Raw genomic sequence first — 57,671 nt, 5'->3', positions numbered from 1 at the left:
TGCTTTGCCTTTCACTCTCTGCAAAACCCCAGGAAGACAAATTCCGCCTCATGTTCTACAATGTTGAAAATCTTTTCGACACCCACGACGACAGCCTTAAAAACGATGAAGAATTCCTGCCCCGGGGAGAACGCTACTGGAACAATGCAAAACTGAACAAAAAATTAAACCGGATTACACAGGTTGTACTTGCTGCAGGACAGGGAACCCTCCCTGTACTCATCGGAATGTGCGAAGTAGAAAATCACAGGGTACTCGAACAATTGCTTTATCAAACTCCGCTCCGCCAGCTTGGATACCGGCTTATTCATCGTGAATCGCCCGACAGGCGAGGCATCGATGTGGCGCTGATTTATTTGAATGATGTTTTTGTGCCACTAAGCTATCAAACCCTTGGTATTCACAACCAGCGCTTTCCCGACTTACGAACCCGCGACCTGCTCTATGTTAAAGGGCTGCTGGCCGGCGACACCCTGCACGTTTTTGTAAATCACTGGCCTTCGAAATATGGTGGCCTGCTTGAAACCAAACCCCTGCGTGCACTCACGGCCGAAACAGTCAGAACCGCAGTTGACAGTATTCTTAATTTGTATGTTGAAAGTAAAATTGTGCTGATGGGCGACTTTAACGATAGCCCCTTTGATGAAAGCATTCAAGATCATCTGGGTGCGCTCACTTCATGGCAAACGATTGATCAGCGCTGCATTTACAATATGGCTTTTCCCCTTGCCAATTCCGGAAAAGGCTCCTACAAATACCAGGGCAGCTGGTCGATGATCGATCAGATGATGGTCAGTGGTACATTGTTGCAAAGTAACAGTGGCTTATCTACTCATCCCGATCTTTTCAGCATCTTCAGTCCGGCCTTTCTGCTCGAAAGCGACAAGACTTATCTGGGAAACAAACCCTTCAGGACCTACATCGGCTTCAAGTACAACGATGGTTTCAGCGACCACCTGCCCGTACTGCTCGATCTTTACCGGCACAATCCTTAATCGGCTTTCTTTAGTCCAAGCTCTTCCCCTACTTTTTTCATGTAAGAAAAAGCTTCTTCGTAGTTATTGTGGATTTCACCTTCAAGGATGGCCTCCTTAATGGCCGATTTAATAAGACCCACTTCTTTGCAGGGTTGCAATGCAAAATACTCCATTATTTCTTCTCCTGTCACAGGTGGCTGAAAGTTACGAACCGCATCACGCTCTTCGATGTCTTTTAATTTTTGGCGCACGAGTGCGAAATTGGCCAGAAAAGTTTTCACCTTCACTTCGTTTTTCGAGGTAATATCGGCTTCACACAGCGTCATCAGCTGGTCAATATCGTCACCCGCTTCGAACAGTAAGCGGCGAACTGCCGAGTCGGTCACTTCATCTTCACTTAAAACAATGGGCCGCATGTGCAAATTGACCATCTTTTGCACAAACTTCATTTTTTCATTCAAAGGAAGTTTCAGTCGTTTAAAAATTCGGGGAGTTATTTTTGCGCCCAGATAATTGTGACCATGGAAAGTCCATCCCTGATTTTCGACATATTTCTTGGTAAGTGGTTTGGCGATGTCGTGTAAGAGTGCCGACCAGCGCAACCACAAATTATCACTATTGGGAGCCAGCTGATCGAGCACAGCCAGTGTATGATAAAAATTGTCCTTGTGCGCTACCCCGTTGACGACCTCCACTCCTTTCATTTTTGCGAGCTCGGGAAGAATCAGTTCGAGCAGGCCGGTGCTGTCCATCAGCTTAAAGCCAATCGACGGTTTGGGTGCCAGAATTACTTTATTGAGTTCATCTACAATGCGCTCTTTCGACACAATGTTCATCCGTTGTCCGTTTCTTTTGATTGCTTCGAGTGTTTCGTCATCAATACGGAATTTCAGCTGGGTGGCAAAGCGTATGGCACGCATCATTCGTAAAGGATCATCATCGAAGGTCAGATCAGGATCAAGCGGTGTTTTTATTAATTGCTGGTCGAGATGGGCCATGCCGCCAAAGGGATCGATCAAGTCGCCAAAAGTTGCATTGTTTAAACTAATGGCCATGGCATTGATGGTAAAGTCGCGCCGGTTTTGATCATCTTCCAATGTGCCCTCTTCGACAAGCGGTTTGCGGGAATCACGCTGATACGATTCCTTTCGTGCTCCCACAAATTCAAGATCAATGCCTTCGTATTTAAACTGGGCAGTGCCAAAGTTCTTAAATACATTCACCTTAATCGCCGGACTAAGTGCTTTTGCCACTTTGCGTGCCAGGGCAATTCCGCTTCCCATGGTAACAAAGTCAACATCCTTCGACGGACGCTCGAGCAGCAGATCGCGAACATAACCACCAATTACATAAGCATCCTGACCGAGGGCATCGGCCTGAGTTGCAACGGTAGTAAAAATCTTTGTGTTGATGTACTGTGAAAAATTTTGCATCAATTCAACTTATTTTCTTTGAACTGGTTCACCTTATTAATGTGTGACAAAAGTAACACAAAAAAATGATCAGCAAGCGTAAGTTTGCAATGTCAAAACTAATTACATGATTAGTTGTTTGAATAGTAAGTGAGTTAGAATAACAATTAAAATTTATAGATTATGTTAGAACATTTAACCCTCGACACATTTAAAGCAAAGGTATTCGACTTTGAAAACAATAAAGACTGGAAGTTCGAAGGGGACGCTCCATGTATTATTGACTTTTATGCCGACTGGTGCGGTCCATGTAAAATGGTAGCTCCTATTCTTGAAGAACTTCAGGAAGAATACGGTTCAAAATTGAATATCTATAAAGTAGACACGGAAGATCAGCGGGAGCTGGCTGCCATGTTCGGAATTCAGAGCATCCCATCGATGTTGTTTGTTCCTAAAGAAGGAAAACCTCAAATGGCAATGGGTGCCCTTCCAAAAGAAACTTTCGAACAGGCCTTCAAGGAAGTACTGGGAATTACCAAAGATTAACAAGCTAAATTCAATAAAAAATGCCTGCACGAGCAGGCATTTTTTATTTCACAATGTTTTCCAATTGCATCGCTCTCGATCCTTTCACGAGCACATACTTATTATCCCAGTGTGTAAAAGGTAGCTCGGCTTTTAACATTTCAATATTGCGATAACATTTGATGGAAGGCGGAACGGTGGCATTCATAAAATGTGCTCCAACCAGGTAAACTTCTGAGATCGCCTCGTGTTGTACCCAATCGGCGATGGACTGATGCTCTTCAGCTGCTTCATCGCCCAGTTCGAGCATGTCGCCCAACACAACAACCCTGGGCTGCACATTCATGGAGAAAAAATTACTCAGCGCGGCTTTCATGCTTGTTGGATTCGCATTGTAACAATCGAGGAAGAAAGTGGCCGTTCCCGTTCTCATGATTTGCGAGCGGTTATTTTGGGGTTGGTATGCCTCTATTCCTTTTTGTATCAGCAGGGGGTCGAGCTCAAAGAAAACCCCCAAACGTGCAGCAGCCAGTATATTTTCAAGATTATAGGCTCCGGTGAGTTGCGTTTTGATATAAAGCCAGCCTTTGGCAAAAAGTATCCCGGCTACCAGATAAAGATCATTGCTCACCAACTTGCCACGCAGCTGTACTTTTTCGCTTTCAACACCATAAGTATACTGCACCGCATTGTCTGCAGCCATTGGCTTCAAATGTTCGTTGTCGGAATTAATAAAAATTCCTTTTCCCTTGTCAGCAATGTATTGGTACAATTCACCTTTGGCTTTCTTTACCCCTTCGAACGAGCCAAAACCCTCGAGGTGTGCCTTGCCCACATTGGTTATTAAACCATAATCGGGTGCTGCGATGTTGCATAAAAAATCAATTTCACCCTGATGATTGGCCCCCATCTCAATGATGGCGATTTCGTGTGTCTTGTCGATTTGTAAGAGGGTAAGCGGAACACCAATGTGATTATTCAGATTGCCCGAAGTGGCCAGTACTTTGTATTTCTGACCAAGCACGGCAGTCACCAGTTCTTTGGTCGTTGTTTTACCGTTGGTTCCGGTAATGGCTATCACAGGCAATGACAGCTGCCTGCGATGATGCCTTGCCAGTTGCTGCAAGGTTTCGAGCACATCGTTTACAACAATACATTTTGCATTGGCTGCCAGACCGGGGCGATCAACCACTGCATACGACGCACCATCTTCGAGTGCCTTCAAAGCATAATCATTTCCATCGAAACGTTCACCCTTAAGAGCAAAAAACAGGCCGCCACTAGCTGCCTGCCTGCTATCGGTAAACACCCTGCCACTTTCAAGGTAGCTTTGATAAAGTTCTTCCATCTTCATGGTATAAAAATAAAAAATCCCGTTTAACAACGGGATTTTCTTTATTTTTTAATTTGAAGTACGCGGAGGCCCTAAGCGGGTCATGGCACATCGGAAGCCCAAATCGGATCTTGATTCTGCTTCCTCGAGATAACGGCGTGATCCGGGATTGAGCCAGTAGGCTCTGTCTCTCCACGAGCCACCCTTGTAAACCCTCACATGGTCGGTAATCATCGAATTAATGACTCCTTCGCGTTCATTTTGTATATACATTCTGCTGGTTGCCTCTGTACTGGCAGCCTGATTTTCCGGTTTGATGTCATTCCAGTTGCTGCCTTCAATCAATGCTGACTGATAATCGCCATCCTTGTAATTTCTGAAATCGGAGATGGTATCGACCACTGGTTGCCCAAATTCATTAAAGATGATGGCACCATCATCAGTCCGGCGGTATTCAGTAATCACATTTCCACGGAAAGGTTGGAATTCTTCTACATCCTGTGGTGAAAGCGGACGATAAACATCGGCGACCCATTCGTTCACATTGCCAGCCATACAATAAATACCATAATCATTGGGTTCGTAGGAGAACACATCGGCCGAGATGTCGGCACCATCGTTGAGTGCTCCTGCCATTCCCATCAGGTCGCCCCGTCCCCGGGTATAGTTGGCCCGCATTTTCCCTTTCATATCTTTATTCTCCTGACGAAGGTAGGTGCCTGACCATGGATACATCCGGCGTTCGGTGAGCAATTCGCCATCGGCTTCACCAATCAGCCCCAGTGCTGCATATTCCCACTCAGCTTCGGTAGGAAGCCTGTAGTTAGGAAGCAGGAGGCCGTTTTCCCAGCGAACCCGCTGATCATTTTCGCCATTTACTCCCTGATAATATCCCGAAAGATAACCTTCGGTGGTAAACACTTCGCTTCCCTGCTGGGTTGAATCGAGCGAAAGGTAACCATTTTCTATGAGCAGGTATTCGTTTACACGGTCGGTTCGCCACTTACAATAATCGGCTGCCTGTACCCAGTTTACCCCAACTACCGGATAAGTACTGTACGATGGATGACGAAGATAGTTATTGACATAAGGCTCATTGTAGGCCAGTTCACTTCTCCACACCAGGGTGTCAGGCGTTGCCTTCTCCACCTTGTCTGAATTTGGATAAACAGATCCAAGCCAGGCAAGATACTGGCGGTAATCGTAATTGGTTACTTCGGTTTCATCCATGTAAAACGATGCAACCGTTACCCTGCGGGGTTGATTGTCCCAATCGCCCAACACATCCTCATCGATACGGCCCATGATGAAAGTTCCCCCCTGAACAAAAACCAGTCCGGGGCCGGTTTGCTGCTCCAGAAATTCCGGATCAGTAAAACCAAAAACTTCCATATCGCTTTTCTCCCAACCGATCGTTCTTGAAGCCTCGCCTGAACCGCCACGGCCAGCATTTTTTGAATTATTACATGCTACCAGGCTGAATATCAAAACAATTAATAAGAATGACAATCGTCTCATTTTCCAAAATTATTACACGTTTTGCAACAAATATAACTAAAATGATCAATAGTTATTGTATGAAGAAAATTTCTTTACTTTCCAAACAGCCAATTGATCAGATTGCATGAACAAAATTAATATTTGTGCTTTTAAATCACTGTAGCTTGATAACGTTAATTTGAATTGGTTATTTTACCCTGCATAAAAATAAAGACCCTGAAATACTATTTTTAACGGAAAACCGTTTTTTACATGAAACGATTGAACGACGATGACTAAAATACTTTTTACCCTTGGCTTACTAATATGGATCTTTGGCAGTTTGCAGGCACAAGTAACTAAAAATGAATCGGTACTTGCCGAAGGAAAATGGTTTAAGCTGGCCACTACCGCCCAGGGCATTCATAAAATTACTTATTCGCAATTGCAGGCCTGGGGCATTAATTCACCTCAGCAGGTCGCTGTTTTTTCGAATGGCGGGCACATGTTGCCCAAATCAAACAGCGATTTTTATCCCGACGATCTGCATAAAATACCGGTCCTTCATCAAAAAGACAACAACAATAACGACTGTATATTTTTTTATTCTACCGGTACGGTAAAATGGAATTATCAGAAAAGTGATGCCCTTTATTTTCACAACAAGAATCCCTACGCTCGCAATACCTATTTTTTTATTACCTCCGACCAACCTGCTTCTCCGGCACCTGCCATCAAAGAAAGCCCGGACAAAGAAGCCGAAATTACAATCAGCACTTACGATCATTATCAGTTATACGAAGAGGACAACATCAACCTTTATCAATCGGGCATTTACTGGTACAGTGAAAAAATATACAACAACAGCAGCAAGGTGATCAATTTCAGCTTTCCCGATGCCATGAGTGGTCAGAAGGGAAAATTCATCTTATCGGCTACAGCCACCTCAAGCAGTCAGTCGGAGATGGGTGTTAAAATCAACAACACAGCGGCTGAATCGATGGTTATCCGCTCGATGTCGCTCGAAACTGCGCGGCCCTATAAAAAAAGCTATGAATTTTCTGCCACAAAAAATTTGAATGTAGAAGTCAGTTTCAAAGCGGCTTCTTCCAGTGGCGATTCCTGGCTCGATTTTATCTCAGTCTCCATGCCTTCGGCACTCACACTTAGCAAAGAACAACTGTTGTTTCGCAGTGGAGAAGCAATGAATTACGCGGCCGTCAACTACCACATATCGGGAGGGACCGGCGATGACTATGTTTGGGACCTTACCGACCCTTTGAATCCACTTCAGTTATCTTTCATCAACAACAATGGCATCCGTTTTACCGACCATGGACAAAGCCTTCACGAATATGTTGTTTTCAGGCCCTCGCGCGATGGTTTCCCCCAACCGGTATTTATTGGCGAAGTGGCCAATCAAAACCTGCACGGACTGCCCGATTACGACATGATTATCGTTTCGCACCCCGACTTCATGACTGCCTCGGAGAATCTGGCCGAATACCATCGCATCAGCGATCATTTTAAAGTACTGGTTGTTGATGTGAACCAGATTTACAATGAGTTTGGCTCGGGCCAGCCCGATCCGGCAGCCATTCGCAACCTGTTCCGATTCTTTTACCAGCGCAGCAAAAACAGCGACACCCCGCTGCGTTATGTGCTGCTAATGGGCGACGGATCGTACGACAACCGCGAATGGGGAAGCGGAATCCGTTTTATCCCAACCTACCAGTCGGAACACCTGAGCCTTTTTAACACCATCACCTCCGACGACTTCTTTGTACTTCTCGACGACGATGAAGGTGAGCTCAACGGCTACCTCGATCTTGGACTGGGGCGCATACCCTGTGGCACCTTGTCGGAGGCATTAACCGTGGTTGACAAAACCATTACCTATGCTTCGAGCGAAACGCTGGGAGACTGGCGCAATATGCTTACCTTTCTGGCCGACGATGAAGATGGCAACCTGTTTATGAATCAAACCGAACAATTAATTGAAATCATCAGGGAAACCCATCCCGAATTTTACAGTGAAAAAATCTACTTTGATGCCTATAAGCAGGTGAATACCTCGGGGGGCGAGCGCTATCCCGATGCAACTGCTGCCATCAAACGAAGGGTGGAAGACGGCACCCTGATACTGAACTATATTGGTCATGCCAATCCTTCGTCGCTGGCCGAAGAAGACGTTCTGCTCGAAAGCGACATCACCAGCTGGAGCAACAAAAACAAGTTTCCAATTTTTGTAACCGCCACCTGCGAGTTTACCCAGTTCGACTCCGACAAGAAATCGGCAGGCGAACATGTGATGTTTAACAATACAGGAGGCGGAGTGGCCCTGTTTTCAACCACCCGTAAAGTATATGCCTCCGATAATTTCAACCTGAGCAAACAGTTTTACAAGTATGCCTTCAGTCATGACGAAAACGGTGAAAACCGCCGGATGGGCGACATCATGTGTCTGGCCAAAGCAGAGCTAAGGGGCTACAACAAACGCAGTTTCTCCTTCTTTGGCGATCCTGCCATTAAAATGGCTTTCCCGAAATACAACGTGGTTTCAAGCACCATCAATGGCAATCCCATTGGCGACTCCATCACCATTGGAGCCCTCGAGAAAGTTACCATCGAAGGAGAAATACATGACAACTTCGGAGAAATCATCAATCAGTTTCATGGCCAGGTTGACATTACCGTGTACGACAAGGAACTGAATACACAGACCCTGGGCAACGATGGTTCAAAATTCGAATATCCTGTTCGCAGTAACATCATCTACAAGGGCATGAGTACCGTTAACGAGGGGCATTTTTCCTTTTCATTCATCGTCCCCAAGGACATTGCCTACAACACCGGAAGCGGCATGATTTATTACTACGTACAAAACGATACCATCGACGGTAACGGGGCCTTCGATTTGTTTAACATCGGCGGCTCGGGCAGTAATCCCGTGGTCGATAACAATCCTCCGGAAATGAGTCTCTACCTCAACAACGAAGACTTCAAATCAAACGATAAGGTTTCAACCAGTGCCCTGCTTATGGTCAATCTGTTTGACGAAAGTGGTATCAACACGGTGGGAACCGGCATTGGTCACGATGTGGTGGCCATTATCGACCACGACTATACCAATCCTATTGTACTCAACGATTTTTACACGGCCGAGCCCAACACCTACCAGCGGGGCAGCATCATCTATCCGCTAAGCAACCTTAGCCAGGGAGAACACCACATCATGGTAAAGGCATGGGACATACTCAACAATTCGGTGAGCGAAGAAATTTATTTTACAGTTGAAAATGAATTCAACATCAGCCAGGTAAGCAACTACCCCAACCCAATGCGTAGTTACACCAATTTTAACATTAAGCACAACCTGCCCGGCGAGTTATTTGAAACCCGCATCGAAATCTTCAACCTGAGAGGACAAAAAGTGAGTGAGCTAAGCCAAACCATCGGATCGTACGGCACCACGCAAAACACCATACACTGGGACATTGCCAACACCCGTGTACCCATTCAACACGAGAAAATGTTGATTTACCGGGTAACCCTTCAGAATAAAGAAGGTTTTATTGCCACCGGGGCCGGGAAACTTTTAATCGACAATTATTGACTCAACAATATGTGAACTTTCAAATCGTTATTCTATTTTTGACATCCAAATTATTAAGTATAAAATCAGATCATGAACCGTATTCTTGCAATTGTAATTTTATTTCTCTTAATAGCAACAAGGTATACACATGCCCAGTCGACAACCGGTGCCGGCGTCGTGAGCTCGGCAGTTCCGTTTCTGACCATTGCATCCGACTCGCGCGGAGGAGCCATGGGCGATGCAGGGGTTGCCAGTTTGCCCGACATCAATTCACAGTACTGGAACCCGGCCAAATATGCCTTTATCGAAAGCACATCAGGGGTGGCACTTTCGTACACTCCCTGGTTACGCAGCCTCGTAGGCGACATGAATCTGGCCTATCTGGTAGGCTATCACCAGCTCGACGAGCTGCAAACCATTTCGGGTAGTTTGCGCTACTTCGATCTGGGATCGATGGACTTTTATGACAATAGCGGAAATGCACTCAACAGCAGCAATCCCAACGAGTTTTCGCTCGACATGGCCTATGCGCTGAAACTTTCCGACAACTGGTCGGGATCGGTGGCCCTGCGCTACATCCTTTCCGATATTTATTCGGGGGCCAATTCGGTGCCCGGAACAACAACCACCGACCTCAGAGCAGGCAATGCCTTTGCTGCCGACGTTGCTTTCTTTTACAACAACACCTTCATTCGCCAGCGCAAGGAAACCAACATTGCCGGGGGTATCAACATTTCCAACATCGGATCGAAAATCTCCTACGATGGCGGAACCATCAAAGACTTTATCCCCACCAACCTGCGAATTGGCGGAGCCTATACCACCGAAATCGACAAATACAACAAAGTATCGTTTGCCCTCGACTTCAATAAACTACTGGTTCCTACGCCTCCTTTTGAAATGGAAGACGGCAAACCCGTATTTTCTAACCTGGGCAACCAGGATGTGGATCCGATTAAAGGAATCTTCCAGTCGTTTTCGGATGCGCCCGGAGGCTTTCAGGAAGAACTAAAGGAAATTACCATTTCGCTGGGGGCCGAATACTGGTACAACCAACAGTTTGCCGTTCGCGGAGGCTACTTCCACGAAAATGAAGACAAAGGAGACCGCAAGTACCTTACCTTTGGTGCCGGTTTAAAAATGAATGTGTTTTCCATCGACTTCTCCTATATTTACACCTTGTCGAGAACCAGTCCGCTGGAAAACACACTGCGTTTCACCCTTGGTTTCGACCTGGAGAATTTCAGGGATCAGGGCAGAAGATAATACGATGCAAATCAGAATTGGACACGGATACGATGTGCACGCCCTGGCCGAAGGAGAAAGCCTTTGGCTGGGGGGCATTTCCATCCCCCATCATCAGGGAACCATCGCCCATTCCGACGGCGATGTACTCATCCACGCCATTTGCGATGCCCTGCTGGGCGCCCTTGCCCTTGGCGACGTTGGCCAACACTTTCCCGATACCCATTCCGACTTTAAGAACATCGACAGCAAAATACTGCTGGCGAAGTGCCATGAACTGATCAAAGCAGCGGGCTACCACATTGTCAACATCGATTCGACGCTTGCAGCCCAGCAACCCAAACTAAAAGACTACATCGTGCCCATGCGCGAAAAGCTGGCCGAAACCCTTCATGTAGAAGCTGAAAGAATTTCAGTTAAGGCAACCACCACCGAAAAACTGGGTTTTGTAGGTCGTGAAGAAGGCATTGAAGCTCATGCCGTGGTTTTACTCGAAAAGCAGTAGCAGCCTGCAACTTTCCTTACTTACGTTTCAACACGGCCGATACCGGAAAATGATCGGAGTACTCGGCACGGTGCCGTTCGTAGCTCACGGCTTCAAATTCATTGGAATAAAGAATGTAATCGATTCGATAAGGCGGAAGTTTTCCCCGGTAAGTGTTTGAAATCCCCTGTCCGGCTGCTACAAAAGCATCGTTCAACTTCGAACTGATGGTATTGTAGGTATACGAAATGGGTGTATCGTTGAAGTCGCCGCATACAATTAAAGGATAACGACATGCATCGATGTGTTCTTTCAGCTCGACCACCTGCGCAGCCCGCCGCCTGTTGGCATCGCGCAGTTTAAGCCCGAGTAATTTTACTTCGTTTAACTGTTCATTCCTGAAATCGAGGCTGTCGATAATCGAATACTCTTCGGTTCGTATGCCAAACGACTGCAAATGGCAGTTGTAGATTCTCAGGGTGTCTTCGCCCGTATATACGTCGGTATAAATCACCATGTTGTTGCTTCCTTCGAAACGGATTTCACCCATGTTCACAATCGGGAAACGGGTAAAGGTTACAGGGCCGCTCCACTGGCTTTGATGCGCCAGTTGAACATGTTTGATTCCGGGGAATTTCGTTTTGAGTCTGACCGGATTAAGCACACCGGTTTTCTGCAGCTTCGTTTCCTGCAAACAAATAATGTCGGCATCCTGCATGGCAATAAAATCGAGTATGTCGGGCTTGTCTTCCTTCTCCTCGAGAAAAGAGTAAAAACTCATCACATTGTAGCTCAGTACCCGAATTCCATCTTCAGCAGGCGAATGCTTACCCATCAGCTGAAAATATTGCGCATGCATTCCTGCTCCTGCCCCGACACATAGCAGCGATAAGAAAAGATAGCGCCAGCTTACAATAAGCCAGAAAACAATGAAAGAAAGATTCAGCAAGAGCAGATAGGGATAAGCGAGCCCGAGCAACGAAGGCCACCAGAAGCTGCCCGGATTGATTCCAGGTACAAAATAACAGGCTGCCAGCAGGAACACCAGCAACAGGTTAAGCGAAAGCAAAAGGTATTTAACAAGTTTTCTCAAGGGCTTACCCGTTTTTGTGATGCTCAAATATACAAACTCGCTGCCTGATTCGGAAAGAACTTTCATTTTCTTGACCAGACCAGGATTAATATCGGCTGACTACATTTTATGTTTTTTAGCTATTAATCATCGTAGGTTAAACTTTCGTCCTTGACTAATAGAAATTAAACAAAAAATCTGCTGATGTTTTCATGATATTATCTGAAGAACTAATTCAATCTCAGAAACGATGCTTACCATTTTAAAAATCGCACTTACGTTTTTACCATTTCGTGCTTACGTTTTTGAAAATGATGCGCATCGTTTTTGATTTTTCCTCGGTGAAAATACGATCGACTTCCATCGAAAAATTTAATTGCCTGAACTGCATCTGCTTGCCTGCATCGCTGATCAGCCAAAGCCTGATGGGTGAAGCGGTATCGCTTTCAACACGCTCAGATTGGGAGGAGCAGACAACAACAACATTTCAACTTTTCCAACTTTTCGAACATCCTTCATTCATCCACTGCTCGTTTCACAAAAATATGCGACATTTGCAAAAAATTTCATAATGAGGACAAAAGGAAAAAGAAATACTACGGGGAGGAAGAAAGGGCCCGAAAGAAACCAGCCCGATAACAAGGGGCGTATGCGACGCAACGACAAGCAGAAGGCATTAGAAAATAAGCAGGAAAAAGAAATGTCGGCCGAAGACAAAACAAATAAACCCGGAAGAACAAAGCCTGACAGACCAGGCAGGGCAAAGACGGATCAACCCGGAAGAACAAGAACGGAAAGACCTGATGGAAAATCGGGCAGAACAAGGAATGACAAAACTGACAGATCAAGATCCGAAAGACCTGACAAATCAGGACCTGACAGAACAAGAAGGGAACGACCTTCGAGACCAGCCCGCAAAGCCGGCAACAGCGACATGATGCGCCTCAATCGTTTTCTGGCCAATTCGGGTGTTTGCTCACGACGCGAAGCCGACAAGTACATCGAATCGGGCTGCGTAACCGTTAATGGCAAGGTGGTGTCAGAACTGGGATCGAAAGTTTCGCTCAGCGACGAAGTAAAGTTCAGCGGACAAACCCTGAACCCGCAACGCAAAGTGTATCTTCTGCTGAACAAGCCGCGTGGCTTTGTCACCACTACCGATGATCCGCAGGAGCGCAAAACGGTCATGCACCTGGTTGAAAACGCCTGTAGCGAACGCATTTATCCTGTTGGCCGCCTCGACAAGGAAACTTCGGGCGTATTGCTCTTCACCAATGACGGCGACCTTTCGAAAAAGCTGACCCACCCGAGCCATCAGAAAAAGAAAATTTATCATGTACACCTCGACAAGCCGCTGACAAAAAATCACCTGCTCGAGATTGCGCAGGGCTTTGAGCTCGAAGACGGCTTTATTGCAGCCGATGCCATCAGTTATGTAAAAGAAGACGACAAACATCAGGTGGGCATCGAAATCCACTCGGGACGCAACCGCATTGTACGACGTATTTTTGCTCACCTGGGCTATGAGGTGAAAAAGCTCGACCGCGTTTACTTTGCCGGGCTCACAAAGAAAAACCTGCCCCGGGGGAAATCGCGTTTTCTTACACAGAGTGAAATCAATCAGTTAAAAATGCAGTAAGTTTGTAATGAAAAGCTAAACTTCCAGACCAATCAGGAGCGCATAATGGACAACGATGCTTTCTTAGATATCATTACCGGAAACCAGGGAATCATCCACAAGGTGTGTGGCATTTATTGCGACACCCCGGAGGACCGTGAGGACCTGTTTCAGGAGATTGTGGCTCAGTTATGGCGCTCATTCCCAACATTCAGGGAAGAATCGAAGGTTTCGACCTGGATGTACAGGGTAGCGCTCAATACGGCCATAACCCATTTTAAGAAAGACAAACGCCGGCCCGACCGCGATCGCTTCGATCAGAGCAATTTTCAGCTTGTCGACGTCAAGTACGACGATGCTTACGAAGAAAATCTGAAACTGCTCCATCAGGCCATCTCCAAACTGACCGGCATCGAGAAATCGATTGTGCTGCTTTATCTCGAAGAAAAGAAATACGACGAGATTGCCGACATTGTTGGCATTACACAGAATTACGTGAGGGTGAAAATGAATCGCATCAAGGCGAAACTTAAGAAACTGATGGGGGAAAGTTAATGGAACTGGATCAATTAAAATCGGCATGGAATAAGCTTTCTTCCGAAAATAAAGAAGTGCTTGCTGAAGATCAGATAAAAAAAATACTAAGCAGGCGTACCTTAAATATTTCGGAAAAAATAGCACGAAACATCCGCATTGGGATGATCATTATTTTTACCTGGGTGGCACTGGGAATCACGGTCGACCTGTTATCGTCGCCCCTGTTGGGCAAGATGCTCGACAAACCTTACCTGAGCCATGAACTGATGTTTTGGGCCTTCCTTGTCGACATGCTCATCTACCTCTTGATAATTGCCACGCTGCTTGTTTTCTGGATTCAATACAATAAAATTGAGAAAAGCAAACACGAAAGCTACGACCTGAGAAACAACATTCAACGCCTCATTAGCGTACTCAGCTCGTATAAACGCATGTTTTATATCGTATTGTGGATTGTTCTTTTCTATGTTGCGGCCGCTTTCTCTACCGGCTTCTTTATGGAATACAGTCATCAGGCCAAAAGCTCGGGACTTCGTTTTCAGGAAATGAATCCCCTGGCCCTGGTTATCGTAATCGTAATTTTCTTATTCAGCCTGGGGGTGCTGGCCGGCATTTATTACCTTCTTTTTAACATTTTCTTTAAACGCCTTTACGGACAATATCTTACCCAGCTCAGAGGCACACTTCGCGAGCTCGACGATCCGGATCAAAGCGGACAATAGCCTCTTATTTTGTTTTGCCGTTAAAAAGCATTTACTTTGTCGCAACGATTCAAGTCCAGGGGGTGCCTTCACAGGCTGAGATCATACCCTTTGAACCTGATCCGGGTAATGCCGGCGAAGGAAGGCGAATTTTCTTTTAAACACTTTCCTCTTCCTTTTATGGCAGCCATTGACCAACTCAGCAGGCAACTGCGAAGCTGGGATACGTTCTGTTACTAAATTTCATTATTCACACAATGGGGTGCCCAAAATGCATAAAAGCAACGGGCTGAGATCAAACCCTCTGAACCTGATACGGCTAATACCGTCGAAGGGAAGGTGTTACAGGACCATCGTCCTGCCTCATTGGTTATGTTTATTAACCATTTAATTGATTACAACATGCGATTTATTTTTTTAGTACTGGCCATTTTAACAGCCGGAACTGTAGCTGCCCAGTTGCAGCTGAAGGGCAAAGTTTCTACTGCCGACAATCAGCCCCTGCCCGGAGCAACCGTCCGAATTGAGGGGAGCACGCTGGGAACCGTTACCGACCCACAGGGCTTGTTTTCCCTGGCCCCGCTTACACCCGGAAGGGTACAACTCGAAGTATCGTTCATTGGTTACGAAACCATTAAGCAGGAACTTCTCCTGCGCAACGACACCACGCTTGCCTTCACCCTGCACGAGGAAGCCGTGCTAACCGAAGAGGTATTTGTTTATGCCACCAGGGCCGGCTCCTCTACCCCGGTTACTTCTACCAGGGTTGAAAAGGCAGCACTTGAGCAACGCAACCTCGGACAGGACATTCCCTACCTGCTGAACACCACGCCTTCCTTTGTTTCTACTTCGGATGCCGGAACGGGCATTGGCTACACCGGTTTCCGCATCAGGGGAACCGATGCCAACCGCATCAACGTCAGCATCAACGGCGTACCGGTGAACGATGCCGAATCGCACGGCGTATTCTGGGTGAACATGCCCGACTTTGGCTCCTCCATCGAAAGTGTGCAGGTACAACGCGGTGTGGGCACCTCGACCAACGGGGCTGCAGCCTTTGGGGGAACCATTAACATGCAGACCAATACGCTCCGGAAAGAAGCCTATGCCGAATACAACGGAGCAGCCGGTTCCTTCTCAACCTTTAAAAATACCGTAAGCATCGGTTCGGGACTCATCAATGAGCATTTCAGTTTCGATGCCCGCCTGTCGAAAATTACCACCGACGGTTTTATCGATCGTGCCTGGTCCGACCTGAAATCGTTCTTCGTTTCGGGTGGCTACTATGCAGGCAACACCATCATAAAGGTGAACATCTTTTCGGGGATCGAAAAAACCTATCAGGCCTGGAATGGCGTTCCCAAAGTTCGACTCAACAACGACATGGAAGGCATGCAGCGCTATGAAGATCATTGGCTTTACAGTCCCCGCCAAACCAGCGAGATGATCAATTCGGATGCACGTACCTACAACCTATACACCTACGAAAACGAAACCGACAACTACCAGCAGGATCACTACCAGCTGCTGTTCAGCCACCAGTTTGGCGACTACATCAATTTCAATACCGCTTTGCATTATACCTATGGCCGCGGCTACTATGAGCAATTCCGCGAGGACGATGATTTTGAAGACTATGGCCTCGACAATGTTGTTACAGGCAGCGACACCATCACCTCGACCGACCTGGTAAGGCAGAAATGGCTCGACAACGATTTTTACGGTGCCACCTTCTCCCTTTCGTATCTGAAAGAAAAAGTCGACTTCACCCTGGGTGGCGGATGGAACCGTTATCAAGGACGTCATTTCGGAAACATTACCTGGGCCCAATTTTTAGGTACTACCGAAAAGGATTTTGAATGGTACAACAATACAGGTATCAAAAGCGACTTTAATGTATACGGAAAACTCAACTATCGTTTGAGTGCCGCTTTCAACCTGTATGCTGACCTTCAGTACCGCAACATCATGTACAGCATCGATGGAATGGACGACGATTTCCGCGACCTGACCCAGGATCACGACTACGACTTCATCAATCCCAAACTGGGCCTGTATTATGCACCATCGGCCAGCAGCAGTGCTTACCTTTCGTGGGCGGTGGGGCACCGCGAACCCAGTCGTACCACACTGGTCGATACCGACAGCGACATGAGCGAACCGCGCCCCGAAACCCTGAACGACTTTGAAGCCGGGTACAAATATACCGACAACAGGCTCTCGGCAGGGGTCAATATTTACTACATGCTGTACGACGATCAGCTGATTCTTACAGGAGAGATCAACGATGTGGGCTCGCCCATCCTGGTGAACGTCGACAACAGTTACCGTGCAGGCCTTGAGCTGGTAGCCGGTGCCCGGCTGCTGCCCAACCTGAAATGGGAAGCCAATGCTACCCTGAGCAGGAACGAGATCTCCAATTTCACCGAATATGTCGACAACTGGGACGAAGGAGGACAAAGTGCCTTTGAGCACGGCAACACCACCATTGCCTTTTCTCCCTCGCTCATTGCCAATAGCATGCTGAGCTACGAAGCGGTGAAGCATCTTGAGCTGAATCTCATTTCGCAATACGTGGGCAAACAGTACATCGACAACAGTGCCAGTTCGGCCCGCATGCTCAATGCCTATCTGGTGAACAACCTTGGAATTACTTACTCGCTATTCCCGCAAAAAATAAAAGAAATACAATTTACCCTGCTGATAAACAACCTGCTGAATGCCGAATATGAAACCAATGCCTGGGTCTATTCCTATATTCTGGGCGGCGAACGCTACGAAATGGACGGCTACTTCCCGCAGGCAGGAATCAACTTCCTGGCAGGAATCAACATCCGCTTTTAAGCCTGCTTCGTTAAGCATTTGAAGATAAGAAGTCCGGTTGCAGTGCATCCGGGCTTTTTTAATGGCTCTTTTTCACCCTTCTTCTTGTGTTTTAAAACATAAAGTGCATTTTTTTTGAAAAAACAGGGTAACCTTTTAATACCAAAAGGAATAAACAGACAGATAACTTAAGGTGAAGTCTTGGTCGATTACGATACCGGAGAAAATGATGAAGGAGGTTCATCCCTTGATTTCAGTGATAACAATTCACCGGGCAGTACCGGTGTTGGCACACCAACACCAATCGATCGTGGCGATGGCGGCAGAAGTGGACCGGCACTTTCTGAGACTCCTGATCAACTTCCCACTTCAGTGCCCGATACAAGCGACCTCGAAATCAACTGCAACTGTACAGTCCTGTGCCCGGTTTGTGATGGCTGTCTTGCAACCGACCTGCCCAAAGGATGTGAACCGTGTAGTTGCCCTGATGCACCTGACAAAATAGATTTGTGTTCAGGAGGACAAGCAGGATTGATGAGCATATTACAATGGTTTGAACATATTTGTAATTTAGTATCGATAAAAAGTGATATAAATGTGCGTACCGCAGACCTTGTTGATATAAATAATTGTTTAAGCACCGGAGGTACAGCAGGAGCTTATAAAAATGGTGATGGATACATAAATGGCGTCTATGTGATGTGGCAGGTAAGTTATGCTGGATATCCGGACACAGATCAATATTTGATTTTTAATACGACAGATGAACCAGGCTACTATAGAGCAAATCTAAAGTATCTTGGGGAAAACGGACAACCAGGGATTACGCTGGTTTTCAAATCCGATTTGGATCGTAAAAATATAATACGTGAAATTCCATGTTTTAATTAAATAGAAAGAAAATGAAAAAACAAATTGGAATAATAATAATAATAATTGGTTTATACATTTTTATTTCATGCAATAAAGCAGATTTAAGTACTTCTGGTTTAAAGTTTGTTAAGGAGAATTATCCTCTAATACCTATTGAAAATTTAGAGTTAGCGGTAAAAGACACCATGCCTATGGTAGGAGTGCCTCACGTTGGATTGGTTTATGTCGATACTATTGATGGTTTAAAAGCAGCACAATTAAGTGTTGATTACTTTCCAGAAAAAGATTCTTTTGTTTTATATGGATATGATCAACATTGGATTGACGGTAAGAATAAATACTATTTACGTATTAAAAATGACACAACTGGTTTTTTCAGAGAAAATCTTGAAACCAATGAAATTTTCTTTTACATTGGAGAATATGCTTTTCAAAGAACACAAAACGAGGTTGCATTGAAAGCCTTTGGTGATACAACGGTCAAAGATGAGATCATTTATTACGACCTTCACCGCGATTCGCTTCGCAAAGTAAGGGGTAATAAGCTGCCGCCTTTACCTGCGCCAACTGAGGAAGAGCGGAAAAGATGGGAAGAGATGCAAAATGAATAATATTAAATAACGCTGACAGGCATTAAAACCCTGTCAGCGTTTTAACTGCGAACCCACAGCTGCACCTTCAAACTTTTGCTCCATTTCCGGCAGAGAACGATTTGAAAATTCTCACAGCACTAAAATATTTTCTCACAGCAGAAAAATAAATTCTCACCTTAGGAAATCAGTTGAGCCACCTTACATCTTTTCTAAGCACCTTTCTTCAATGACCATTGACCTGCGTAGAGACGCACTATAGTGCGTCTCTACTGTGCGTCTCTACTGTGCGTCTTTACTCCTTCCCTATCAATCAACAATCTAAAATCGTTTTAAATTACAAATAAACAACACACACCTGTTTTTTTTTGTACTTTGAACATTAAATAATCGCATTACAACATGAAACATTTAATCTTTCTTTTCATTCTTTTTGCCCTCCTTGCTGAAGCAAGGGCCCAGGATTTTCTTAGCTACGGCGCCTATTCGGCGGGGCAATTGTCCTCATTTAAAAACGAGGCTGGAATCGGGATTGGCTACGTATTGAAGCAAAACGAACAAAAAATGACCCGGCTAAGGCTTCAGAACATGTACTGGAGGTCAACTTCCGAACGGATCAGCAACAATGTGCTCATCAGTACAAGGGAAATTCCGGTTCAGTTTACCCTTATGCACGACTGGCTTTTCACCATAAAGACCAGCGGGTCGCATCATGTGTCGCTTGGTCCCGGTGTGGGAATGTATGCGTATAAAATCTTTTACAGGGAAAATGAAGGCCCCTTAAGGTCTTATGCCATGAATTTATTTTCGGTGCTTGCACTCACTGCGAATTACGAATACCGTTTCGAACGCATGCATTTTTTTGCTTCGCTGAGCCCTGAATTAAGTCACACCTTCTTCCCCTTTGAATCGCTTTCGATTGGCGGAAGCAATACCCTGCAGGGCAGCCTGAATTTCAACATCGGTGTGCGCTACAGCCTGTTTAACAAGCGAAAAGAGTAATAATACAAAGAGGCACCCCGCCTGAGGTGCCTCTTCCTATTTTTTTAGTACGAAGGCTATGCTTCGTTTTCCATTTCCTGGTCAACCAAAATACGGCCGCAATACTCGCAAACAATTACTTTTTTTCGCGAAGCAATGTCGAGCTGGCGCTGTGGCGGAATTTTATTGAAACAACCACCACACGAGTCACGTTCAACCGTAACTACGGCCAAACCGTTGCGCGCATTCTTACGGATGCGTTTAAAGGCGGTTAAGAGGCGTTCTTCAATTTTTTCTTCAATCTTACCAGCCTTATCATTCAGCCTTTCGTTTTCGATCTGCGTTTCCGAAGTAATCTCTTCGAGCTCCTTCTGCTTGCTGTCGAGGTCGGCTTCGCGTTCATCGAGTTGCTTTTGCGACGATTCGATGGACTCGCTTTTCTTGTTCAGCTCAATGGTGTGCTCCTTGATCCTTTTCTCGGAAAGTTCAATTTCAAGATTTTGAAATTCAATCTCCTTCGAAAGTGAATCGAACTCACGGTTGTTGCGAACATTATTTTGTTGCTCGGTATACTTGGCAATCAAGGCTTTCGATTCTTCAATTGCAGCCTTTCTGTTGGATATAGCGGTTTCCAGATTTTTTACATCATCCTGGTAATTGTTGATCCGGGTTTTTAATCCGGCAATTTCGTCTTCCAAATCCTGCACTTCGAGCGGCAGTTCCCCACGGAGCGTTTTCAGTTTGTCTTTTTCCGAAGCCACTTTCTGAAGGTTGTACAACAACTTCAGTTTGTCTTCAATGGTCATCTCTGCAGATTGAACGTCCTGATCTTTTTCTGTCATGTTACTTAATAATTATTAATCGTTTCAGAACAAATAATTTACCGGATTGGTATTTACTTCCGACAAGCGGACTGCAAATTTAGAAAATTTATTTGTAAGTATTTCATAAAAAAGTTCTTTAGTGAATTGTTCGCTCTCGAAGTGACCAATGTCGGCGATGGTAATTTTGTTTTCGGCTTCAAAAAACTGATGGTATTTAAAATCGCCGCTTACGAACAAATCGGCACCGGCACGCATGGCCTGTTTCAGCAGCGAACTGCCTGCCCCGCCAACCAGTGCCACTTTTTTGAAGGTCGGCTGATGGATATCTGTATGTTTGATGAGCCTGCATTCGAAGGCATTTTTAAGGCGTTGCAAGGCTTCGTCGGCTGCTGTTTCGACCTCAAATTCACCAATTACGCCCAAACCGACCTGCGGGTGCTGATTGTCGAGTGCATACACATCGTAAGCCACCTCTTCGTAGGGATGGGCATTCAGCAGCGCATCGAGCACCCTTGCCTGAAGGTGAGCCGGGAAGATGGTTTCAAAACGCACTTCTTCTTCAAAGTGCAGTGTTTCCTTCTTTCCTGCGTAGGGTTGGCTTTCTGCATTCCCGCGAAAACTTCCTTCGCCCCGGGCATTGAAACTGCACGAATCGTAGTTCCCAATGTGGCCTGCCCCGGCAGCAAACACAGCCTCCCTTACGGCGGCAGCATCATTCACCGGCACAAAAGTTACCAGCTTTTTCAGCAGCCCGGTTTGGGGTGCAAGCGTTCGCACATTCTGAAGCCCCATTTTTTCGGCCATTTTCCAGCTCACTCCGTTTTTCACCACGTCGATGTTGGTATGGGCCGCATAAATGGCCACATTGTGCTGGATGGCCTTCATGACGATCCGTTCGCTTTCGTTTCGTCCGTTGAGCCGCTTCAAGCCCGAAAAAATGGCCGGATGATGGGCAATGATCAAACCATCGCCATTTTTGATGGCTTCATCGAGTACCGCTTCGGTCACATCGAGGGTGATGAGCGCCGAACTGATCTCGCGCCGTGCATCGCCTATGAGCAGGCCCGAGTTATCCCACCCTTCCTGATAAGCAGGAGGTGCAAAAGCCTCAATGGCGCTGCACAATTCTTGTATTGTCAGTTTCATCCTTTGTAATTTAATAAGATAATAACAGCCCAACAGGCTTGCAGTTTATTAAAGTTCTTCCTTGATTTCGAGCAGAAGACTTTTTATGGCATTGAGCCGTTTCACCAGTTCGTGCTCGTGAACGGCATCTGCTTTATTGTCCTTGATTTTTTGCTGGGCACCTTTCAGGGTCATTCCCCTTTCTTTTACCAAATGGTAAACCAGTGCAACCTGATCGATGTTTTCGCGGGTAAAAAGACGGTTGCCTTTTTTGTTCTTATAGGGCTTGATATGGGAGAATTCTTTTTCCCAAAAACGAATCAGCGAAGCATTGACTTCAAACATATCGGCCACTTCACCAATACTGTAAAAGTGTTTTTCTATTTCCGGTTCATGAAAAGGCATGGAGCAAAGTTAATCAAAACTCTGACGCACATTCGACGAAATGGCCACCAATTGGTCAAACTCCTCGGGAGTCAGATCTTTGAAATAGTAGTATTTTGGATCAACATTTTTACCATTCTTGTGCACTTCGTAATGCAGGTGCGGAGCTGTGGAGGTGCCTGTAGAACCGACAAAGCCGATCACCTGACCACGACTCACCGTATCGCCCACTTTCACATTGAAGGCACTCATATGTCCATACAGCGTTTGGTAACCAAAGCCATGATCAATCACCACATGCTTACCATGGCCCGTTCGGAGGGAACGAACGGAAACAACTTTTCCCGCACCGGTGGAGTAAATTTTTGTTCCCCTGGGAGCGACGAAATCCATTCCGTAATGAAAGCGGGGCACACCATAAACCGGGTGAACACGCATTCCCCAGCCCGATGAAGTATAGGCAAGATCCTTATCCGAAAGCGGTAAAATGGCAGGTATCGATGCAAGTTCACGATCCTTGGTAAGGGCCATGTCGAGTACTTCCTCGTACGATTTGGCCTGAATGTAAGCTTGTTTTGAAATGACATCGAGTTTTCGCGAAGTATTCACCACGATGTCGGCATCACGCAACGACGACAGGGAAGCATAGGCATCGGTACCACCAAAACCGGCCTTACGTACCGTTTCAGGAATGGGTTCACTGTTAAAAATGACCCGGTAAATGTTATCGTCACGCACCTGAATCTCGTCGAGTACCGTTTCTACCTGCTCGAGTTTTTCATTCATTTCGTTGTAACGTGCGAGCAACAACGAGTTCTCTTCTTTGAGGGCCTTGGCTTCGGGCGTATCGTAATAATTCAGAAACAGCAGTGCAATACCTGCTGCTACAAACAACACCAGGCTGACATAGGCTAAGGTTTGCAGCATGTATGCCGAAAACTTTCGTTCGATCTTCTCGTATTGTAGTGTTTCCGGATTGAACCGATATTTCGAAACCCCCATTGCTAAAAAAAAGTGTTTTGTTAGTTGATCTACAAGTACAATTTCTATTTTTGCAACTCGCAATAGATGAATGCACTCTAAGTGAAACAAAACTAATAAATATTTTAAAACTTCCTAACCGGAATGTTAATCTTTAACAACTTAATACGGTATCAAAACAGTGTATATGACTTCACAAGAGATAAGAAAAGCTTTTCTTGATTTTTTTGAAAAGAAAGAACACCAGATTGTACGGTCGGCCCCGATGGTCGTAAAAAACGATCCTACCCTGATGTTTACCAATGCAGGGATGAACCAGTTCAAAGACATTTTTCTTGGCAACGACCCGGTAAAACATCCCAGGATAGCCGATACCCAGAAATGCCTTCGTGTTTCGGGAAAGCACAACGACCTGGAAGAAGTAGGGCACGACACCTATCATCATACCATGTTTGAAATGCTGGGCAACTGGTCGTTTGGCGATTATTTTAAAAAGGAAGCCATCAACTGGGCCTGGGAATTTTTGGTCGACACCATGGGGGTTGCTCCCGACCGGCTCTATGCCACCATCTTCGAAGGCGATGAAGCCGACGGGGTAGCCCGCGATACCGAAGCACTCGACTATTGGAAACAATACCTTCCTGAAGACCGGATCATTAATGGCAATAAGAAAGACAACTTCTGGGAAATGGGTGATACCGGCCCCTGCGGCCCCTGCTCCGAAATTCATGTCGACATTCGCAGCGACGAGGAAAGAGCCCAAAAGCCCGGTGTTGAACTGGTCAACCAGGATCATCCCCAGGTAATTGAAATCTGGAACCTCGTTTTCATCCAGTACAATCGAAGAGCCGACGGCAAACTGCTGGAGCTGCCGGCCAAACATGTCGATACCGGCATGGGTTTCGAACGACTTTGCATGGTGCTTCAGGGCAAACAATCGAACTACGACACCGATGTTTTTCAGGTTATTATCGAAGAAATAGGAAAATTATCGGGGAAAAAATACGGCAACAACGAACAACAGGACATTGCCATGCGCGTCATTGCCGATCACCTCAGGGCCATTGCCTTTGCCATTGCCGACGGACAACTGCCCTCGAACAACAAGGCAGGTTATGTAATCCGTCGCATTTTACGCCGTGCAGTACGCTACGGCTATACCTTTCTCGATTTCCGCGAAGCGTTTATTTACCAACTGGTACCTGTGTTGAAGCAACAAATGGGTGAACAGTTTCCCGAGTTAAAAGCCCAGGAAGCACTCATTGGCCGGGTAATTAAAGAAGAAGAAGAATCGTTTTTGCGTACCCTCGAAACCGGTCTGAAGCTGCTCGATGGCATCATGAACAAAACCCGCAGGGAAGGCCTTAGCGAAGTAAATGGCACCGATGCCTTTACCTTGTACGATACCTATGGTTTCCCGCTCGACCTCACCGAACTGATCCTAAAGGAAAACCAGCTGAGCGTGAACCAGCAGGAGTTTTCAACGGCCATGGAAGCGCAGAAAAACCGCTCACGTAATGCCGCTGCACAGGAAGCCGGCGACTGGATCGTTGTAAAACAGGACGAACGTGAGGAGTTCATTGGTTACGATCATCTTACTGCCGAAATACACATTACCCGCTACCGCGAGGTAAAAACCAACAAGAAAACCCTTTACCACCTGGCCTTTTCATACACTCCCTTTTATGCCGAAGCGGGTGGTCAGATTGGCGACAAGGGCTACATCGAAGCCAATGGTGAAAAAATCAGCATCCTCGATACGCAAAAGGAAAACAACCTCATTATTCACATTGCCGATAAGTTGCCGTCCGACCCGGCCGCAACATTTAAAGCCGTGGTTCCCGAAAAGGTGCGCCGCCTGACGGCCAATAACCATACGGCCACTCACCTGCTCGACCATGCCCTGCGCGAGGTACTCGGCACCCATGTTGAACAAAAGGGTTCGCTGGTAACCCCCGACTACCTTCGTTTCGACTTCTCTCACTTCCAAAAAGTAAGCGAAGAAGAAATGATTAAAATTCAGCGCATTGTGAATGAGCTCATTCGCCAAAACCTGAAGGCCGAAGTTTTTAATCAGGTGCCCATGAACGAGGCGCAGGAAATGGGAGCCATTGCCCTTTTTGGAGAAAAGTACGGTGATCTGGTGCGGGTGGTTAAATTTGGCGATTCGGTTGAACTATGCGGAGGAACCCATGTTGAAGCCACCGGACAAATCGGCATGTTTCACATTACTTCCGAAAGTGCTATTTCGGCAGGCGTACGTCGTATTGAAGCCATTACAGCCGACAGGGTAGAACAAATGATGGAAGAAAATACGGCCATCATGAAACAGGTGAAGCAGCTGCTGAACAATCCCAACAACCTTGCCGGCACGGTGCAGGATGTACTCGACAACAACCGTGAGCTGCAAAAACAACTCGAAGGCTTTGCCAAAAAAGAAGCCATGGAAGTAAAAGCCAACCTGAAGAACAGCATTGAAAACATCGACGGAATCAATGTGCTTACCGCCATGGTTCCGCTCAACGATGCACAACTGATCAAGGATCTGGCTTTCCAGTTGAAAGGTGAAGTAGAGAACCTCTTTCTGGTACTGGGTGCCGAGGTAAATGGCAAGGCCAACCTGAGCATCATGATTTCCGACGCACTGGTGAATGAAAAAGGGCTCAACGCAGGAAAAATTATCCGCGAAGCCTCAAAGGCCATTCAGGGCGGCGGCGGCGGCCAGGCCTTTTACGCCACAGCGGGTGGCCGCAAGGTGGACGGTTTAGCCGAAGCCTTTGAAATTGCCAAAAAGGCACTGAAATAACAGAGAGCAGAGAATTCAGAGCTCAGAAAACGCAGGGTAAGTAAATTTGCCCTGCGTTTTTGCAGTATTTTAATCGTTTCCTTTGTTTTGCAATGGCAGTACAAAACTAAATATGGAACCTTTGCCTTCGCGACTCTCAACACGGATCTTCCCGTGATGTCGCTCAATAAAGTCCTTACAAAGCAGGAGCCCCAAACCGGTACCTCTTTCATTGTTGGTTCCCTGCCTGCTGCTCAATAAATTTTCTTTAAATAGTTTGGCCGCCTCTACATCAGGAATGCCAATTCCAGTATCGCTCACCCTTACTTCGATCTGCTTCTCATTTAGGAATGATTCAAGTCTTATCTTCCCTCCTGTGGGGGTAAACTTAATAGCGTTGCTCAGCAAATTCATTAAAACCGTGCGGATCATATTGGGATCGGCTACAATTTCATTCTGCATGCTAAGCTCACATTCAATGCTGATGTCCTTGGTACTTGCCATACTCTCTATTGCCTTTTTTACGTCTTTCATCAGGCGGCTTAAATTGAACTTTTCGGGGACCATTTGTATGCGATCACTTTGAGCGCGTGCCCAATCAAGCAAATTCACAATCATTTTATAAGTTTCCCTGGTCGTTTGCTGCATGTGCAATCCTTTGATGCGGGCAGCTCCACAATCATGCTGGTCGAAGTCGAGCTGCTGCAATTCATTCATGCCCATCAGCACATTAAAGGGATTTACAAGATCGTGCGCTATTATCGACAATAACTGATTCTTGGCGTCGTTGCTATCTTTTAGTCTTGAATTAAGGGCAGTCTTTGTACGGTAGCCCATTATTAGTGCACCGGCCATCAATAAAAGCAAAACAATCACAACCAGTAAAAACCATTTTTCTTTCTTCCGTTGAGCCAGGTCAATGTTTATCCGGTTGATTTCCTCACTCATGATAAAACGGTTTTTCAGTTCATTCATGGTCTGAAACTGCTGCTGGGCATACAACGAGTCGTACAATCCGATATAACGTTGATAAAGTTGACTGGCTGCCTTATAATTATCAAGTACACGTTCCACATCGGCCCAGGTTTTGTAAACATACATCTCCTGTCGTGTAAAGCCCGATATTCGTGCATTTTCAAGAGCCTTTCCAAGCGCTTCCTCTCCCAACTCCCTTTTTCCCAGCTGTGCATAGGCCATTGCCATACCACACTGGTTACCAATCATCCCTGTGATGTTGTTTCTTTCTTCGCTCAATTGGAGTGCCTGACGAAAAACGATGAGGGCCGAATCGTTTTTGTTCGCTTTTAAATAGGCCTGACCGATTCCATTCAATGAATAAGCCATGTAATTCTTGTTATTCAGTTGCAAATGTTTCTGCAAGGACGAACGATAGTATTTCATGGCCAATTGCCAGTTGCCCATATCATTATGCGTGTGTGCCAACTCAAGTGTAGCTGAAGCAATGCCTATGGAATCATTCAGAACTTTGCGCACGTCAATGGCTTCATTAAAATAATACAGGGCAGAATCATATTCCTGGCTTAAACGATAAGCCAGCCCCATGTTAATACAACTGTAAGCAATACCTGTTTGATTGTTTGTCATGGCAAACAGGTCAAGCGATTTGCGTCCATATTCTATGGCCAACGGAACATTACCTGTAAGATAAAAAGCATCGCCCAGATTATTGTAGACATAAGCCACTTCAACTGAATCGTTATTTTTTAAGCCATGTTGTAGTGCTCTGTCGTAATATACTACAGCGGCTTCGGGTTCGTGTTTATAATGTTGGTAAACAACACCAACATAATTATAAAGTTTTGGCAAATAAGAATTAAGTCCCTCTTTCTCTGCCAGTTCAATTCCCATTTTCCCGTAACGCATAGCAAGATCACTATCCTTTTCTCTGTTTTTCCAACACAAATTACTACATACCCTCACCTGCTCCTCCATCGTAAGCGTATCGGACAGGCTCACAATTTGAGTATTCTGTGCGTTTCCATTGAATGAAAACAGCTTAAGAAGAAAAAACAAAGCGATGATCTTGATGAACTTCTTCATTGAAACTGATTTTTGAAGACTAATAATTTCTTCCGCCGGTTGAAACAGAAAATAAAACTACATCATTCATGCTTTAACAGCATCATAAAAAATAAAAAAATGTTGAACAGCATAAGCCCTGTACAAAGAAGAACTTAAGTTTTTCAAACATTCTAAATTCAAATTCAAATAGGCATCAGCCACCCCTCTTCCATTAAGCGCTTATTTACTGCCCATTAGCCAGCAGGTCTCACTTTTCATTTTTCCACTTGATAAGGCAACTCTTTCTGTTTATCAAAATTTACTTATTTTGAAAGTCTGGAAAAAATGGAAATTGATTTAACTTATGGAAATACTTCATCACAACGTGAAGCGAACCTTCGATTTGCTTCAGCGTTACGAAACAATGTATGCCTCAAAAACCGATGCCCTGGCTGGAAAAAACGGTGCTGAATGGTATACTTACTCGTCGACAGAATACATTAAAAACACCAACAACATTAGTCTGGGTCTCTTATCGATGGGACTGAAAAAGGGCGACAAGGTAGCTACCGTTACCGTGAACCGGCCCGAATGGAATTTCTTCGATCTGGGCATGGCTCAAATCGGCGTGGTACATGTCCCCATTTATCCCACCATCAGTATCGAAGACTACCGTTACATTCTTGAGCATTGTGAAGCCAGCTATGTGATTGTGGGTGACAAAAAACTCTACGAAAAAATTGCCGCACTGGTCGATGAAATCGACACGCTGAAGGGTATTTTCTCCTTCGATCAGCTCGACGGTGTGGCCCATTGGACCGAAATTGCCAATGCAGGCACGCGCAATGCCCGGCGCAACGAACTCGACAGCATCAAAGACAGTATCAGCCCTGATGATCTGGCAACGCTCATTTATACTTCGGGAACCACCGGCGTTCCTAAAGGAGTGATGCTTTCGCACCGTAATTTGGTTTCCAACTTCACCCAGCATGCGCAAAACCATCACCTGGGAAGCGAAGCCACCGTATTAAGTTTCCTGCCGCTGTGTCACGTTTATGAACGGAGCATGAATTATCACTTTCAGTTTAAGGGGATGAGTATTTACTATGTGGGCAGTCTGGCGCAAATCATGCCCGCCCTAAAAGAAATCAGACCCCACATGTTTAATACGGTACCTCGTTTGCTCGAACGCATTTACGACGGAATTATCAACAAGGGCAAAGAGCTGAAAGGAATTAAAAAAGCAATCTTTTTCTGGGCCGTACGCCTGGGCGATCACTTTGAATACAACAAACGCTTCAGTTGGTACTACAAACAGAAAAGGAAACTGGCCGATAAGCTGATTTACTCCAAATGGCGTGCGGTAATGGGTGGCCGCATTGAGATTATTGTTTCGGGCGGAGCCGCCCTGCAACCACGTATCGGACGTGTTCTGGGTGTTGCCGGCATTCAGGCACTCGAAGGCTATGGACTGACCGAAACATCGCCCGTAATTGCGGTGAGTAATCCCGTAAGAAAGGAAATCCGCACCGGAACCGTCGGGCCCATTCTTCCGGGTGTCGAGGTAAAACTGGCCGACGATGGAGAAATCTGCTGCAAGGGCCCCAATGTAATGCTGGGCTACTACAAGGAACCCGAGCTCACCCAAACCGTCATCGATGATGAAGGCTATTTCCACACCGGCGATGTTGGCATCTTTGTCGATGGCAAATACCTGAAAATTACCGATCGAAAGAAAGAAATATTCAAGCTTTCGGGAGGAAAATACATCGCGCCACAAATGATTGAGAACAAGCTCAAGGAATCGTTTTTTATCGAACAGGCCATGGTGGTTGGTGAAAACGAGAAATTTGCTTCGGCCATCATTGTTCCTGCCTTTGGCTACATTACCCAGTGGCTCGAACAAAAAGGAATAAAGGCTCCCGGGAAATCGGAGATGATAAAGATGCATGAAGTAAAAGACGCCATCAGAAAGGATGTACGCGAGGTAAATAAAAAAATGGGGCAGGTTGAAGAAATCAAACGCTACAAACTGGTGGTGGATGAATGGTCGCCCGAAAGCGGTGAAATGTCGCCAACACTTAAATTGAAACGCAATGTACTGGCTCAAAAATACAGTCATCTGATTGAAGCCATTTATTCGGGGCCGCGCCAGGAAGAAAAAGAAGGCAAGCGGCTACGTATTCCGCGCATCAACCTGAGCCTGGCCGAACTGATTACGAGGCTGCGCGGAAATGGAAATTAAACTACACAACAAAAGAAATCCCGGCGGGGGAACGCCGGGATTCAAACTCATGGTATCAACTAACAAATATGCTTAAAGTTGCATACGGGGGAACAACCTTGGGAGAAATTAATAACAGATCATGATACCAGAGCCATAAAATTCAAATTAGGGTTTTCTTTAATCAGCTAATTATTACATCATCAAAGGTGCAGAAACTTCTGTTCGCTTACAAAAAAAATGAGTGAATGGTACGATTTATTGAGTGAATGGTACGATTTATTGAGTAAAAGAAAATCCTGCCCTCAAAAAAGGGCAGGATTTTTTTATATCATTGGACGTAATCAAGGCGATTACATCATTCCTGGCATACCACCTCCCATGCCGCCTGGCATTGGGGCCGGAGTGTCTTCTTTTTCTTCAACCAGCACACATTCGGTAGTGAGGAACATTCCCGCTATGGAAGCTGCATTTTCGAGTGCAACACGGGTCACCTTGGCAGGATCAATTACCCCTGTTTCAAGCAGGTTCTGGTATTCATCACGACGGGCATTGTAACCAAAGTCGCCGCTTCCTTCTTTTACTTTCTGTACAATTACAGCACCTTCTTTTCCAGCATTGGCAACAATTTGGCGCAATGGCTCTTCGATGGCACGTTTTACGATTTCGATACCTGTGGTTTCATCTTCGTTTTCACCCTCAAGCCCTTCGATGCTCGAAATGGCCCTGATGTAGGCAACACCACCACCAGGCACAATGCCTTCGGCTACTGCAGCGCGGGTAGCATGCAGCGCATCGTCAACACGGTCTTTCTTCTCTTTCATTTCAACTTCGGAAGCTGCACCTACATAAAGTACTGCTACACCCCCTGAAAGTTTGGCAAGACGCTCCTGGAGTTTTTCCTTGTCGTAATCGGAAGTCGATGCTTCAATTTGCTTTTTGATCTGACCTACACGGGCATTGATCAGCTCCTGCTCACCCTTACCTGCTACAATGGTGGTGTTCTCCTTATCGACCGAAATCTTCTCGGCTTCACCCAGCATTTCGAGGGTTACGTCTTCGAGTTTCATTCCTTTTTCGTCGGTTACCACAACACCGCCGGTAAGTACGGCAATGTCCTCAAGTATTTCTTTACGACGGTCACCAAAGCCGGGTGCCTTTACAGCACAAACCTTAATGGTTCCCTGCAGTTTGTTAACCACCAGGCCACTCAGTGCAGTTCCGTCAACATCTTCAGCAATAATCATCAACGGACGACCATTTTTGGCAGTTTGCTCCAGTACGGGCAATATGTCCTGAATTGAACTGATTTTCTTATCGTGAATTAAGATGAGCGGATTCGACAGGTCGGCTTCCATTTTTTCGGTATCGGTAATGAAATAGGGTGAAATGTAGCCACGGTCGAACTGCATACCTTCCACTACATCGACGTAGGTTTCGGTTCCTTTTGCTTCCTCAACGGTGATAACACCTTCCTTGTTTACTTTCTCCATGGCCTCGGCAATGAGCTTACCAATGGTTTCGTCGCCGTTGGCCGAAATGCGGGCAACCTGCTCAATTTTGCTGAAGTCGTCGCCTACATTTTGTGACTGTTCACGAATGCTGGCCACTACCTTCTCAACTGCTTTGTCGATGCCCCGCTTAAGATCCATAGGGTTGGCACCAGCGGTTACGTTTTTCAAACCTACGCTAATGATTGACTGCGCTAAAACGGTTGCGGTGGTAGTACCATCGCCGGCATCGTCGCCTGTTTTTGATGCTACTTCCTTCACCATTTGAGCACCCACATTTTCGTATCCGTCGGCCAAATCGATTTCCTTGGCAACAGTTACACCATCTTTGGTAATTTGAGGTGCTCCAAATTTCTTTTCAATAATTACATTCCGACCTTTAGGTCCGAGCGTTACTTTTACTGCATCGGCGAGTTGATCAACGCCTTTTTTCAACAAATCGCGTGCTTCGATATTGAATTTAATTTCTTTAGCCATTTTTTTAATGATTTAATGTTTAGAATTAAGCAATGTACAATACATCAGTTTGTGAAATCAAAAGATAATCTGAACCATCGATGTTCAGTTCTGTACCGGCGTACTTACCATAAAACACGGTATCGCCAACCTTCACTTCCATGGGTTCGTCTTTTTTCGACTCACCTGCTAAAACCACTTTTCCTACCTGTGGTTTTTCTTTTGCTGAATCAGGAATAATGATTCCACCTGCTGTTTTTTCTTCAGCAGCCATTGGTTCTACCAGGATCTTTCCTGCAAGTATTCTACCTTTCAATTCTGACATTGTTTTTTATTTTTAAGTTATTAGATCAAATTAACGGCTCGTTCTCAATCAGAATTTGTGCCAAAGGCAAATTCTGCCAAAAAGTAAGCGATGACGGTACTGCAACTGACAGCATGATGAGCAAAAAATGATCAACAAACTGTAGCACAACACTCAAACCAACGACTGACAAAGAGAACAGCAACACTGCCATGATGACAGCAGCCGCCAAAAAGAAACAAAAAAGGCGTCGCAAACACGACGCCTCAATATTATACAAGTTGGTATTTTCTATTCTTCATCGGCATTTCCGCCATTATCGGCCGGAACTGTTTCACCTGCCGATTCGATATCTCCCTCGGTCATAGGGAAACTTGGAACTGCAGAAGGATCGATTGCGGTTTCGATCTGATTGCTGATGATCGAATCCTGTCTGATTTCCTGACGCGGAATAAAAGCACTTGCCATTACGCACAATACTAAAAGTGCACCAGCCAGATACCAGGTTGCTTTTTCCAGAAAGTCGGCTGTACGACGTACACCCATAATTTGGTTATTGCTTGAGAAACTTGAGGCCAAACCTCCACCCTTTGAATTCTGTACCAACACGATGAGTACAAGCAAAAGGCAAACAATAAAAATGAGTACAATTGCAAGCGTATACATTTTATGAATCTTTTGATATTAAGTTTTTGATTTTTTCAATTTGACTGGCAAAGTAAGTATTTTTTTCCGGGAATTTCAAACTTAATTTTTCATAGGCTTTTAGTGCCTCACGATACAGTCCCTGCTGAACGTAAATACCTGCGAGCGTTTCGGTTATAAGCCCCTCGCTTACCTCTTCCTCCTCGTTGGCAGGCAACTTCTTCGAGGATGCGGCATTGACTTTACGGGGAATGATCGTCGGATTTTCATTAATAAATTTATCAATCAGGTCAACAGGCTGATTGTTTTCATTATGAAGGTCGGCTTCGAGCTTAAAAGACGATGTTGGTTCTAGTTGCAGTTCACTCAACAGATCATGCTGTTTATCGCTCAATACAGTGCCCAGCGCTTTGCTGTCGAAGGGGAGTAACTGAAATTCATTTTCCGATGCGCTGCTTCCGCTAAGCAGCTTCAACAACTGTTGACGGTCGGAAATAAAAACAGCCTGCTTGCTCAATTCTGCTTCAAAGCGGTAGCTGCTGATATTTTGCAAATTACGCAGATAGAGCATTCGCGCAGCCACAAACCAGGGGAAATCGCCGACCACTTCCTTCAAACCTTCCACTGTCGATGCATCGAGCAGTTCGGGTTGTTTCATGTATTTCTGAAATTGCTCTTTTGTCACAATACTACCAATTGGCTACCGATTTATTGAATATGTCATCTACGATTTGTGTTACTATTTCCTCGATCAGATCGTCTTCAACCTCACTAAGATTACTGGTACTGCTAAAATCGGCATAGGCCGAAAACTCGGTATCGAAGTCCTGATCGTGGTCGAGGTTGTTGGTATATTTCACCGAAATGCGTATCGTTAGTCTGGTTTGAGCTGCAATGTCGTCGCCCTGCACCGCCATTGGTTTTTCATCGAAACCGGTAATGGCACCTTCAAACTCGAGGTCACCGCCATCGCGCAAATAATCTAGACTGGTCTGGCGTGTAAATTTATCACGAAGCTGTTCGGTAAAATAGGTACTCAGCGTCGGACTTGCCTTACCTGCCCTCAACTGAAAATCGTATACCGTGTAGGTTTTCACCAGGGGTGAAATGGATGCACCGGTAAACGAATAGTTGATCTTGCAATGTGTTAAACCCAGCGAGAGAAAAACAAAAAGGATGATACTCAGGAACTGCTTCATATTGTTCTTTATACGTGATGCCACTAATTAATATTGTACTCTTTAATTTTTCGGTAAAGGGTACGTTCGGATATTCCCAGTTCTTTGGCTGCATATTTGCGCTTCCCCTTATACTTTTGCAGTGCTTTCTGTATCAATTCCTTTTCCTTTTTTTCTATGGAAAGGGTTTCCTCAACATATTCCTCTGTATCTTCAATATGCTCCTCATCTTTATCGATTTTCACAGCCTGAACCGTAGGTACTGCGGGGTAGCTTGTCACTTCAGGCTGATAGGCTTCGGCTTCAAAGCCATTCTCTTCTTCCTTATACAGCTTGCGGATAATGCGCTTGTTTTCGTTATGGATCTGGCCCGAGTCTTCATTTTGCATCAGATCGAACACCAGCTTCTTGAGATCGCTCATGTCCTTTTTCATGTCGAACAATACTTTGTACAGGATTTCCCTTTCCGAAGCGAAGGTGTTCTCCTCGTTCTGACGATAAAGTGCAGGCAGTTGATGCTCGTGAAAATGTGGAAGATAACCCCGCATTTTATGGCCATCGATTTCGCGTGCCTGTTCAATAATGGATATCTGCTCGGTAATATTTTTCAATTGCCTGATATTTCCCGGCCAGGGAAATGACACCAGGATGCCCCGGGCCTCATCGTCGAGCCGAAGGGCAGGCATACGATAACGCTCGGCAAAATCGTGCGCAAATTTACGGAATAACAAAACAACATCATCCTTTCGTTCGCGCAAAGGCGGCACATGAACAGGCACCGTATTGAGACGATAATAAAGATCTTCACGAAACTTGTTTTCGCTAATGGCCCCCGGAATATCAAGATTGGTTGCTGCTACTACGCGAACATTGGTCTTCAGCACCTGCGACGAGCCAACTTTCATAAATTCACCTGCCTCGAGCACCCGTAATAATCTGACCTGAGTAGACAGGGGCAGTTCACCCACCTCGTCGAGGAAGATTGTGCCACCGTCGGCTACTTCAAAATAACCTTTCCGATCGTTGAGTGCTCCTGTAAACGAGCCTTTCACATGGCCGAAAAGTTCAGAATCGATAGTACCCTCAGGAATGGCTCCACAGTTCACTGCGATGTATTTTCCATGTTTCCGCGACGAAAACTGGTGAATGATTTGTGGAAACACTTCCTTACCCACTCCACTTTCTCCTGTAATCAACACCGACAAATCGGTGGGGGCCACCTGTACTGCCACCTCAATGGCACGGTTCAACACGGGTGCATTTCCTATGATACCAAAACGTTGTTTAATTTCCTGAATGTCGATCATGTTCCGAATGTACTTTAAACAATGCTATTTTTCCGATTTAACTGACAAAGTTACAATTTTAGCACTTCAATAAACCATCGAAATTTATAAAAAGTGTGAAAGTAGCCTTAGAAACTGTATCTTTAAACCCACTTATGAAACCCATCGCTATAATACCTGCCCGTTATGCATCGACCCGCTTCCCGGGGAAACCCCTGGTTGATATCGGAGGCAAACCAATGATACAGCACGTTTACGAACGTTGTAGCGAGGTATTCGATCTGCTTGTGGTGGCCACCGACGATGTACGCATTGAAGAAGCGGTTAAAAGCTTTGGTGGAAAAGTGGTCATGACTGCTGCCAATCATCCCAGTGGCACTGACCGTTGTGCCGAGGCAGCCCGGCTGCTTTCAGCTGACTACGACTTCGACGTGGTAGTCAATGTTCAGGGCGATGAGCCCTTCATTCAGCCCGATCAGTTCAGACTGCTTCTGCAATGCTTTGAAGATGAAGCCTGCGACATTGCCACGCTGCTTTGCCCCATCGATAAGATCGAAACCTTGTTTGATCACAACAAAGTGAAAGCCGTTCGTTCGGCTGCCGGCTTTGCGCTTTATTTCAGCCGTCACACCATCCCGTTTCAACGCGATGCAGCAAAAAATGAATGGCTTACAAAGCACCAATATTTTCTTCACATTGGCTTGTATGCGTATCGTGCATCGGTTCTGCAGGCGCTCACACAGCTCGAACCCTCGCCACTTGAACAAGGAGAAAAACTGGAACAACTGCGCTGGCTTGAAAATGATTTTCGAATTAAAACTGCCCTTACCGACGGTGCAGGCAGTGGCATCGATACGCCCGAAGACCTTGAAAGACTGCAAGCCGGCCTGCTATAAAAAAATAATACGGCAAGCTGCTGCTTTTCGAAGCGAACAATTTATGCAAGCAACAGTTCTTCAATCAACTAATTTTCCTACTTTAGAGAAAACGAAAAACAAATGGAAAAGCTTCGAATTATCCGGAATGATCCCTGGCTCGAACCCTACGAAAAGGCTTTCATCGAATGGCATGAGCAAACAAAGCGAAAGGAAGCCGAATTAAGCGGTACCGCTTCGCTTTCCGATTTTGCCTCGGGTTATCTCTATTTCGGTCTTCACCGATGCGAAAACCAATGGTGTTTGCGTGAATGGGCTCCCAATGCATCCAGTATTTATCTGATTGGTACTTTCAATAGCTGGAACGAAGAAGAAGCCTATCGCATGCAGCCCGTTGGCAATGGCAACTGGGAGCTAAATCTTGACGAAAACCAGCTAAAGCACGGCGACCTGTACGCCCTGTCGATGCACTGGAACGGCGGAAGTGGCAAACGCATTCCGGCATGGGCCCAGAGGGTGGTTCAGGATCCCGACACCCACATTTTCAATGCCGAAGTTTGGGCTCCCCCGACAAGCTACGAATGGAAAAACAAGTTATTTGAGCGGAGTGAGGAAGCTCCCCTTATTTATGAAGCCCACATTGGCATGGCCGGCGAAGAAGAAAGGGTACACAGCTATAATGAATTCAGGACCGATATGCTGCCCCGTATAAAGGACGCCGGTTACAATGTTATTCAATTGATGGCCATTCCAGAACATCCCTATTATGGAAGTTTCGGCTACCATGTTTCGAGTTTCTTTGCCGCTTCATCGCGTTTTGGCACTCCCGATGAACTGAAACAACTCATCGACGAAGCCCATGGCATGGGCATAGCCGTCATCATGGACCTGATTCACTCTCATGCAGTAAAGAACGAACTCGAAGGACTGGGACGTTATGATGGTACCCGCTACCAGTTTTTCCACGAAGGGAACCGGGGTGAACATCCTTCCTGGGATTCTCTTTGCTTCGATTACAGCAAAAATGAGGTGCTGCATTTTTTGCTTTCCAATATAAAATACTGGCTGGAAGAATATCGCTTTGACGGCTACCGTTTCGATGGGGTGACCAGCATGCTGTACTTCGACCACGGACTGGGAACAGCCTTTGGCGGCTACGACGATTACTTTTCACCCAATCTCGACTACGAAGCAGTGGTTTATTTCAAACTGGCCAATCAACTCATGCACGAACTCAAACCCCGTGTGCTGTCAATCGCCGAAGATGTAAGTGGTTTGCCCGGACTGGCAGCCCCTCTTGAAGATGGAGGCCTGGGTTTCGATTACCGGATGAGCATGGGGGTTCCTGATTATTGGATCAAACTCATCAAGGAGAAAAAAGACGAGGAATGGGAAGTTGGTGATATTTTTCATCAGATGACCGCCCACCGTAACGACGAAAAAGTGGTAAGCTATGCAGAAAGCCACGATCAGGCACTCGTTGGCGACAAGACCATTATCTTCAGGCTGATCGACAAAGAGATGTATTTCAGCATGCGAAAAGATCAGCCCAACCTGACCGTTGAAAGAGGAATTGCTCTGCACAAAATGATCAGGCTCCTGACTGCAAGCTGCGCCGGTGGGGCTTATTTAAATTTCATGGGGAACGAGTTTGGTCATCCCGAGTGGATTGATTTTCCCCGGGAGGGGAATCACTGGTCGTATCGCCATGCCCGTCGGCTGTGGAGCCTGGCCGATAATTACGAGCTACGTTTTCACTGGCTAAAAGATTTTGACCAGGAAATGATTGCCCTGATAAAAAAACATGAATTGCTTACAATTCCGGAAATATGGAAACTTTGGGAAAACAAAGCCGATCAGGTGCTGGCCTACCAAAGGGGCAGTCTCCTGTTTGTTTTTAATTTCAACGCTCATACTTCGTTTACCGACTATGGAATTCCTATGGAAGCCTCAAAGTTCAAGGTGGTGCTCAATACCGATGCCGGTCACCTTGGAGGTTACGAACGTTTTGATGACCGTATTACGTACTACACCATTCCTTCGGATGCTAACAAAGCATCGCATCAGCTAAGGCTTTATCTCCCTGCACGCAGTGCCCTGGTTTTCGAAAAAGAAGCCTTTAAGCAACTACACTAACACAAAAAAGAAGGGTGACCTGTAAAGATCACCCTTCTTTTTTTTAAGGCTTGTAGCACCTATCTGTTTTGTGCTTTCTTTCTTGATGAATAGTTGATGTGCAGCGCTGCTGCCTTACGTAATTCCTGCTTGATTTCGGTAACGATAAGCATTTTTGTAAATTCATCAACTTTCAGAGAGGTCACAATTTGTTTTTGCTCCTGCTCTTCGCGGGCTTGCCTTTCGGCTTCAACAAAATCGCCAATATCGCTTACTTTGGCAAACTGGTCGTTCAGCTGAATCCTTGGCTCACTACCAAGCTGGGCCTGCCACTTGGGCATGGGTGGTCCAACGTTGATATAGCTTACAAGCGACTTCTTTTCAAGTTTTGTAATTTCGGTTGCTTCAGGCAAGCGAACCCTTACCAGCGGATCGGTTTCACGCATGGTTGTTGTTACCATAAAGAAGAACAACAGCATGAAAACGATGTCGGGCAATGCCGATGTTGATATGGCAGGAGTTTCTTTACCTTCGTCTTTTCTAAATTTTGACATGCTAATTTCCTCCTATCCTTTTGGGTTCTGCTTCTGATATCTTTTGCGGGTAAATTTCCTTAATGGCATCCTGACGATCGGCGTCAAGTTTATCAAAAGACTTACCAAACTGGTTTTGTGCGAAGCTCTCACGCAACTCATTAATTGCAGCCACCAATTCATTTTGCACCTGAATATAGGTACCATAGGTGGTTCCAACGTCGTTTCGCAGAGAAATTACAACACTTTTCGACAATACGTCGTAAGGTCCGATGAAAGGAATTTCACGAACTTCCTTTTCAGGAAGGTCTTCGTCGTTCATCGGATTGGTTAAGAATTCTTTTGTTTTTTCCTTTAAGTCTTCTACCCGGGTCAATTCGCCTTCAACCATTAAACGGTTGTTGCGGTCGACCAATACAACGAAAATGTTACGCTCCTTAATTGGCGGGGTATCTTCGATATCCTCCGGGTCGATCCACTGAGGCAATCTCCTCTCAAGCCCTGTATCAATATCCATGGTAGTGGTTACCAGGAAGAAGATAAGTAGCATGAAGGCGATATCGGCCAACGATGAAGCATTATATTCGGGTAATTTCCTTGGCATAATTTAATTTTTTAGATGTTGTGATTTGCTCACGAACGTTTGAATACACTGGCTACTCCAAATCCGATAATGGAAAGGAAAGCACCGGCAAACAGAATGTAGACAAAATACAGTCCGGTTCCAACCCAACGCGAAATCGCTTCAGTCAGTGTTCCATCGGCAACAAATTTATCAACCCCGTAAAAATTAGGGATGGTGGGTGAAGCCAATGAATAAGATATGGCCAAAACAGCTCCAAAGATGGCCACGGCAACAACAGCACCAATGGCTTTCCTCTTGTCTCCAAACATTTGAACCAGGGCGAATACTACAGCAACTACAGCGGCAATAGCAAATAGTACAATCGACCAGTTCAGGTTCAAGGTAATTGCCTGTACGGCTTTGGCTCCTGGATTGCTTTCATCATCGATTGACACGATCATGTAAACAAAGAGAGCGACAGACAATGCCATCAGAACCCATAATATAATTGAGGTTATTTTACGAGTTTTCTCCATGGGTACAATTATTTTTTAGCATTGTGTTTAACTACCAGGTCGAGCAATGAAATTGAAGCATCTTCCATACTGTTGATGATGCTGTCGATTTTAGCGACACAGTAGTTGTAGAAAATTTGCAGGATAATAGCAACGATCAAACCGGTTACAGTTGTGATCAAGGCCACTTTAATACCACCAGCTACCAGTGAGGGGCTAATGTCACCTGCTACTTCAATTGCATCGAAAGCCTGAATCATACCGATTACTGTTCCGAGGAATCCGAGCATCGGAGCCAAAGCGATGAACAGGGCAATCCAGCTCAATCCTTTTTCAAGCAGACCTGCCTGAACGCTACCATACGATACTACTGATTTTTCAACTACATCAACACCCTCGTCGTAACGATCGAGACCCTGGTAGAAAATACTGGCTACCGGTCCGCGGGTATTGCGGCAAACTTCTTTTGCAGCTTCAACACCGCCATTGGCCAGTGCTTCTTCAACGTTGGCCATTAACTTTTTGGTGTTGGTGGTGGCCAGGTTCAGATAAATGATCCGTTCGATGGCAAGCGCCAGACCAAGAATCAGGGCGATCAGTACGAACGACATGAAAGTAGGTCCACCTTCAATAAATTTTTGTTTCAACTGACTGTGCAGCGATTTTCCTTCTTCAGCTTCAACAGCCGCTTCTTCCAGAGGGTCTGCAACTAAATCACCAGCTGAATCGGCAGTTACAGAATCTGCGCCAGCCACCTCTTCAGTAGCTACCTCAGCCTGATCCTGAGCAACAACATTAACCGACATTCCAAGTACGAATATCGTGAGAACAGCTATTAATGCAAATAATTTTTTCATGATGTTTTTTAATTTATTCAACAATTATTCTGATTTGCTTTATTCACTCTCATTTTACTTGCGGAGAGAGAGGGATTCGAACCCTCGGTACCCTTTCGGGGTACACACGCTTTCCAGGCGTGCCAGTTCAGCCACTCCTGCACCTCTCCATTATTTATTTCAACTCATGTGAAGAGCAGAAAAATAAACTGTAACACACGCTTTCTCCCGGTTATACCGGGATGCCGGTTCAGCTACTCCTGCACCTCTCCATTATTTCCACTTCTTGAATAATCCAAAGAAAAGCATCCTTTACCTTCTTTTACCTTGAAGGTGCTTTAACTTTTATGCAAGAGTCAAATTTTTCACTTGTATTCAGAACGTAAACCACCTCGCCCGCTGCCAGTAAAACTCCATATTGAAAACATTCCGGCAATAAATCTCTGACATGTTAAAGATGACATTAAACAAAAATAGCAAAACTACGTTAAACAACACCAGTATCTGCGAGCGATATGCACCATTTTTATTTGATCGCAGGTATTTAAGCGCCTTTGCATTTTTGCCCGATATTTTTGAGGGACGAAAAATACAAAAAAAAAAGAATATCAAACAAAACTATATTGTTATTTCTCCTTTCAAATTTTGATTCAGATATTTCTTCACTTCGGCATACGAAAGTCCTTGTCCCAAAAGAAACATCAACTTACTCACCGCAGCTTCGGTAGTCATGTCGTAAGCGCTCACTACTCCTTGCCGCTGCAGGTCGACACTGGTTTGATACAAACCCATCATTACCCGCCCTCCGGCACACTGACTTACGTTAACAATTATTATACCTTTTTTAATCGCTTTTTCAATTAATTTCGAAAACCATGCAAATTCCGGTACATTTCCCGAACCAAACGACTCAAGTACAATGCCTCTAAGCCCCTCTATTTCTATGATTGCTTCAACAATTGACTCCTGAATGCCCGGGAATATTTTCAGTATCACCACATGAGGATCGATGTTCCTGTTGACCTTGAATATGCCTTTATTGGTCGTGCGGTTAACAAATTCACTCGCATATTTAATTTCAACACCGGCACTGGCGAGGGGCGGATAATTTTTCGAGTCGAAAGCCTTAAACTGCAGGGAATCAATTTTAGTAGTACGGTTTCCTCTAAAAAGTTTGGAATTAAAATAAATACACACTTCCGGGACATTGGGCAGGCCATCGTGTTTGGCAGCAGCTATTTCAACCGCAGTAAGCAGGTTTTCTTTACCGTCGGTACGCAGTGTTCCAATGGGCAGCTGTGCGCCTGTTAGGATGACTGGCTTGTCGAGATTTTCGAACATAAAACTAAGTGCCGACGCCGTATAGGCCATGGTATCGGTTCCATGCAGAATCACAAAACCATCGTACTGCTCGTAGTTTTGCTCGACCGTTTCGGCCAGTTTCATCCAAAAATCGGGTGTTACATTCGACGAATCGAGTACCGGATCGAAAGTGATGGACGAAATATGGTAGCCAAACTTGTTAAGCATCGGAATCTCTTTCGACAATTCATCGAAATTTACCGGAGCAAGCGATCCGTCTTCGGGCCGCTGCACCATACCAATAGTACCTCCGGTATAAATAATCAGAATGGATGGTTGCATAACGATAGAAATATCGGCAAAAGTAAAGCTAATTCGCGCAAAGTCACAGAATATATCTCATAAAAAAGAACGACCGTGTATCACACACCAAAAAGCAGACTGGCATTCCTGGTGGTGATGGCTGCCATTTCATCTTCACCGATGTCGAAAAGCGATGCTACTTTCTTCAACACATAAACCAAATGAGCACTTTCATTGCGCTTCCCTCTAAAAGGAACCGGAGCCAGATACGGGGCATCGGTTTCGAGCAGCAAATCGTTGGGCGACAATTGGGCTATCACCTGATCGATCCCGGCGTTTTTAAAGGTAACGATTCCTCCTACTCCAATTTTCAAACCAAGTGCAATGGCTTTTTGGGCCTGATCGACATCGCCCGTAAAACAATGAAACACGCCCCTGAGCCGGCCCCCTTCATTGGCTTTTTCGATGCAGCCAATGGCCAAATCAAACGAATCGCGGGTATGGATCGAAACAGGCAAATCGTATGCCAGTGCATAGCCAAGCTGTTTCATGAAAACGTATTCCTGTTCTTCCCTGAAGGTATCTTCCCAGTACAAATCGATACCAATTTCACCAATACCATAAAACTTGCGCCGCTTTAGCCAATATTCGACCAGTTCGAGCTCTTCACGATAATCTTCTTTCACCGATGTCGGATGCAAACCAATCATTGGATAACACCGTTCCGGATAGCGATCGGCCAGGTCAAGCATCATTTTTATGGATGAACTGTCAATATTAGGAAGCAAAATTTTGTTAACCCCCTTATCGTCCGCCCGTTTTATCACTTCGGCTGCTTCTCCGTTGAACTCTTCGGAATAAATATGAGAATGGGTATCAATCAGCATAAAATCAAATTTTGGACAAAAGTAAAATTTTAGTGTTGACCAGCCTTATCTCCTTAGAAAGAAATGGTTAATATTGTGTAAACAATGGACTCAAAAGGAGCACTTAAGTCCTGTGCTTATTTTTTTAAAGTAACTTTGGAAAAAGTTTTCACCTTAAACTGTCGCGATGGTACAACGATTCAGGACAACGGTTCCGGTAATAAAATCAACATTTGAAATCGACCATCAAACTCCGGTGGTGATGATCGGCTCATGCTTTTCCGACCACATGGGAAAGCAACTTTCGCGACTGAAATTTCCGGTATTACAAAATCCTTTTGGGGTTTTATATAACCCGGCATCGATTGCCGGAGCAATTGAAAATGCAATTGAAAACAGACCTACTGATCCATCGTCTATTATATTTCACGATCAACAATGGCACAGTCTCGATTTTCACGGTTCCTTTTCTCATCCGTCGCGCGATGAGTTAATAAGCAACTGCCAACATGCGATCAATAAAACGCATCACTTTCTGAAAAGCACAAAAATGCTGTTTGTTACTTTTGGAACAGCCTGGGTGTTTAAACACATCGAAACCGATCGTATTGTGGCCAATTGTCACAAAATACCCGCCAAGGCCTTTGAACGCTACCGCTTACAGGTGACCGAAATAAGTCGTAGCTGGGTTGGCCTGATCAAGCAACTGACTGCCTTCAATCCTGCTTTAAAAATTATTTTCACCGTAAGCCCGGTTCGACATCTCAAGGACGGAGCGCACCAAAATCAGCTCAGCAAAGCCTGCTTGTTGCTTGCCATTGAGGAAGTGCTAAAGCAACTTCCAGCTACTACGTCGTATTTTCCGGCCTACGAAATAGTAAATGACGAATTGCGCGATTATCGTTTTTATGCCAGCGACATGACCCACATGAACGAAATTACAGTCGATTATCTTTTCGAGAAATTCGCATCAGTTTACTTCAACAACAATACGCTCCAACTCAATCAGCAGCTGGAACCAATAATCAAAGCGGCTCAGCATCGTGTGCTTAACAACAACCCCGAAAAAATTAAAAAATTTGCAGCATCGATGATAAAAAAGCTTGAAAAACTTGAAATGAATTATCCTTTTGTTAAATTACAGTCTGAAAAGGAATACTTCAAAAACCTTTGACCCAAAGTTGTAGTTATAGAAGAAGTAGCAAAGCGTTCAACCATCAATTAGCACATTCAATGAGTTATTTAAAATTCGACAAAAAGCAGCTGGTCAACCTGGAATATTCGCTGCAACGCGAAATACTACACACCAACCGCGCCGGTTCGTACAGTTGCACCACCCTGTCGGGATGCAACACCCGTAAGTATCATGGCTTGTTGGTTTGTCCCAATCATACACTCGACGGCGGAAAACATGTCTTGCTTTCGTCGCTCGACACAACCATTATACAGCACGGAGCCGAATTCAACCTTGGCATCCACAAGTTCAGCGGAGATCTATACGAGCCACGCGGGCACAAATACATCCGCGATTTCTCTACCGATGCCATCGCAATGCTTACCTACCGGGTAGGAGGCGTTGTATTAACCAAGGAGTTGTTGCTTGTCGAAAAAACAGAACAAGTACTGATTCGTTACACCCTGGTTGATGCAAATTCGCCTACGCGCCTGCGATTCAAGCCATTTCTTGCCTTTCGTAACATGCATCATTTGAGCAAGTCGAATTTGTATGCCAACACCCGGTACGAAAAAATAAAAAACGGAATTAAAATCCAGTTGTACGACGGCTACCCTTATTTGCACATGCAGCTATCGAAATGCGAAGAATACATTGCCAATCCCGACTGGTATTACAATGTTGAATATTACAAGGAACAGGCCCGCGGCTATGAATATACCGAAGACCTGTACACACCCGGTTATTTTGAAGCAGAAATAAAAAAAGGAGAAAGCATTATCTTCTCCGCTTCGACCAGTGAAAGTTCACCTGCACAGTTCAAAAGAAAATTCAATGCCGAACTCGAAAAGAAAACGCCAAGAAGCAGTTTCTTCGGCTGTCTCAAAAATTCGGCCGAACAGTTTGTCGTAAAAACCGATCATTTTACCGATTTGCAGGCCGGTTATCCCTGGTACAACGGACGGATTAATCAAACCTTTGTAGCACTTCCCGGACTATCGCTGGCCATAGAAGATCAGCGACTGATAAAAAACATACTAAAATCAAACATTGCAAGAATCAAAAACGGCCTTTTCCCAAGTAAATGGGGAAGGTTCATTCCTGACTATCATGCAGCCGATACACCACTTTGGTTTTTCTGGACCATTCAGCAACTCACAGACGAACTGGGCGGAAAAGCAGAAGTTTGGAAAAACTACCGGAAAACATTTATAAACATACTTGAGGCCTATAAGAATGGGACCGATTTCAACATTCGCATGGACGAAGATGCCCTCATCAATGCCGAATACACCGGAGTAGCACTCACCTGGATGAATGCCTACAGCCATAATCAACCGGTAACACCGCGTTATGGCAAAGCCGTTGAAATCAATGCACTTTGGTACAATGCCCTGTGTTACTTCATCGAACTGGCCGGGATGGCAGGAGATCAAAAACTGGCAGCCCAATGGCAGCTCCTTGCAGATCAGACTTCAAAATCATTTATTGAAACCTTCTGGGATGAAGAAAAAGGCTATCTGGCCGACTGTGTAAATAAAGAACAAAGCGACTGGTCGGTGCGACCCAATCAGGTAATTGCTTCAGCCATGCCTTACTCCCCTTTGACCAAGGAAATGAAAAAATCGGTTTTGAGTCTGGCAAAAAAAGACCTGCTCACCCCCAAGGGCTTAAGAACACTTTCGCCACGAAATCCCTTGTACAAGGGAATTTACGAAGGCAATGAACAACAGCGCGAAGAAGCCATGCATCAGGGCAGCGTATTCCCATGGCTGATCGGCTTTTTCATCGAAGCTTATCTTGAAGTACACGGACGAGGAGGCTTATCCTTTGTACAAAAAATAATGGATGGTTTCGAAGAAGAAATGACCAGTGGGTGTATTGGATCCATTTCGGAACTTTACAATGGAAACCCGCCTCATATAGGGAAAGGTGCTATTTCGCAGGCCTGGAATATTGGTGAAATACTAAGGGTTTATCACATAATCGACAATTTCAACAGTTAGGATAATAACTATCAGATAAGAGGCAGATGAAAGTATTAATGTTTGGATGGGAATTTCCACCGCACATCTCGGGAGGTTTAGGAACAGCCTGTTACGGTCTTACACGCGGACTGGCCAACTTCAAGGACATTGAAGTAGTCTTTGTGGTACCCAAAGCCTTTGGTGATGAAGATCAAAGTACCATGAAACTGATTGGAGCGAGCGACATCCCGGTCACGCGCAAAAAAATCGTTTTCAACGACATGCAAAGCAAAATCGATTATTACGAGGTCGACTCCAACATTATTCCTTACACCGATCCGGAAGAGTTTTGGAAAATGACCAGTCTTCGGCATGCCTCAAAAACACGTTTTATTGAAACCGACGATCACGGGAAAATTGAATTTTCGGGGAAATATGGAAAAAACCTGATCAACGAAATCTTCAATTATGCCATTGTAGCCGAAACCATTGCCAACGATACCGAATTCGATCTTATCCATGCACACGACTGGCTGGCTTATCCTGCCGGCATAGCAGCCAAAAAAGCATCGGGCAAACCCCTGGTAATTCATGTGCATGCCACCGATTTCGATCGCAGTGGCGGAAGCGTCAACCCACAGGTTTATGCCATCGAACGCGAAGGCATGGAACAAGCCGACAAAATCATTACCGTAAGTAATCTGACCCGTCAAATTGTAATTGAAAAATACGGCATCGATCCCGAAAAAGTACAAACAGTTTACAATGCGGTGGAACCGGTCAGTTTCGAAAATAAAAAGGCACTCAAAAAAGGCATGAATGAAAAGATTGTCACCTTTTTGGGGCGCATTACCATGCAAAAAGGGCCTGAATATTTTGTTGAAGCAGCCTATCAAGTGCTTCAGCGCAAACGAAATGTTCGCTTTGTAATGGCAGGAAGTGGCGACATGATGAACGCCATGGTCCGCAGGGCTGCACAGCTTAAAATCACCGATCACTTTCATTTCACAGGCTTTCTCAGGGGCGACGATGTATTTCATATGTTTAAACTGAGTGATGTATATGTGATGCCTTCCATTTCGGAACCATTCGGTATTTCGCCCCTCGAGGCCATGCAAAGCGATGTGCCTGTAATAATTTCAAAACAGTCGGGGGTTTCAGAAATACTCACGCATGCCATCAAAATCGATTTCTGGGACATCAATGCCATGGCCGACGCCATCCATGCCATCATCTCCTATCCTGCGCTTCCGGCTACTTTTAAGAAGAACGCCCGCACCGAAGTCGATAACCTGCAATGGAAACATTCGGCCGGCCATGTGCGCGATATTTATTATAAAACACTGAACAAGTAAAACCAAGATACAATGAAAACGATCAGCTTATATTTTCAGGTTCATCAGCCCTTTCGCTTTCGCCGTTACCGCTTTTTCGACATTGGCAACGATTCGTATTATTACGACGATTATGCCAACGAAACCATCCTGCATAAAGTAGCAAAAGACTGTTACTTACCAGCCAACGAAAAGCTGCTAAAGGCCATTGAAAAACACAAGGGACAATTCAGGCTGGCATTTTCCCTCACCGGAAGTGCCATTGAACAGTTTGAGCACTATGCACCCGAAGTGCTTGAATCGTTTAAAAAACTCAATGAAACCGGTTGTGTCGAATTTCTTTCCGAAACCTATTCGCACTCGCTGGTTGCACTCAAAAACGAGGAACTGTTTGCCAGACAGGTACAGCGACACGACGATTTGATAGAAAAGCATTTTGGCAAAAGACCCACGGTATTCCGAAATACCGAATTGATTTACTCCGACGAAATTGGCCGCATGGTGCACGACATGGGCTTCAAAGCCATGATCACCGAAGGAGCAAAGCATGTTCTGGGATGGAAAAGTCCCAACTTCATCTACACCAATGCCATCAATCCGCGCCTAAAAATTTTAATGCGAAACTTCAAGTTGAGCGACGACATTTCCTTCCGCTTTTCCAATAAGGGATGGTCGCAATACCCCCTCACCACCGAGAAATTCGTAAGCTGGCTGGGCAAAACCGATCCGAAAGATGAAGTAATCAACCTCTTTATGGATTATGAAACCTTTGGCGAACATCAAAAAGCCAACTCCGGAATACTCGATTTTCTGGGTGCGCTTCCCGATACCATCATTAAAAGCAAGCAGTTTCAATTCAGAACCCCTTCGGAGATCATCGACGATTATCAGCCTGTTGGCCCGGTGCATGTTCCCAACCCCATTTCGTGGGCCGATGAAGAACGCGACCTTTCGGCCTGGCTGGGTAATGAGTTGCAGGAAGAGGCATTCAATAAACTGTACGAATTACAGCCCCGAATAGAACAATGCAACGATGAAGCCATTCTGCGCGACTGGGACTACCTGCAGCTAAGCGACCATTTCTATTATATGTGTACCAAATTCTTTTCCGATGGCGAAGTCCATAAGTATTTTAATCACTACGACTCCCCCTACGAAGCCTTCATCAATTACATGAATGTTTTGTCTGACTTCACCATGCGCTTGAACAGAATTGTACCCGATGATCCCTTGAGCCAGCAATTAGCGGCCTTGCAGGAAACCGTGCGAATCAAAGAAGAAAAAATAAAATCGCTGGAACTCGAAAACAAGAAATTAAACCTTAAAAAGAAAAAAAAGAAACCAACTACTTCTTCAAAAACCAAAAAAGCAACTGTGAAAAAATAAACCCGGGCGTGACACTGTAAATTTATTTTGAAATCTTAACAGCATTCCTCGGCTGGAAGGTTTCAATTGAAAAAAATTTACTCTTTTTGTGACCCCTTTTTTAAACAGTTAAAAAGAAAACGAAAATAAAACAATAGAGATGAGTGAAGGAGTAAGATTTTCAGATCGTTATTACAACGATAAACCTACATGGCAAAAGCTGATTGTAGAACCAAAAATACCGGAGAGTTTGACTCCGCTTAAAGAAATATCACGTAACCTTTGGTGGGTTTGGAACACCAAAGCCCGTGAACTGTTCGAGTACATCGACGAAGAATTATGGATCGAAACAGCCCATAACCCCGTTTTAATGCTCGACAAGGTAGGCTACAACCGCTTCCTCGAATTGGAAAAAGATGAGGAATTCAGATACAAACTGGAATGGGTGTACAACGAACTAAGCAACTACCTGAAGGAAAGAAGTCATCCCGATGGAAATAAAATCGCCTATTTCAGCATGGAATACGGACTGCACGACAGTCTGAAAATTTTTTCGGGCGGGCTGGGAGTACTGGCAGGCGATTATTTAAAGGAAGCCAGCGATTCGAAAGTCAACATGGTGGCCGTTGGCCTGATGTATCGTTATGGTTATTTCAAACAAACCCTGAACAATAACGGCGAACAAATTGCCAATTACGAGGCAGAGGAATTTTCGAAAATCCCCGTTTCACCAGTCATGGTCAACAACGAATGGCTGAAGATAAGTGTCAGGTATCCTGGCAGAAACCTTACCGCACGCTTGTGGCAGGTTGATGTTGGCAGCGTTAAATTGTACCTGCTCGATGCCGATCTTGACGAAAACAACGACGAAGACCGTTTTGTTACCCACCACCTGTATGGCGGCGACAATGAAAACCGGCTCAAACAGGAAATCCTTTTGGGTATTGGCGGTATCAGAGCCCTGAAAGCACTTGGCATCGATGCCGATGTATACCATTGCAACGAAGGGCATGCTGCATTTACCGTTCTCGAACGCCTGCATAACATCATGCAGGATCATAAGCTAGGCTTCGACGAAGCGAAGGAACTCGTCAGGGCTTCTACCCTGTTTACCACCCATACGCCCGTTCCTGCCGGTCACGATTCCTTTCATGTTGATTTGCTTCATGCCTACATGAACTATTTCCCCGAAGAAATCGGACTCACATGGGATGCTTTTGCTCAACTGGGTAAAGCTTATCCCTCGGAGCATCTTTTTAATATGAGCTACCTGGCTGCCAACCTGGCTCAAAACATTAACGGTGTAAGCATGCTGCACGGCGATGTGAGTAAGGAATTGCTGCAAAGCCTTTATCCGGGCTATTTCCCCGAAGAACTTCATATCAGTTATGTTACCAACGGAGTTCATTACTCAACCTGGACGGCCCGCGAGTGGAAAGAACTGCATAAAAAATATTTCGGGCATCAGTTTCCCGAAACCCAAAGCAATTTTGATCTCTGGAAGAAAATCCACGATGTTCCTGACGAAGAAATCGTTGAGTTAAAACAACAACTTAAGGTCAAACTTATCAACTACATCAAGGAACGTTTTTCCGACAACTGGATCAAACGCAATGAGAATCCGAAACTCATCACCGAAGCACTGAATGCACTCAATCCCAATGCACTGACCATTGGCTTTGCCCGTCGTTTTGCAACCTACAAACGGGCCCATTTGCTTTTTAAGAACCTCGACCGGCTGAACAAAATTGTGAATCATCCCACCCATCCGGTACAGTTCATCTTTGCCGGAAAAGCGCACCCTGCCGATGGTGGAGGTCAGGGCCTGATCAAACACATTGTGGAAATTTCGAAACGCCCCGAATTCATTGGAAAAATCATGTTCATTCAAAACTATGATATGGATGTGGCCAAAATGATGTTGCAGGGTGTCGACATTTGGATGAACACCCCTACCCGTCCGCTCGAGGCCTCGGGAACCAGCGGTGAAAAAGGCGTAATGAATGGTACCATGCACTTTTCGGTACTCGACGGATGGTGGGTCGAAGGCTACAAACCCGAAGCCGGATGGGCGCTCCCACAGGAGCGTTCGTTCGACGTACAGGAATTTCAGGACGAACTCGATGCCGAAACCATTTATAACATACTGGAGCAGGAAATCGTACCGACCTATTATAACAAAAACCAAAAGGGAATTTCACCCGAATGGGTTTCCTTCGTGAAAAATACCATTTCGGAGGTGGCCCCTCATTTTACCATGCGCAGGCAGCTGAACGATTACATCGATCAGTTTTATGAACCACAGGCCGCCCGCTACCTTCAGCTTAAAAACGACCACTTTAAGCTTACAAAGGAAATTACCGAATGGAAAGCCCGTGTCGCTGAAAAATGGGATGGCATAAAACTCATCGAAGCTGATCTGGCTCATGGTGTTGATCATACTTACCAGATTGGTGAAACAAAACCAGCCCTGATAAAAATCGACCTTAACGGGCTTTTGCCCGAAGAAGTAGGCGTTGAAATTGTGCTGACAGAAAAGCAGGAAGAAAAAGATGTTTTTGTTGAAAGGCATGAATTTGAAGCCCTGTCAGGTGAAGGTAACATAACTACCTACGAACTCAAACTCAACCTCACCAATCCTGGCAGTTACAATTATGGAATCAGGGTATTCCCAAAAAACAGTCTGCTCCCGCATCGTTTCGATTTCAGATACATGCATTGGTTATAGATTCAATACTGATATTAAATTATTTGTCAAAAGGCTGGTAGCAACACCAGCCTTTTTCTTTTTCTCTGGCTTGTGTTTCCCTATCCGTCTGTAAGTGCTCACCCCACACCGATATACAAACCCTGCAACCTATGGTGCTGCTTAACTAAATTATTAAGAAATTTATTTCAAACAAGGCATTTACATTCAACAAATAAAGACGTAATTTTATCTGTAGAAAATCAACAATACATACTGAAAATAAAATGCCACCGAAGCATTGGGGTAATTAATTAAGATTTCAGTTGGCATGAACCGTTTCAGTTTTTTTAGGGTGTGTAATTTTTCAAAAACCATTAACCATGAGCTTGAAACTTAAGCTAAGATTCGCTGCATTCGTGTATGCCTTTATCCTATGTGCAGCAAGTGGATTTTCAGTCAATCCCAATCTTTCAAAGTATCTGATAAATTTGTCGGAAGGCAGTGATGGACCAGAATTTAATGATAAAGTGCCTGAAATTGCGATCTCAGGGAATACAATACATGTAGTCTGGACGCAAAATCCTCCTTCGTACACGCGAACATCAGAACTGTATTATCGTCGCTCGACCGATTTGGGTGAAACATGGGAAGCGCCTAAAAAAATAATGGTATTCAAAGACGGCAATTATGGAATACAGGAAGAAAGCCGACGCCTGGCGGTAGACGGAGATGTGGTGCACATTTGTACAGCCGATTACAACTATGCTGCCGGCGGAATCGGCGAAGTTCATTATTTTCGCTCTCAAAATGGCGGAGCTTCCTTTGAAAATGATCGGATCATTGCCAATACCTCGGGTGGATACAAAGCAATCGACAATTGCTTTATCAAAGCCGAGGACGGGAAGGTAGCAGTGGCCTACCAGGGTAACGGAGACAAAAAAGGATCGTGGGTAATGTATTCCGGCAATGGAGGAAGCAGTTTCAGCGACACCCAAATCTCAAATGAAAGTACTTATGTTGGCGACTTCTATTACGATGGTGAAAAAATCATAGTACTTTACGGCTATGCTTACTACATGTACGGTTTAAATACTGGAAAAATCTGGCTGGCAACGTCGGAAAACGGCACCAACTTTAACTCCAGTAAAATTTCAACAACGTATACAACTCAATACGGTGAAAGAGAACGCTGTCAAGTGGCACATGGCGATCACTATTCATCAAAAATAGCGCGTTCGGGAAATAACATCCATGTCATCTTTACCGGTTATACCGAAGGTGATGTCTGGACCACTTTTTATACCCGCTCAAGCAACGGAGGAAACTCTTTCGAAAGTGCAAGAAACATAGGCGCACTGGCAAGTGAGGGGCTTCAGAATGGAAGTGAAACAGTGGCTGCAAAAAACGGAAATGTATATTGGCTTGCTGCCAGCACCTATCCAACAAACAACAATTCGGGTAACCGTTTCCACTTTTCCTATTCACACGATAACGGGACCAGCTTCTCTGAGCCACGCAGCATTATGAATCCCGATGTTTACCATGTTGGAAAAGCTTCTCTTCCGGCCATTGTAATTGATCCGCTCGATGAGAGCGGAAATACTTTGTACCTTACCGGCAACTGGCTGTTTTCAACCAAATCGGTCGATGGAGGAGTAAGTTTTTCTGGAAGTACAACACTGGCACCTTCGCTGAAAAGCAATATCATTAACATGTCGCATGCATACATGAAATCATTCATGCAAATTGATGCCGCAGGGGGAAAACACTGGATTACACAGGCTCAGTGGAGAAGTGGAACCGATCAGGACATCTTCTACCGAAATGTGAAACCACAACCCGGTCCGGGAACCATTAACAAAGCATTTTATGTTGAAAATCCTGAAAAAAGCTATGAAACCGATCTGGTAGTAGTTCCTTCGTCGAAGAGCATTCAATTCGACTCGGCCATGACTGCCGAACTATGGGTGCGATTTGACCCGAAAACGATTGCCAATTTCAGCATAATGGCAAAAGTTGACGGCTACGATGGTTATGATACCAACCCGGAAGGATACCAATTAGCATTCCGTCAAAATAATGCCAGAATTGATGTAAGTGCCGGGATCAAAACCGACAAGGATGCTCCTGTGAACTGGGGTGAGATCGATTTGAACGACAGCCTCTGGCACCACATTGCCTTTACTTACGATGCCAATGCGGGCCTGAACAACTTCAGACTCTACATCAATGGCATGTTGCATCAACAGACCACACTCACCGGAGTCATGACACAAGAAGACGGCATGCTGATGCTTGGAGCACGCAACCTGGGCAATGGCTGGTACTACGATGCCATGTATTCGATGGATGAGCTTCGTTTGTGGGACAGGGCCCTCAGCCAGGAAGAATTGCTCGAAAACCAAACTAAAAAATTCACCGGCCAGGAAGAAGGTTTAAAGCTCTATTTCAACTTCGATGACACCTTTAAAGATCTTTCAGGAAACGGCAACGATGGTATTCCGGTTTATAACGGCACCTTGCGTACATCGGACTTTGATCCCCCGCTGCCCGAATTTGAAAGCTTCAAACAGGGCAACCAACTTTCGGTCAACAACAAATCGAAAAACGCCACTTCGTCCACCTGGTATTTTGGCGATGGAACAACTTCCAGTCAGGGTAACCCCAGTCATGTGTACGCAAAACCGGGCGAATATACAATAAGCCTGTTTGCCGCTAACACCAACAGCGTTACCGGAGCCGTGCAGCATGTCACCATCGAAGGACTCGATAAGGTGGAACCGGCCAGCGCCGGAAATTACGGCTATGCCACCCTGGTGGTATATGGTGGGGGTTTAGTTCCTGAAGGGCACACGGTGCTGTTGCGTAAAGGGGAACTCGAAATTCAGGGGGCTAAGCTATATGCACCTGCTCCCGGCCAATTGGCAGGTATTTTCTATATGACCGGAGCAGAACTGGGAACTTACGATGTGGTGGTTCAATACGGTGGGAGCGAACTCCTGCTCGAAAAAGCCTTTAAGGTGCTTGAAGCCAAAATGCCCGAACCATGGGTTTCTCTCTCGGGACGAGGAATGGCCTTGTTTAACATGTGGCAGAGCTATACCATCAGCTACGGCAACAAGGGAAATATCGACGCATTGGGTGTTCCGCTCAATATTGTTATCAGCGATCTGCCTGACCTCGAAGTCGAATTCATCGATTTCAGGGTCGAAGCCAATGAATACATGAAAACCAACACCCCCGAAATTGTAGAACACATGGATACCTTGTACGATGTGGTCGAAAACTATTTCGGACCCGGACTCAACGCCCGTTTCTACCCGCTTTTCATTCCCTTGCTCGAAGCAAACAGCACACACAGCATCCGGATTCGTATCAAAAGCCCCGACGATTTCAACATCGAAAGCTGGACCAACGATCCCTTCTTCGAAGCTGTCGATTCTGGAACAAAAAGTGCTTCATCGGGACTCGACGACTGGCCCGACGACAAAACCAGGCTAAATGCCTGCATTGCCCTTTCGGCCGCCAATGCAGCATCGTCGGTCGCCATGGACGCGCTGGGCATGCTACTGCCCGTTGATTGTTTGTACGACTTTTCCACCCTGGTATTCAATCCATGGAATGCTGCCAAACCCGAAATGAACGAACCTTCGGTATTCGACAACTGGGGCTACTCGCTTGCATCGGCCGCCATTAGTTGTGTTGGTGATCTGAGCCCCATTAAAGCAATTAAGATAGGCATCAAAATCACCTCTATTGTCAACAACATGTACCAGGGCTACATGGCCCACCAGGACTGTCTGAACAATTTCGACCCCCGCTATAAAAGCAAAAAAGGAGTGAAAGCCGTGTCGTCGTTCGACCCCAACGAAATGGTAGGTCCGTCGGGCTTTGGCGAGCAAAACTTCATTGTAAAATACGACAGGATGCCCTATACCATCCTGTTTGAAAACAAAAAGGAAGCCACCGCACCTGCACACATTGTCACCATTACCGACACGCTCGACCTGGCTGTTTTCGACCTGAACAACTTTGGTTTCGCATCCTTTGGCTGGGGCGATACGCTGTTTTCACCTCCGGGAGAGCAGCTGACGGAATTTTCGATGGACCTTGACCTGCGCCCCGGGATGGAACTAATCACCCGCGTTTCGGGAAAACTCGACACCCTTACGGGGGTGATCATCTGGGAGTTCCTTTCACTCAATCCACAAACGATGGAGCTCGAAGAAGATCCCTTTGTGGGCTTTTTACCTCCCAATGCCAATCCGCCCGAGGGCGATGGTTTTGTGAGCTTCACCGTTGGACTCAGGGAAGAGTTGGGAACCAATGCCGAGCTCCGTAACAAAGCATCCATTGTTTTCGATGCCAACAAACCCATTGTCACCAACGAGTTTCTGAATACACTCGATCTTGACCCGCCCAGCAGCAGCGTGGTGAGTCTCGAAAGTACCAACTTTAATAACTTTATGGTCGAATGGACCGGATCCGATGTAGGTGCAGGCATACAGCATTACGACGTTTTTGTGCTTGAGAACGACACCCTTTTATACAACTGGCTGAGGAACAATACCGATGAGTCAGCTGAATTTCAGGGAAGCATTGGTTCAAGCTACAAATTCTACAGCATGGCTACCGACCAGGTGGGACACCTCGAAAACGAGAAAGATCAATACGAAGCGCAAACAACAATTATAGTTGGTGTCGATGAAATGAGCCTGAATAAGAAGACCATTGAGATCTATCCAAATCCTGCCAGCGACAATATAAACATCAGGATAAACGATGAATATCGCGGTGTTCATGTAATTGAAATTGTTGGTATTAACGGAACGATCCACCATTCAGAGATTTACCGAAATACCGAAATTCAGCAGGGGATTTCCATCGATTTAAAAACTTATCAACCCGGATCTTACCTGTTAAGGGTGGTTTCCGAAGGTAAATCAGAGACAATAAAGATCTTAATTAAATAAGATCTTCCTTAAATTCATTTGAATGGCAAGCAAGGGCTGAAGCCTTATAAAGCACATCAGCCCTTGTTCCTGCCAAATAGTAAACCATTCCTGCCGGATTTTCATTCAAGCCACCATATTCCCCCACACTTTTGTAGCTTTTGTTTAAAATTCAACAGTTAAAGCAAATCATTACTGTCCCATTAAAATCTAAAAAAGTTCTTTGAAATATTTGAAATTTAGTTAATTACAGACGTTTTTAGAGCGAACGGACTTGAATTTTTAGTTTTGCATCAGATTAATCTGA

The 57,671-nt window shown here is 45.3% G+C and carries 43 protein-coding genes, 1 tRNA gene and 2 riboswitches; of the genes, 22 read left to right on the top strand and 22 right to left on the bottom strand.

Annotated elements, in window-relative coordinates; all coding sequences use genetic code 11:
* Nucleotides 1–50 precede the first annotated feature (50 nt).
* Nucleotides 51–995: an endonuclease/exonuclease/phosphatase family protein gene (locus tag FHS86_RS09160; RefSeq protein ID WP_429412708.1), complete on the top strand. Its 945-nt coding sequence runs from the start codon at nt 51–53 to the stop codon at nt 993–995.
* Here the strand turns inward: FHS86_RS09160 and FHS86_RS09155 are convergent.
* Nucleotides 992–2,410, bottom strand: coding sequence for a CCA tRNA nucleotidyltransferase (locus FHS86_RS09155; protein WP_429412707.1), 1,419 nt, complete (start codon nt 2,408–2,410; stop codon nt 992–994). The genes FHS86_RS09160 and FHS86_RS09155 overlap by 4 nt on opposite strands.
* Nucleotides 2,411–2,572: 162 nt before the next feature.
* Here FHS86_RS09155 and trxA point away from each other — a divergent pair, with 162 nt between their 5' ends.
* Entirely contained in the window at nt 2,573–2,935 is a 363-nt protein-coding gene (gene trxA / locus FHS86_RS09150; RefSeq protein WP_429412706.1) for a thioredoxin, read from the top strand.
* 43 nt (nt 2,936–2,978) lie between these two features.
* Here trxA and FHS86_RS09145 read toward each other — a convergent pair whose 3' ends face one another.
* On the bottom strand, nt 2,979–4,268 hold the full coding sequence (locus tag FHS86_RS09145) for a UDP-N-acetylmuramoyl-tripeptide--D-alanyl-D-alanine ligase (RefSeq protein ID WP_429412705.1): 1,290 nt from the start codon (nt 4,266–4,268) through the stop codon (nt 2,979–2,981).
* 48 nt (nt 4,269–4,316) lie between these two features.
* The gene (locus FHS86_RS09140) at nt 4,317–5,765 is read right to left on the bottom strand and encodes an SUMF1/EgtB/PvdO family nonheme iron enzyme (RefSeq protein WP_429412704.1); all 1,449 of its coding nucleotides are present in this window, start codon (nt 5,763–5,765) and stop codon (nt 4,317–4,319) included.
* 253 nt (nt 5,766–6,018) lie between these two features.
* Here FHS86_RS09140 and porU point away from each other — a divergent pair, with 253 nt between their 5' ends.
* The 3 genes from porU (at nt 6,019) to ispF (ending at nt 11,074) form a co-directional block, all read left to right on the top strand.
* Complete coding sequence (porU, locus tag FHS86_RS09135) at nt 6,019–9,342, top strand: type IX secretion system sortase PorU (protein WP_429412703.1); 3,324 nt, start codon at nt 6,019–6,021, stop codon at nt 9,340–9,342.
* A 72-nt stretch (nt 9,343–9,414) separates the two neighbouring features.
* Complete coding sequence (gene porV, locus FHS86_RS09130; RefSeq protein WP_429412702.1) at nt 9,415–10,590, top strand: type IX secretion system outer membrane channel protein PorV; 1,176 nt, start codon at nt 9,415–9,417, stop codon at nt 10,588–10,590.
* 4 nt (nt 10,591–10,594) lie between these two features.
* The gene (gene ispF / locus FHS86_RS09125) at nt 10,595–11,074 is read left to right on the top strand and encodes a 2-C-methyl-D-erythritol 2,4-cyclodiphosphate synthase (protein ID WP_429412701.1); all 480 of its coding nucleotides are present in this window, start codon (nt 10,595–10,597) and stop codon (nt 11,072–11,074) included.
* Nucleotides 11,075–11,090: 16 nt separating this feature from the next.
* On the opposite strand, the gene FHS86_RS09120 is transcribed toward ispF, so the two are convergent.
* Complete coding sequence (locus FHS86_RS09120; protein WP_429412700.1) at nt 11,091–12,146, bottom strand: endonuclease/exonuclease/phosphatase family protein; 1,056 nt, start codon at nt 12,144–12,146, stop codon at nt 11,091–11,093.
* A gap of 550 nt (nt 12,147–12,696) precedes the next feature.
* On the opposite strand from FHS86_RS09120, the gene FHS86_RS09115 reads away from it, so the two are divergent.
* The 7 genes from FHS86_RS09115 (at nt 12,697) to FHS86_RS09085 (ending at nt 20,269) form a co-directional block, all read left to right on the top strand.
* The gene (locus FHS86_RS09115) at nt 12,697–13,764 is read left to right on the top strand and encodes a pseudouridine synthase (RefSeq protein WP_429412699.1); all 1,068 of its coding nucleotides are present in this window, start codon (nt 12,697–12,699) and stop codon (nt 13,762–13,764) included.
* 45 nt (nt 13,765–13,809) lie between these two features.
* Nucleotides 13,810–14,298 carry an RNA polymerase sigma factor gene (locus tag FHS86_RS09110; protein ID WP_429412698.1) on the top strand — a complete coding sequence of 163 codons (489 nt, stop codon included), beginning with the start codon at nt 13,810–13,812 and terminating at the stop codon, nt 14,296–14,298.
* Nucleotides 14,298–15,002 (top strand): hypothetical protein, encoded by a 705-nt coding sequence (locus FHS86_RS09105; RefSeq protein ID WP_429412697.1) that lies wholly within the window; start codon nt 14,298–14,300, stop codon nt 15,000–15,002. The genes FHS86_RS09110 and FHS86_RS09105 overlap by 1 nt, the downstream gene beginning before the upstream one ends.
* A gap of 48 nt (nt 15,003–15,050) precedes the next feature.
* Nucleotides 15,051–15,142: riboswitch (TPP riboswitch) on the top strand.
* A gap of 87 nt (nt 15,143–15,229) precedes the next feature.
* Nucleotides 15,230–15,335, top strand: a riboswitch (TPP riboswitch).
* Between the two features lie 48 nt (nt 15,336–15,383).
* The gene (locus FHS86_RS09100; protein WP_429412696.1) at nt 15,384–17,825 is read left to right on the top strand and encodes a TonB-dependent receptor; all 2,442 of its coding nucleotides are present in this window, start codon (nt 15,384–15,386) and stop codon (nt 17,823–17,825) included.
* A gap of 180 nt (nt 17,826–18,005) precedes the next feature.
* Nucleotides 18,006–18,695, top strand: coding sequence for a hypothetical protein (locus FHS86_RS09095; protein ID WP_429412695.1), 690 nt, complete (start codon nt 18,006–18,008; stop codon nt 18,693–18,695).
* Nucleotides 18,696–18,706: 11 nt separating this feature from the next.
* Nucleotides 18,707–19,288: a hypothetical protein gene (locus tag FHS86_RS09090; protein ID WP_429412694.1), complete on the top strand. Its 582-nt coding sequence runs from the start codon at nt 18,707–18,709 to the stop codon at nt 19,286–19,288.
* A gap of 381 nt (nt 19,289–19,669) precedes the next feature.
* Nucleotides 19,670–20,269, top strand: coding sequence for a hypothetical protein (locus FHS86_RS09085; RefSeq protein ID WP_429412693.1), 600 nt, complete (start codon nt 19,670–19,672; stop codon nt 20,267–20,269).
* 56 nt (nt 20,270–20,325) lie between these two features.
* On the opposite strand, the gene FHS86_RS09080 is transcribed toward FHS86_RS09085, so the two are convergent.
* The 4 genes from FHS86_RS09080 to FHS86_RS09065 are packed head-to-tail and all read right to left on the bottom strand — an operon-like array spanning nt 20,326 to nt 23,583.
* Nucleotides 20,326–21,090, bottom strand: coding sequence for a zinc ribbon domain-containing protein (locus FHS86_RS09080; protein WP_429412692.1), 765 nt, complete (start codon nt 21,088–21,090; stop codon nt 20,326–20,328).
* 24 nt (nt 21,091–21,114) lie between these two features.
* Nucleotides 21,115–22,218, bottom strand: a complete 1,104-nt coding sequence (locus FHS86_RS09075) for a Nif3-like dinuclear metal center hexameric protein (RefSeq protein ID WP_429412691.1) — start codon at nt 22,216–22,218, stop codon at nt 21,115–21,117.
* Between the two features lie 48 nt (nt 22,219–22,266).
* Complete coding sequence (locus tag FHS86_RS09070; RefSeq protein ID WP_429412690.1) at nt 22,267–22,602, bottom strand: MerR family transcriptional regulator; 336 nt, start codon at nt 22,600–22,602, stop codon at nt 22,267–22,269.
* 9 nt (nt 22,603–22,611) lie between these two features.
* Nucleotides 22,612–23,583, bottom strand: coding sequence for a M23 family metallopeptidase (locus FHS86_RS09065; protein ID WP_429412689.1), 972 nt, complete (start codon nt 23,581–23,583; stop codon nt 22,612–22,614).
* A gap of 166 nt (nt 23,584–23,749) precedes the next feature.
* Between FHS86_RS09065 and alaS the strand changes: the two genes are divergently transcribed.
* Nucleotides 23,750–26,368 carry an alanine--tRNA ligase gene (gene alaS / locus FHS86_RS09060; protein ID WP_429412688.1) on the top strand — a complete coding sequence of 873 codons (2,619 nt, stop codon included), beginning with the start codon at nt 23,750–23,752 and terminating at the stop codon, nt 26,366–26,368.
* 69 nt (nt 26,369–26,437) lie between these two features.
* Here alaS and FHS86_RS09055 read toward each other — a convergent pair whose 3' ends face one another.
* Complete coding sequence (locus tag FHS86_RS09055) at nt 26,438–28,408, bottom strand: tetratricopeptide repeat-containing sensor histidine kinase (RefSeq protein WP_429412687.1); 1,971 nt, start codon at nt 28,406–28,408, stop codon at nt 26,438–26,440.
* Nucleotides 28,409–28,733: 325 nt separating this feature from the next.
* On the opposite strand from FHS86_RS09055, the gene FHS86_RS09050 reads away from it, so the two are divergent.
* Nucleotides 28,734–30,614, top strand: coding sequence for an AMP-dependent synthetase/ligase (locus FHS86_RS09050; protein WP_429412686.1), 1,881 nt, complete (start codon nt 28,734–28,736; stop codon nt 30,612–30,614).
* A gap of 332 nt (nt 30,615–30,946) precedes the next feature.
* Here the strand turns inward: FHS86_RS09050 and groL are convergent, their stop codons facing one another.
* The 6 genes from groL to FHS86_RS09020 form a co-directional block, all read right to left on the bottom strand.
* Nucleotides 30,947–32,581 carry a chaperonin GroEL gene (gene groL / locus FHS86_RS09045; RefSeq protein ID WP_429412685.1) on the bottom strand — a complete coding sequence of 545 codons (1,635 nt, stop codon included), beginning with the start codon at nt 32,579–32,581 and terminating at the stop codon, nt 30,947–30,949.
* 25 nt (nt 32,582–32,606) lie between these two features.
* Nucleotides 32,607–32,885 carry a co-chaperone GroES gene (locus FHS86_RS09040; RefSeq protein WP_429412684.1) on the bottom strand — a complete coding sequence of 93 codons (279 nt, stop codon included), beginning with the start codon at nt 32,883–32,885 and terminating at the stop codon, nt 32,607–32,609.
* Between the two features lie 270 nt (nt 32,886–33,155).
* Complete coding sequence (gene secG, locus FHS86_RS09035; protein ID WP_429412683.1) at nt 33,156–33,530, bottom strand: preprotein translocase subunit SecG; 375 nt, start codon at nt 33,528–33,530, stop codon at nt 33,156–33,158.
* Nucleotide 33,531: 1 nt separating this feature from the next.
* Nucleotides 33,532–34,194 carry a hypothetical protein gene (locus tag FHS86_RS09030; protein WP_429412682.1) on the bottom strand — a complete coding sequence of 221 codons (663 nt, stop codon included), beginning with the start codon at nt 34,192–34,194 and terminating at the stop codon, nt 33,532–33,534.
* A gap of 4 nt (nt 34,195–34,198) precedes the next feature.
* On the bottom strand, nt 34,199–34,708 hold the full coding sequence (gene lptE, locus FHS86_RS09025; RefSeq protein ID WP_429412681.1) for an LPS assembly lipoprotein LptE: 510 nt from the start codon (nt 34,706–34,708) through the stop codon (nt 34,199–34,201).
* A 23-nt stretch (nt 34,709–34,731) separates the two neighbouring features.
* Nucleotides 34,732–35,994, bottom strand: a complete 1,263-nt coding sequence (locus FHS86_RS09020; protein ID WP_429412680.1) for a sigma-54 interaction domain-containing protein — start codon at nt 35,992–35,994, stop codon at nt 34,732–34,734.
* Nucleotides 35,995–36,128: 134 nt separating this feature from the next.
* Between FHS86_RS09020 and kdsB the strand changes: the two genes are divergently transcribed.
* Nucleotides 36,129–36,869, top strand: coding sequence for a 3-deoxy-manno-octulosonate cytidylyltransferase (kdsB, locus tag FHS86_RS09015; RefSeq protein WP_429412679.1), 741 nt, complete (start codon nt 36,129–36,131; stop codon nt 36,867–36,869).
* 102 nt (nt 36,870–36,971) lie between these two features.
* The gene (locus tag FHS86_RS09010) at nt 36,972–38,984 is read left to right on the top strand and encodes an alpha amylase C-terminal domain-containing protein (protein ID WP_429412678.1); all 2,013 of its coding nucleotides are present in this window, start codon (nt 36,972–36,974) and stop codon (nt 38,982–38,984) included.
* Nucleotides 38,985–39,043: 59 nt separating this feature from the next.
* Here FHS86_RS09010 and FHS86_RS09005 read toward each other — a convergent pair whose 3' ends face one another.
* The 7 genes from FHS86_RS09005 to FHS86_RS08975 form a co-directional block, all read right to left on the bottom strand.
* The gene (locus FHS86_RS09005; protein ID WP_429412677.1) at nt 39,044–39,517 is read right to left on the bottom strand and encodes an ExbD/TolR family protein; all 474 of its coding nucleotides are present in this window, start codon (nt 39,515–39,517) and stop codon (nt 39,044–39,046) included.
* A gap of 1 nt (nt 39,518) precedes the next feature.
* Nucleotides 39,519–40,100: an ExbD/TolR family protein gene (locus FHS86_RS09000; protein WP_429412676.1), complete on the bottom strand. Its 582-nt coding sequence runs from the start codon at nt 40,098–40,100 to the stop codon at nt 39,519–39,521.
* A gap of 29 nt (nt 40,101–40,129) precedes the next feature.
* Nucleotides 40,130–40,597, bottom strand: coding sequence for a hypothetical protein (locus tag FHS86_RS08995; RefSeq protein ID WP_429412675.1), 468 nt, complete (start codon nt 40,595–40,597; stop codon nt 40,130–40,132).
* Nucleotides 40,598–40,605: 8 nt separating this feature from the next.
* Nucleotides 40,606–41,433: a MotA/TolQ/ExbB proton channel family protein gene (locus FHS86_RS08990; RefSeq protein WP_429412674.1), complete on the bottom strand. Its 828-nt coding sequence runs from the start codon at nt 41,431–41,433 to the stop codon at nt 40,606–40,608.
* Nucleotides 41,434–41,494: 61 nt separating this feature from the next.
* Nucleotides 41,495–41,582 (bottom strand) — tRNA-Ser (locus FHS86_RS08985).
* Between the two features lie 448 nt (nt 41,583–42,030).
* Nucleotides 42,031–43,056, bottom strand: a complete 1,026-nt coding sequence (locus tag FHS86_RS08980; protein ID WP_429412673.1) for an asparaginase — start codon at nt 43,054–43,056, stop codon at nt 42,031–42,033.
* A gap of 80 nt (nt 43,057–43,136) precedes the next feature.
* Nucleotides 43,137–43,904, bottom strand: a complete 768-nt coding sequence (locus tag FHS86_RS08975; protein ID WP_429412672.1) for a TatD family hydrolase — start codon at nt 43,902–43,904, stop codon at nt 43,137–43,139.
* Nucleotides 43,905–44,070: 166 nt separating this feature from the next.
* Here FHS86_RS08975 and FHS86_RS08970 point away from each other — a divergent pair, with 166 nt between their 5' ends.
* The 6 genes from FHS86_RS08970 (at nt 44,071) to FHS86_RS08945 (ending at nt 57,385) form a co-directional block, all read left to right on the top strand.
* Nucleotides 44,071–45,057, top strand: coding sequence for a GSCFA domain-containing protein (locus FHS86_RS08970; RefSeq protein WP_429412671.1), 987 nt, complete (start codon nt 44,071–44,073; stop codon nt 45,055–45,057).
* Between the two features lie 59 nt (nt 45,058–45,116).
* Nucleotides 45,117–47,063, top strand: coding sequence for an amylo-alpha-1,6-glucosidase (locus tag FHS86_RS08965; protein WP_429412670.1), 1,947 nt, complete (start codon nt 45,117–45,119; stop codon nt 47,061–47,063).
* Nucleotides 47,064–47,089: 26 nt separating this feature from the next.
* A complete protein-coding gene (locus tag FHS86_RS08960; RefSeq protein WP_429412669.1) occupies nt 47,090–48,379 on the top strand; it encodes a glycosyltransferase family 4 protein in 1,290 nt (429 codons plus the stop codon).
* A 12-nt stretch (nt 48,380–48,391) separates the two neighbouring features.
* Nucleotides 48,392–49,744: a glycoside hydrolase family 57 protein gene (locus tag FHS86_RS08955; RefSeq protein WP_429412668.1), complete on the top strand. Its 1,353-nt coding sequence runs from the start codon at nt 48,392–48,394 to the stop codon at nt 49,742–49,744.
* 139 nt (nt 49,745–49,883) lie between these two features.
* Entirely contained in the window at nt 49,884–52,451 is a 2,568-nt protein-coding gene (glgP, locus tag FHS86_RS08950; protein ID WP_429412667.1) for an alpha-glucan family phosphorylase, read from the top strand.
* 341 nt (nt 52,452–52,792) lie between these two features.
* A complete protein-coding gene (locus tag FHS86_RS08945) occupies nt 52,793–57,385 on the top strand; it encodes a LamG-like jellyroll fold domain-containing protein (RefSeq protein WP_429412666.1) in 4,593 nt (1,530 codons plus the stop codon).
* Nucleotides 57,386–57,671 lie beyond the last annotated feature (286 nt).

This window comes from Roseimarinus sediminis (genome assembly GCF_050433125.1).
In the GTDB taxonomy this organism is placed as follows: domain Bacteria; phylum Bacteroidota; class Bacteroidia; order Bacteroidales; family Prolixibacteraceae; genus Roseimarinus; species Roseimarinus sediminis.
Note: the sequence above shows the minus strand (reverse complement) of the source record. Positions and strands in the feature narration are given on the sequence as shown.

Excerpts from the sequence above, each read along its gene's own strand:
- FHS86_RS09160 (WP_429412708.1), top strand. The coding sequence starts at position 51 with ATGTTCTACAATGTTGAAAATCTTTTCGACACCCACGACGACAGCCTT.
- FHS86_RS09155 (WP_429412707.1), bottom strand. The coding sequence starts at position 2,410 with ATGCAAAATTTTTCACAGTACATCAACACAAAGATTTTTACTACCGTT.
- trxA (WP_429412706.1), top strand. The coding sequence starts at position 2,573 with ATGTTAGAACATTTAACCCTCGACACATTTAAAGCAAAGGTATTCGAC.
- FHS86_RS09145 (WP_429412705.1), bottom strand. The coding sequence starts at position 4,268 with ATGAAGATGGAAGAACTTTATCAAAGCTACCTTGAAAGTGGCAGGGTG.
- FHS86_RS09140 (WP_429412704.1), bottom strand. The coding sequence starts at position 5,765 with ATGAGACGATTGTCATTCTTATTAATTGTTTTGATATTCAGCCTGGTA.
- porU (WP_429412703.1), top strand. The coding sequence starts at position 6,019 with ATGACTAAAATACTTTTTACCCTTGGCTTACTAATATGGATCTTTGGC.
- porV (WP_429412702.1), top strand. The coding sequence starts at position 9,415 with ATGAACCGTATTCTTGCAATTGTAATTTTATTTCTCTTAATAGCAACA.
- ispF (WP_429412701.1), top strand. The coding sequence starts at position 10,595 with ATGCAAATCAGAATTGGACACGGATACGATGTGCACGCCCTGGCCGAA.
- FHS86_RS09115 (WP_429412699.1), top strand. The coding sequence starts at position 12,697 with ATGAGGACAAAAGGAAAAAGAAATACTACGGGGAGGAAGAAAGGGCCC.
- FHS86_RS09110 (WP_429412698.1), top strand. The coding sequence starts at position 13,810 with ATGGACAACGATGCTTTCTTAGATATCATTACCGGAAACCAGGGAATC.
- FHS86_RS09105 (WP_429412697.1), top strand. The coding sequence starts at position 14,298 with ATGGAACTGGATCAATTAAAATCGGCATGGAATAAGCTTTCTTCCGAA.
- FHS86_RS09100 (WP_429412696.1), top strand. The coding sequence starts at position 15,384 with ATGCGATTTATTTTTTTAGTACTGGCCATTTTAACAGCCGGAACTGTA.
- FHS86_RS09090 (WP_429412694.1), top strand. The coding sequence starts at position 18,707 with ATGAAAAAACAAATTGGAATAATAATAATAATAATTGGTTTATACATT.
- FHS86_RS09085 (WP_429412693.1), top strand. The coding sequence starts at position 19,670 with ATGAAACATTTAATCTTTCTTTTCATTCTTTTTGCCCTCCTTGCTGAA.
- FHS86_RS09080 (WP_429412692.1), bottom strand. The coding sequence starts at position 21,090 with ATGACAGAAAAAGATCAGGACGTTCAATCTGCAGAGATGACCATTGAA.
- FHS86_RS09075 (WP_429412691.1), bottom strand. The coding sequence starts at position 22,218 with ATGAAACTGACAATACAAGAATTGTGCAGCGCCATTGAGGCTTTTGCA.
- FHS86_RS09070 (WP_429412690.1), bottom strand. The coding sequence starts at position 22,602 with ATGCCTTTTCATGAACCGGAAATAGAAAAACACTTTTACAGTATTGGT.
- FHS86_RS09065 (WP_429412689.1), bottom strand. The coding sequence starts at position 23,583 with ATGGGGGTTTCGAAATATCGGTTCAATCCGGAAACACTACAATACGAG.
- alaS (WP_429412688.1), top strand. The coding sequence starts at position 23,750 with ATGACTTCACAAGAGATAAGAAAAGCTTTTCTTGATTTTTTTGAAAAG.
- FHS86_RS09055 (WP_429412687.1), bottom strand. The coding sequence starts at position 28,408 with ATGAAGAAGTTCATCAAGATCATCGCTTTGTTTTTTCTTCTTAAGCTG.
- FHS86_RS09050 (WP_429412686.1), top strand. The coding sequence starts at position 28,734 with ATGGAAATACTTCATCACAACGTGAAGCGAACCTTCGATTTGCTTCAG.
- groL (WP_429412685.1), bottom strand. The coding sequence starts at position 32,581 with ATGGCTAAAGAAATTAAATTCAATATCGAAGCACGCGATTTGTTGAAA.
- FHS86_RS09040 (WP_429412684.1), bottom strand. The coding sequence starts at position 32,885 with ATGTCAGAATTGAAAGGTAGAATACTTGCAGGAAAGATCCTGGTAGAA.
- secG (WP_429412683.1), bottom strand. The coding sequence starts at position 33,530 with ATGTATACGCTTGCAATTGTACTCATTTTTATTGTTTGCCTTTTGCTT.
- lptE (WP_429412681.1), bottom strand. The coding sequence starts at position 34,708 with ATGAAGCAGTTCCTGAGTATCATCCTTTTTGTTTTTCTCTCGCTGGGT.
- FHS86_RS09020 (WP_429412680.1), bottom strand. The coding sequence starts at position 35,994 with ATGATCGACATTCAGGAAATTAAACAACGTTTTGGTATCATAGGAAAT.
- kdsB (WP_429412679.1), top strand. The coding sequence starts at position 36,129 with ATGAAACCCATCGCTATAATACCTGCCCGTTATGCATCGACCCGCTTC.
- FHS86_RS09010 (WP_429412678.1), top strand. The coding sequence starts at position 36,972 with ATGGAAAAGCTTCGAATTATCCGGAATGATCCCTGGCTCGAACCCTAC.
- FHS86_RS09005 (WP_429412677.1), bottom strand. The coding sequence starts at position 39,517 with ATGTCAAAATTTAGAAAAGACGAAGGTAAAGAAACTCCTGCCATATCA.
- FHS86_RS09000 (WP_429412676.1), bottom strand. The coding sequence starts at position 40,100 with ATGCCAAGGAAATTACCCGAATATAATGCTTCATCGTTGGCCGATATC.
- FHS86_RS08995 (WP_429412675.1), bottom strand. The coding sequence starts at position 40,597 with ATGGAGAAAACTCGTAAAATAACCTCAATTATATTATGGGTTCTGATG.
- FHS86_RS08990 (WP_429412674.1), bottom strand. The coding sequence starts at position 41,433 with ATGAAAAAATTATTTGCATTAATAGCTGTTCTCACGATATTCGTACTT.
- FHS86_RS08980 (WP_429412673.1), bottom strand. The coding sequence starts at position 43,056 with ATGCAACCATCCATTCTGATTATTTATACCGGAGGTACTATTGGTATG.
- FHS86_RS08975 (WP_429412672.1), bottom strand. The coding sequence starts at position 43,904 with ATGCTGATTGATACCCATTCTCATATTTATTCCGAAGAGTTCAACGGA.
- FHS86_RS08970 (WP_429412671.1), top strand. The coding sequence starts at position 44,071 with ATGGTACAACGATTCAGGACAACGGTTCCGGTAATAAAATCAACATTT.
- FHS86_RS08965 (WP_429412670.1), top strand. The coding sequence starts at position 45,117 with ATGAGTTATTTAAAATTCGACAAAAAGCAGCTGGTCAACCTGGAATAT.
- FHS86_RS08960 (WP_429412669.1), top strand. The coding sequence starts at position 47,090 with ATGAAAGTATTAATGTTTGGATGGGAATTTCCACCGCACATCTCGGGA.
- FHS86_RS08955 (WP_429412668.1), top strand. The coding sequence starts at position 48,392 with ATGAAAACGATCAGCTTATATTTTCAGGTTCATCAGCCCTTTCGCTTT.
- glgP (WP_429412667.1), top strand. The coding sequence starts at position 49,884 with ATGAGTGAAGGAGTAAGATTTTCAGATCGTTATTACAACGATAAACCT.
- FHS86_RS08945 (WP_429412666.1), top strand. The coding sequence starts at position 52,793 with ATGAGCTTGAAACTTAAGCTAAGATTCGCTGCATTCGTGTATGCCTTT.